Raw genomic sequence first — 57,671 nt, forward strand, 5'->3', positions numbered from 1 at the left:
CGGGCCTCCGCCCGGCCGCCCCACTGGCGGTCCTCCTCACCGTACGAGCCCTGACCTCTCGGGGCGCCGCGGGATTCTGAGGGCGACGCGGTGGTGCCTCGCGGTGCCGCGCGGCGGCCCGGTGATCCGGACGCTCCGCGGCGTGCGGCGGCACGCCCGCCGCCCTGCGGCGGCTTGCGACGGTGCTCGCTCATCGAACGACTACTCCTCGGGCAGGCGCGGCCTCGCGCGCCTGGAAACGGCGGCAGGTTTCCGGTCCCCCCGACGTGCGGATCCGTCCCCCTCGGTCTTCATCCGCACTGCACCAGGGACCACGACGTCCACGGACGTCACTTGGTTCCCGGCGGTCTGCATGACCGACAGACTACGCACCGTCAAAACCCGCCTAGGGCCGAAGTTCACCCCAAAACAGGCAACTTGTTTCCTACGAATCGGTGATGTGACGCCGTTCACGATCTCTCCTCTTGTCGCATCCGGAGGGTCGTTCTATCGTCGAGATGTATCGAGCCGATACATCAGCACGACATAAAGAGTCGATACACGGACTCGCGACAGTGAGGAGGCGACCATGAGCCGGCGGTCCGGCATCCTTGAGTTCGCCGTACTCGGACTGCTCCGCGAGTCCCCGATGCACGGCTATGAGCTGCGCAAACGACTCAACACATCACTTGGGGTGTTCCGTGCTTTCAGCTACGGAACGCTGTACCCCTGCCTCAAGACGCTGGTCACCAACGGCTGGCTGATCGAGGAATCGAGCGCCGGCCCCGCCGGCGCCCCCGCCGCCCCGCTCTCGGGCCGTCGCGCCAAGATCGTCTATCGGTTGACGGCCGAAGGTAAGGAGCACTTCGAGGACCTGCTCTCGCAGACCGGTCCCGATGCGTACGAGGACGAGCACTTCGCCGCGCGCTTCGCCTTCTTCGGACAGACATCGCGCGACGTGCGAATGCGCGTCCTCGAGGGCCGTCGCAGCCGCCTGGAGGAGCGCCTCGAGAAGATGCGCCTCTCCTTCGCCCGCACCCGGGAGCGCCTCGACGACTACACGCTGGAGCTGCAGCGGCACGGCATGGAGTCCGTGGAGCGCGAAGTGCGCTGGCTGAACGAGCTCATCGAGAGTGAGCGAGCGGGCCGTGACCAACGGCGGCCCGACCCGGAGGGCGCGGCTCAGCAGGACACATCTGGAGAGACGGGCGGCCTGCCCCGGAACCGGGACAGCACCCGGCCGGATCCGTCCGACGACACCGCCACGTGAGGCCCGGTCAGGGCTTCACCGAGTACACACAGGGAGCAACCGGAATGGGTTCGGTTCGCGTAGCCATCGTCGGCGTGGGCAACTGCGCCGCCTCGCTGGTCCAGGGCGTCGAGTTCTACAAGGACGCGTCGCCGGAGGCCAAGGTCCCCGGCCTGATGCACGTCCAGTTCGGCGACTACCACGTCGGCGACGTCGAGTTCGTCGCCGCCTTCGACGTCGACGCGAAGAAGGTCGGCCTCGACCTCGCGGACGCCATCGGCGCCTCCGAGAACAACACCATCAAGATCTGCGACGTCCCGAACAAGGGCGTCCAGGTCCAGCGCGGCCACACCCTCGACGGCCTGGGCAAGTACTACCGCGAGACGATCGAGGAGTCCTCCGAGGCGCCCGTCGACGTCGTCCAGGTCCTCAAGGACAAGCAGGTCGACGTTCTCGTCTGCTACCTGCCCGTGGGCTCCGAGGACGCCGCCAAGTTCTACGCGCAGTGCGCCATCGACGCCAAGGTCGCGTTCGTCAACGCTCTTCCGGTCTTCATCGCCGGTACCAAGGAGTGGGCGGACAAGTTCACCGAGGCGGGCGTCCCGATCGTCGGCGACGACATCAAGTCCCAGGTCGGCGCCACCATCACCCACCGCGTGATGGCCAAGCTGTTCGAGGACCGCGGTGTCCGTCTCGAGCGCACCATGCAGCTCAACGTCGGCGGCAACATGGACTTCAAGAACATGCTTGAGCGCGACCGCCTCGAGTCGAAGAAGATCTCCAAGACGCAGGCCGTCACCTCCCAGATCCGTGACCGCGAGCTGGGCGAGAAGAACGTCCACATCGGCCCGTCCGACTACGTCGCGTGGCTCGACGACCGCAAGTGGGCGTACGTCCGCCTTGAGGGCCGCGCCTTCGGTGAGGTTCCGCTGAACCTGGAGTACAAGCTCGAGGTCTGGGACTCCCCGAACTCCGCGGGTGTCATCATCGACGCCCTGCGCGCCGCGAAGATCGCCAAGGACCGCGGCATCGGCGGTCCGATCCTCTCCGCCTCCTCGTACTTCATGAAGTCCCCGCCGGTGCAGTACTTCGACGACGAGGCCTTCGACAACGTCGAGAAGTTCATCAAGGGCGAAGTCGAGCGCTGACCGGAGACCGGGCGCGCGCCGCGCGCCTGCCCCCGAGACCGTGTTTCACGTGAAACACAGCTCGCCGCCGGACCGGTCGAGGCCCCTCGGAACGCACACGTCGTGCGACCGAGGGGCCCGTCGCATATGTGAGGCTGTGGCCCATGGCTGTCGTCCGTGACCTGCGCGTCCTTCTGCGTCTACGCGACTTCCGGCGCCTGCTCGCGGTACGGCTGCTCTCGCAGGGGGCGGACGGCGTGTACCAGGTCGCACTCGCCACGTACGTCGTGTTCTCCCCGGAGAACCAGACCTCCCCCGCAGCGGTTGCCACGGCCATGGCAGTGCTGCTGCTTCCGTACTCGCTCGTGGGCCCGTTCGCGGGTGTGCTGCTGGATCACTGGCGCCGTCGGCAGGTCTTCGTCTACGGAAATCTCCTCCGGGCGCTCCTCGCCTCCGGCACGGCCGTGCTCATGGTGACCGACGTTCCGAAGTGGCTCTTCTACGTCTCGGCGCTCTGCGTCACCGCGGTCAATCGCTTCGTTCTGGCCGGGCTGTCGGCCGCGCTGCCCCGCGTCGTCGACACGGACCGGCTGGTCATCGCCAACTCCCTCTCACCCACCGCGGGAACGCTCGCCGCGACCGCGGGCGGCGGACTCGCCTTCGTCGTACGCCTGGTCGGCTCGGACTCGGACGCGACGGTCGTACTCCTCGGCGCGATCGTCTATCTGTGCGCCTCACTCTCGGCGCTCCGCTTGGACGTACAACTGCTGGGACCGGACCCCAAGCTGGCCCGCCCCGAGCTGCGTTCCGCTGTGGCAGGAACCGTGCGCGGCCTGCTCTCCGGAGTGCGGCATCTCGCCTCCCGACCGCGCGCCGCCCGCGCACTCGGCGCCATGACACTCATGCGGTTCTGCTACGGAGCTCTGCTCGTCATGGTGCTCATGCTCTGTCGCTACGCCTGGTCGTCCTCCGAGTCCCGGGGGCTCGCCTTGCTCGGCCTCGCTGTGGGCATCTCCGGCGCCGGATTCTTCGCCGCGGCCGTGGTGACGCCAGCGGCCGCGGGACGGTTCGGCCCTGACGGCTGGATCGTGGTCTGTGCCGCCGTCGCCGCGCTGCTCGAACCCGCGCTGGGGCTCCCCTTCGAACCGGGACCGATGCTGGTGGCCGCGTTCGTCCTCGGGCTGACCACACAAGGCGCCAAGATCTCCACCGACACCGTCGTGCAGTCGTCCGTCGAGGACGGCTTTCGCGGCCGGATCTTCTCTGTCTACGACGTCCTCTTCAACGTCTCTTTCGTCGGCGCGGCCGGAGTGGCGGCGCTGATGCTGCCGCCGGACGGCCGGTCGGTACCGCTCGTGATCCTTGTGGCGGCCGTCTACGCCATGGTGGCCCTGGCGATGCGCCGCCGACGTTTCACGTGAAACACCGAGCGCTGGTACGACGTCGGGGTGCTTGTTTCACGTGAAACAAGCACCCCGACGTCGTCCTCCGTCACCGCCGAGCCCTTATTCCTGAGCCCGCTCGGCCCACCACTCCTTGAGAGCCGCCACCGCCGCGTCGTGCCCCATCGGCCCGTTCTCCAGGCGCAGTTCGAGCAAGAACTTGTATGCCTGGCCGATCACCGGGCCGGGCCCGACACCCAGGATCTCCATAATCTGGTTGCCGTCGAGGTCCGGGCGGATCGAGTCGAGCTGTTCCCGCTCCTGAAGCTGCGCGATGCGCTCCTCAAGCCCGTCGTAGGCCCGGGACAGCGCGTTCGCCTTCCGCTTGTTCCGGGTGGTGCAGTCCGAGCGAGTCAGTTTGTGCAGACGATCGAGGAGCGGTCCGGCGTCACGTACATAACGGCGCACCGCCGAGTCCGTCCACTCGCCGTTGCCGTACCCGTGGAAGCGCAGGTGCAGCTCGACGAGGCGGGAGACGTCCTTCACGAGCTCGTTCGAGTACTTGAGGGCGGCCATGCGCTTCTTCGTCATCTTCGCGCCGACCACCTCGTGGTGGTGGAAGGAGACCCGACCGTCCTTCTCGAAGCGGCGCGTGCGGGGCTTGCCGATGTCGTGCAGCAGCGCCGACAGCCGCAGCGTCAGATCGGGGCCGTCCGTCTCCAGTGCCATCGCCTGCTCAAGAACGATCAAGGTGTGGTCGTAGACATCCTTGTGCCGATGGTGCTCGTCACGCTCCAGGCGCAGCGCGGGCAGCTCGGGCAGGACGTGGTCGGCGAGGCCGGTGTCGACCAGAAGAGTCAGCCCCTTGCGCGGGTGAGTGGACAGGATCAGCTTGTTCAGCTCGTCCCTGACCCGCTCCGCCGAGACGATCTCGATACGCCCGGCCATCGACGTCATCGCCTCGATGACCTCGGGCGCCACGTCGAAGTCGAGCTGAGCGGCGAACCGGGCCGCCCGCATCATGCGCAGCGGGTCGTCCGAGAAGGAGTCCTCGGGCGTGCCCGGTGTGCGCAGAACACGCGCCGACAGGTCCTCCAGGCCCCCGTGCGGGTCGATGAAGTCCTTCTCCGGCAGCGCCACAGCCATCGCGTTGACGGTGAAGTCGCGGCGGACGAGGTCCTCCTCGATCGAGTGCCCGTAGGCCACCTCCGGCTTGCGCGACGTGCGGTCGTACGCCTCGGAGCGGTAGGTGGTGATCTCGATCTGGAAGGTCTGCTCCGTGTCGCCGCTGCGGCCGTGCTTCTGGCAGCCGACCGTGCCGAACGCGATCCCGACCTCCCACACCGCGTCGGCCCACGGGCGGACGATCTTCAGGACGTCATCGGGCCTGGCGTCGGTGGTGAAGTCGAGATCGTTACCGAGTCGGCCGAGCAGTGCGTCCCGCACAGACCCTCCGACCAGGGCGAGAGAGAACCCGGCCTCCTGGAATCGGCGCGCGAGGTCGTCCGCGACGGGCGAGACCCGCAGCAGCTCGCTCACCGCGCGTCGCTGCACCTGGCTCAGGTCACTGGAATTGTCTTCATGGGCGTTCGGCACAACAGGACAGGGTACGTGGCCCGGGCCGCCGGAACCGAACCGTGCGCGGGGCCGTCCCCCTCCATACGGAACACACACGGGCGCAGCACCTCTACCCTGTCTCCACGATCAAGTGGAGCGGACCGCGGCACTCGGTCACAGAGCTCCTCGTTACCATGCGTGGACACATCTGCGACCACTGACGACGACGAGGAACGGACGAGCGCGTGGCCCAGGCGGCAGACCTTCCAGGGGCGAGTCCCTCACCTGCCCGCCGGTTGCTGCGGCGCACGGGGGCTCTGCTCGCCACAGCGCCGCTTCTGGCGACACTGCCATTGCTCACGGGCGCGTACCCGGCCGACGCGGCAGCCACCGGCACGAGCACGGTGGAAGTCGACGTGAACTCGCTCTCACCGAACGTCCCCCGCGACAGCGACACCATCAAGATCACCGGTACGGTCACCAACAAGGGCCACCAGACCGTCACCGACGCCCACGTGGGTCTGCGGGTCGGCGTCTCCTACACCAGCCGGTCGGCCATCGACACGGCAGCACGAAACAGCTCCGGCGGTGCCCCGGACGGCACCGAAGTGGCGAGCAAGTACGCCGAGAAGTTCGCCAAGCTCACCCCCGGCGTCCCACAGAACTTCACGCTCTCCGTTCCGGTCAAGGCGCTGCACCTCGGCGCCGACGGCGTCTACGAGCTCGGCGTCGGCCTCATGGGGCAGACGGCCGCCCAGCAGTACCAGCACACACTCGGAATCCAGCGGACGTTCCTGCCCTGGCAACCGGACGGGGCCGACACCAAAACACGGACGACGGTCCTGTGGCCGCTGATCTCCCGCACGGCGCTCACCGCCGAAACGGGCACCGGCGAGCAGCAGACGCCCGTCTTCGACAACGACAACCTCGCCGAGGAGATCGGTCCGGGCGGCCGCCTCCAGCAGATGCTGGACCTCGGCCGAGACCTCGACGTCACGTGGGTGGTCGACCCCGACCTGCTGGCGTCGGTCGACGCGATGACAGAGGCGTACAAGGTCAAGGGCAAGGACGGAAGCCTCACCCCGGGCAAGCACCAGGCCGTCGCCAAGGAATGGCTGAACAAACTACAGAGGGCCGTGCGGGGCCAGAAGGTCGTCACACTGCCGTACGCCGATCCCGACCTGGCCTCGCTCGCCCACAGCGGCACGAAGGTCGCCGGCTCCCTCGCGCACCTCAAGGACGCCACCGACGCCGCCACGCCGACCGTGGACACGATCCTCCACGCGAAGGCGGACACGTCCTATGCCTGGCCCGCCGAAGGCGCGCTCGACCCGGACATCGTCAAGGTCGCCACATCCGCGGGCGCCAGCAAGATCATCGCGCGCAGCGACACCTTCCGGGAGACCGGCAACCTCCCGTACACGCCGTCCGCAGCCCGCCCCATCGGTGGCGGCACGACGGCTGTCGTCGCCGACGCACGCCTGTCCACCGCGTTCGACGGCGACATGACCCGGGCCGAGAACAGCACGCTCGCCGTACAGAGGTTCCTCGCCCAGAGCCTGGCGCTCAACCGGCAGACCACCCGAGAGCGCCACATCGTCGTGGCCCCGCAGCGCATGCCGTCCGTCAGCCAGGCCCAGGCACTGGCCACAGCCGTGCACGCGCTCCAGGGCGGCACCTGGTCGCGGGCCCAGACTCTCTCCGCCGCCGCCTCGGCCAAGCCTGACCCGGGCGCGGCCACGCGTGTCCCGTCGGCACACGCCTATCCGTCGTCCCTGCGCCGCCATGAACTGCACCGCTCGGCGTACACGCAGATCCAGGACACCCAGCGTGGCCTGGAGACCTTCATGCGCGTCCTCACCTCGCCGTCGCGCGTGGTCACCCCCTTCGGACGAGCGATGGACCGTGAGCTGTCGACGTCGTGGCGCGGCGATGCCAAGACTGCCCGGGAGTTCCGGGACGGCGTGTCCGGCTATCTGTCCGGCCTCACCGAGCAAGTGGCGCTCATCGACAAGTCCGAGGTGAAGCTCTCCGGGCGCAGCGCCACCATCCCGGTGTCGGTGCAGAACAACCTCTGGCAGGACGTCGACCACCTGGTGCTGCGGCTCACGTCGAACAACGGCACCCGCCTGAAGATCGGCGGCGGCCCGTACCAGGACCAGCCGGTGAAGATCGTCAGCGGGCACAGCCAGTCCGTGAAGTTCACCACCTCCGCCAAGGCCACCGGTCCCGTCATCGTCCGCGCCCAGCTCTTCACCGAGGACGGGCAGCCCTACGGCAAGGCGGTCGCGTTCAAAGTCGATGTCACCGAGATCACGCCGACCGTGATGCTCGTCGTCGCCGGTGGCGTCCTCCTGCTCGTCCTTGCCGGATTCCGCATGTACACCCAGCGCAAGCGCGCCGCCGCGGCGCGGGACACCGCAGGCCCGCAGGACGACACCGGCACCGTGCAGGCCGCCGCGCCGGAGCCCACCGCGCAGGTGGACGTTCCGAAGCAGGCGGGTGACCCGACGGCTGACACCTCTGCGCAAAGCGCCGCCCCGTCGGGCACGAGTGAGAGAGTGGAGCGTTGAGCGATGTCGTGGCCGGCCGGCCGGGGACGATGAGGTGGGGTAACCATGAACGCGCCGTACAACGGTGACCGTGGCCAGGGCCAAGGCGGCTCCGGCGCGGGTGACGGCTACCCGTACCCCGGCTCCCCGGGGCCCGACGGGCAGGTCCCGCCACCGCACCCCGCGCCCGACGCGTACCCGCAGGACGCCTACCTGCAGGACGCGTACGCCCAGGATCCCTACCGGTCCAACGACCTGGCGGCACAGGACCCGGTGACCGAGGCGCTGTACGACCGAGCCGCGCACCCCCCGCCGCCCCCGGGCACGTACCAGGCGCAGCCGCCCCTGTACGCACCGCCGCCCCCCCAGCAGTCTCAGCCCGATCCGCGTGTGTGGGCGCAGACGCCCGCACCGGAGCCGGAGGGCCCCACTCAATACCTTCCGTACGGCGACGACGCCCGCACGACCCAGTTCGTCGGCGTCGACGACCTGGTCACACAGGCCGCCGAGGAGCAGCAGGAGCCGGACGCCTTCGCCCACCTCTTCCGCGACCAGCAGCCCGGCTACGGCGGCGGCCGCGCCCCGGCTGCCCCGGCCGACCAGACCGGCTACCCGGCGCCCGCCGCGGGCCCCACGGCGTTCCCACCGCAGGCGCCCCCTCCCCCGCCGCCGCCTGCCGCCCCCGTGCCCACCCCCGCGCCGAGGAAGGGCGGCCGCGCCTCAAGCCTCATGAAGTCGAGTGCGGTGATGGCCGCCGGCACGCTCGTCTCCCGCCTCACCGGATTCGTCCGCACCGTGGTGATCACGGCGGCACTGGGCGCCGGACTGCTCGGCGACACCTGGAGCGTCGCGTACACGCTGCCGACGATGATCTACATCCTGACCGTCGGCGGCGGCCTGAACTCGGTCTTCGTGCCGCAGCTGGTGCGCGCCATGAAGGAGGACGACGACGGCGGCGAGGCATACGCCAACCGTCTGCTCACCCTGGTCATGGTGGCGCTCGCGGCGATCGTCGCGCTCATCGTGTTCGCCGCCCCACTGCTGGTGAACCTGATGTCGGACACGGTCTCCAGCAACCAGGCCGCCGACAACGTCGGCGTCACCCTCGCCCGCTACTGCCTGCCCACGATCTTCTTCATGGGTGTGCACGTGGTCATGGGCCAGATCCTGAACGCGCGCGGGAAGTTCGGCGCGATGATGTGGACCCCGGTCCTGAACAACATCGTCATGATCTTCACGTTCGGCCTGTTCATCTGGGTCTACGGCACTGCGGCCCATTCCCACATGCAGGTCACCAACATTCCGCCGGAAGGCGTCCGGCTCCTCGGCATCGGCACCCTGCTCGGCCTGACCGTGCAGGCGCTGGCGATGATCCCCTACCTGCGCGAGACCGGTTTCCGCTTCCGGCTCCGCTTCGACTGGCGGGGCCACGGCCTGGGCAAGGCCGTCAAGCTCGCCAAGTGGACCATGCTCTTCGTCCTGGCCAACCAGGCGGGGCTGATCATCGTCACTCAGCTCGCCACCGCCGCCGGGGACGCGTCCCCCGTCAAGGGCACAGGCATCATGGGCTACCAGAACGCCCAGCTGATCTGGGCCATGCCGCAGGCCATCATCACCGTCTCCGTCATGGCCGCGATGCTCCCGCGCATCTCCCGCGCCGCCCACGACGGCGACCCGGGCGCGGTCCGCGACGACATCTCCTCCGGTCTGCGCACCTCGGCCGTGGCGATCGTCCCGGTGGCATTCATGTTCGTGGCGCTCGGCATCCCGATGTGCACCCTGCTGTTCGGCTCCAGCGGCCCCCGGGCCGCGCTGTCCATGGGCTACATCCTCATGGCGTTCGGCCTCGGCCTCATCCCGTACTCCGTGCAGTACGTCGTCCTCCGCGGCTTCTACGCGTACGAGGACACCCGCACGCCCTTCTACAACACGGTCATCGTGGCCGCCGTCAACGCCGCCGCCGCGGGCCTGTGCTACCTGGTACTGCCCGCCCAGTGGGCGGTCGTCGGCATGGCCTTCGCCTACGGCCTCGCCTATGCGATCGGTGTCGGTGTCGCCTGGCGGCGGCTGCGCAAGCGGCTCGGCGGGGACCTGGACGGCGCGCAGGTCGTGCGCACCTACGCCCGCCTGTGCATGGCCGCGCTGCCCGCCGCGGTCATCGCCGGCGGAATCGGGTACGCGCTCACGAAGACGCTAGGCCACGGCGTGACCGGATCGATCGCGGCACTGGTCGTCGGCGGCGCGGCGCTATTGGCCGTCTTCTACGTCGCGGCCCGCAAGATGCGCATCGAAGAACTGAACTCGTTGGTCGGAATGGTCCGCGGTCGCCTCGGCCGCTGAGTCCACCTGAAGTCCGTGCAACCATCATCGGCCACTGTGTGTCGTGCATAGCGTCGGACTGTGGGCACAATTGGCTGTGGCGGCGGAGTGATTGCAACGGATGGGGAGGCAGGAACGACGGTGGCGGAACGGAGCACGGCTGCCGTCGACGTGGCCGACAACGGCGGCGATGAGCCGCCGACCGCCAAGGCGGACAAGGCCACGGCCGACGGGGTGGCCCAGACCGGGGAGCGGGACACGACAGCACGCGAGGAGCCGGCGGAGACAGCGGAGACCGGCACGCATCTGAGCCCGGGCGCGTCGACGCCGCCCGAACTGCACAGTGGCCACAAGCTCGCCAGACGCTACCGGCTCGAGGAGTGCGTCACCCGTCTGGACGGTTTCAGCAGTTGGCGTGCGGTGGACGAGAAGCTGCGCCGCGCCGTCGGCGTGCACCTGCTGCCCGCCGACCACCTGCGCGCCCGCTCGGTGCTCGCGGCCGCGCGCTCCTCGGCGCTGCTCGGCGACCCGCGTTTCGTGCAGGTTCTGGATGCCGTCGAGGAGAACGATCTCGTCTACGTCGTCCACGAGTGGCTGCCCGACGCCACAGAGTTGACCGCCCTGCTCGCCGCGAGCAGCCTGGAAGCCCACGACGCCTACCAGATGGTCAACCAGGTCTCCCACGCCATGGCCGCGGCGCACCGCGAGGGCCTGGCCCACCTGCGGCTCACACCCAGCGCCGTCCTTCGCACCTCGACCGGCCAGTGGCGCATCCGCGGCCTCGCCGTCAACGCGGCGCTGCGCGGGATCACCTCCGACACGCCGCAGCGCACCGACACCGAGGCGATCGGGGCACTCCTGTACGCGTCTTTGACCCAGCGCTGGCCGTACGAGGACGACGCGTACGGGCTGTCGGGGCTGCCCAAGGGGGTGGGTCTCATCGCACCCGACCAGGTGCGGGCAGGCGTGCACCGCGGCCTCTCCGAACTCGCCATGCGCGCGCTCGCCAACGCCGGAGCGACGGCGTCCCGCCAGGACCCCCCGTGCACCACGCCCGAGGACCTGGTGAAGGCGATCGGTGACATGCCGAAGATCCGTCCGCCGGAGCCCGCCTTCACCGCGCCCCCGGAGTACCAGCAGACCACCTACCAACAGGGCACGTACGGCCGTGCGGCCGTTCCCGCGGCCACCCAGCCCGTCGCCACGCCGCCGCCACCGCTGCAGAGCCGTACCGGCAAGGCCCTGAAGTGGGCTGTCTCGGCCCTCCTGATCGCCGCCTTGGGTCTGGGCAGTTGGCAGCTCGCGGACGCTCTCATGGACCGGGGCACGAAGTCCGAGGACAGCAACCAGACGCAGACGACGAACGACGGCAACAAGCCCGCCGCGCCCCTGAAGCAGATCCCGATCGACAGCGTGCGGGAGTTCGCGCCGAGCGGGTCCGGCATACAGGAGAAGGAAGTCCAACTCGCCGTCGACGGCAAGGCGGACACCGCGTGGATCACTCCGCAGTACCGGGGATACGCGAACTTCGGGAACCTGCCGCAGCGCAAGGAGGGCAGCGGACTCATCCTGGACCTCGGAAGCGTGCAAAGCGTGTCCCGCATCGATGTCTCCATGTATCGGAGCGGGCAGACCGCCGAGGTACTCGCGGCGGACACCGGCAGCTCGGCTCCGTCGTCCCTGAGCGATTTCTCCAGGCGGTTGACGGAGCTGTCGCCGACCGGATCGAGCCTCCAGGTCCAACTGAAGAAGCCGATCCGCACGCGGTACGTTCTCATCCACATCACGAAGCTGCCGGAAGACGGGTCCGCGAACCTGTTCCGCGGTGGCATCTCGGAGGTCGAGATCAAGGGCTGACCGAGGGCCGGCCCGGTCCGGAGCTCGCGATGTGCGTCGCCTTCTCAGAGGCGAGTACGTAGAGTTTCCCTCGGGAGGGCCAATGGCAGAGGGCGCCGGATACGGTGACGTGAGCGACGAGCGCCTTCTCGCCTGCCATGTGGATGGCGACCCCGACGCCTTCGGTGAGCTCGTGAGGCGGCACCGCGACCGGCTCTGGGCCGTGGCGCTACGGACGCTCGGCGATCGTGAAGAGGCCGCTGACGCCGTCCAGGACGCCCTCGTCTCCGCCTACCGGGCCGCCCACACGTTCAAGGGGCGCTCAGCCGTCACCACGTGGCTGCACCGCATCACGGTGAACGCCTGCCTCGACCGCGCCCGCAAGGCGGCCTCCCGCAAGACTTCCCCGGTCGACGACACCGAGCGCCTGGAGCAGTTGCTGGAGCCACACGAGTCCGCTTCGGCGCCGGTGGAGCGCAACGATCTGCACCGACAGCTGCTGGAGGCTCTCGGCACACTGCCTCCCGACCAGCGAGCGGCGCTCGTTCTGGTGGACATGCAGAGCTATCCCGTCGCGGAAGCGGCCCGGATCCTGGGTGTGCCGACCGGCACGGTCAAGAGCCGATGCGCACGTGGCAGAGCCAGACTGCTGCCGATTCTCACCCATCTACGGCCGGAACGCACCGGCGACGGCGCGGGCCCCGGCGAGAGGCGGAACCGTACGCAGGGCCCATCCGTCCCACCGGCAGCGGATCCACCGCCCACGACGCCACGAGCCAGGGATCCGCGCGATACCGGACCGAATGATTCAGCTACAGCGAGGGACGGAGGTGGACGCGCGTGACCACGACCGACATGGCAGAACACCCGGAGGTCGAGGAGCTCTCCGACCTCGCCGAGGGCCTGCTCTCCCCGTCCCGCACCTCCACCGTGAGGGAACACCTCGACGGCTGCGCTCTCTGCGCCGACGTGTACGCCTCCCTCGCGGAGATCCGGAGCAGTCTGGGCACGCTGCCGGGCCCGCCCCGCATGCCGGACGACATCGCCCGCCGCATCGACGCCGCCCTGGCCGCCGAAGCCTTCCTCGACGCGCTGGCCCCCGGCGAACAGAGCGAGCCCGAAGCACCGGCGTCTGTTTCACGTGAAACATCGACGCCGGGCGCCGCCTCATCGTCGCGTACTGCCGACCGTCCGGCCGGACACGCACCTGCCGCCGCCGGCCCGGGGCGCAAGGCCCGCGCACCCCGACGGCGGGCAAGGACCATCGTCGGCGCTCTCGTCGGCGTGGGGATCACGGGCGGTGCCCTGGCTCTGGGCGCTGTGCTGCTGGCACCCGGTGGCAGTGATTCCTCGACCGCGGGCCGAGCCCCAGCCACCACGCGGGCCGCCTCGACGTTCACCACCGGCACGCTCAAAGCGAAGGTGGCGGATCTCCTCGCCTCCAGCGACACGACCGACCTGGCACCGGCCACCAAGCACCCGTCCCTCGACGCCGAGGACGGCGGCCCCAGGATGCCCCGGTCCGCATCCCCGATGCGGGAACGTGCGGTCTCCGTGCCCGCCTGCATCCAGCAGGGCACCCGCCGCACCGATGCTCCTCTCGCGGCGGAGCAGGGCACGTACCAGGGCAAGCGCGCCTACCTCGTCGTCCTGCCCGGCAAGGACGATCCGGCCCACCGCGTCACAGCCTTCGTCGTCGATGCCTCCTGCGTCCAGCAGGGCACGTCGACCGGCACGCTGCTGTACACCCACTCCTACGCCCGCGACTGACAGACCGCTTCCGTGCGGCCTGAGCTGCTTGCGAACGCATTCCCGACGCGTGCCTGGCGTGCGCCCGGACACGTCGGGAATGCGTGACCCGTAGGATCCGTTGGGTGGGGTGAGAGTCCACCGAGAGGCTCATCCCGGTAGTACGCAGCAGTCCCGCAGAGACGAGGAATCAAGCCGTGAGCGACGTCCGTAACGTGATCATCATCGGCTCCGGGCCGGCCGGCTACACGGCGGCGCTCTACACGGCGCGCGCATCGCTGAAGCCGCTCGTGTTCGAAGGAGCCGTCACCGCAGGCGGTGCGCTGATGAACACGACCGAGGTGGAGAACTTCCCCGGCTTCCAGGACGGCATCATGGGCCCCGAGCTCATGGACAACATGCGCGCTCAGGCCGAGCGCTTCGGTGCCGAGCTGGTCCCCGACGACGTCGTGTCCGTCGACCTGAGCGGTGAGATCAAGACCGTGACGGACACCGCGGGCACCGTGCACCGTGCGAAGGCCGTCATCGTCTCCACCGGCTCCCAGCACCGCAAGCTCGGGCTGCCGAACGAGGACGCGCTCTCCGGCCGCGGTGTCTCCTGGTGCGCGACCTGTGACGGCTTCTTCTTCAAGGACCAGGACATCGCTGTGATCGGCGGCGGCGACACCGCGATGGAGGAGGCCACCTTCCTGTCGCGCTTCGCCAAGACCGTGACGATCGTGCACCGTCGCGACACCCTGCGCGCCTCCAAGGCGATGCAGGACCGCGCCTTCGCCGACCCGAAGATCAAGTTCATCTGGGACAGCGAGGTCGCGGAGATCAAGGGGGACCCGAAGCTTGAGGGGCTGACGCTGCGCAACCTCAAGACGGGCGAGACGTCCGAGCTGCCGGTGACGGGCCTGTTCATCGCGATCGGCCACGACCCGCGCACGGAGCTCTTCAAGGGTCAGCTCGACCTGGACGACGAGGGCTACCTGAAGGTCGATGCCCCGTCGACGCGCACCAACCTGACCGGTGTCTTCGGCGCCGGTGACGTCGTCGACCACACCTACCGCCAGGCGATCACCGCGGCCGGGACCGGCTGCTCGGCCGCGCTCGACGCCGAGCGTTTCCTGGCCGCTCTCACGGACGCCGAGGCGGCCGAGCCCGAGAAGACCCCGGCTGTCTGAGCCCGCCCAGAACTTCCCCTCCCGCATCACCCCGAAGAAATAAGGAGCCCGCTGTGGCCGGCAACCTGAAGAACGTGACGGACGACTCCTTCGAAGAGGACGTCCTCAAGAGCGACAAGCCCGTCCTGGTCGACTTCTGGGCCGCCTGGTGCGGTCCGTGCCGCCAGATCGCCCCGTCGCTCGAGGCCATCGCGGCCGAGCACGGCGACAAGATCGAGGTCGTCAAGCTCAACATCGACGAGAACCCGGCCGTCGCCGCCAAGTACGGCGTCATGTCGATCCCGACCCTCAACGTCTACCAGGGCGGCGAGGTCGCCAAGACGATCGTCGGTGCGAAGCCGAAGGCCGCCATCGTGCGTGACCTCGAGGACTTCATCGCCGAGTGACCACACTCTGTTTCACGTGAAACATGCACGGGCCGACCCTGGCAGGGTCGGCCCGTGCGGCGTTTCCGCGCCTCGCTCACAGCGCGGCCTCTCACACTCAGCGCGGCTCTCTCACAGCGGACGCAGCGCGGGCTCCTTCTGTACCGCGCCCAGCAGCCGGTCCAGCGCCAGTTCCACGTCTTCCTTCCAGGACAGGGTGGAGCGCAGCTCCAGGCGCAGCCGCGGATACGCGTGATGCGGCCGGACCGTCTTGAACCCCACCGCAAGCAGATGGTCGGCAGGCAGCAGACAGGCGGGCTCGGTCCACTTGGCGTTCCCGAACGCCTCGATCGCCTTGAATCCCCGGCGCAGCAGATCCTTGGCGACGGTCTGCACGATGACGCGGCCCAGCCCCTGGCCCTGATACCCCGGCATGATCCAGGCGGTCATCAGCTGTACGGCGTCGGGGGAGACGGGGCTCGTGGGAAATGCGGTCGACCGGGGAACGTAGGCGGGCGGAGCGTAGAGCACGAAGCCGACCGGCACGTCATCGACGTAGACGACGCGCCCGCAGGATCCCCATTCCAGCAGGACGGCCGAGATCCAGGCTTCCTTCTCCAGCTCGGGTCTACCGGCCTTCACCGCTGCTTCGCCGCTGACGGGGTCCAGCTCCCAGAAGACACACGCCCGACAGCGCTTGGGAAGGTCCGGAAGGTTGTCCAGCGTGAGCGGTACAAGCCGACGCCCCATGAAGGCAGTTCCTCACTTCCTTCGCCCGCCGCGGCACGGGCGGCCGCCAGAGTGCTCCGTTCCCTGAGCAGACCGCCGACGAATCCGCCGACCGCGCCCAGTCCGAGACCTGCGGTCATCAGTCCGGTGCGACTCACCGATCGCATGACGCCCGCCTCCCCGCTGAGGTGCCGCCGGGTGAATGCGCTCTCCCGATCGCATCGTAGCTATGAAGCGATTCACTCGATACCGTAAGAAAGCAAAGAGCGGGCCGTGTTCCGGTACAGACCGGACACGGCCCGCTCGGGCCCTTGAGCGCGGGGATCAGTCCTGCTCTTCGTCGCCTGCTTCCTCAGCGAGACCGCCCTGAAGGACGGGCCCCTCGCCCGGGGCAAGCGTGCCAAGGATGCGGCCGAGGTCGTCCATGGAAGCGAACTCCACGACGATCTTGCCTTTCTTCTGCCCCAGGTCGACCTTCACACGCGTCTCGAACCGGTCCGAGAGCCGCGTGGCGAGTTCGCTCAGGGCAGGAGACACGCGCGCACCGGCCCTCGGCCCCTTCGACCGCGTGGTGCTGGTGGGGCGCGAACCCATGAGGGTCACGATCTCCTCGACCGCACGCACCGACAGCCCCTCGGCCACGATGCGGTGGGCCAAGCGCTCCTGCTCCTCCGAGTCCTCCACAGACAGCAGGGCCCGGGCGTGGCCGGCGGAGAGCACTCCGGCCGCGACGCGCTTCTGCACCGGCGGAGAGAGCTTCAGCAGACGCAGTGTGTTGGAGACCTGCGGGCGGGACCGTCCGATGCGGTCGGCCAGCTGATCGTGCGTGCAGTTGAAGTCCTTGAGCAACTGGTCGTAGGCGGCCGCCTCTTCCAGGGGATTCAGCTGAGCACGGTGCAGGTTCTCCAAGAGCGCGTCCAGGAGAAGCTTCTCGTCGTCCGTGGCCCGGACGATGGCAGGAATGCGCTCGAGCCCCGCCTCACGGCACGCCCGCCAGCGCCGCTCACCCATGATGAGCTCGTAGCGTGCCGGTCCCACCTGCCGTACGACGACGGGCTGCAGCAGACCGACTTCCTTGATGGAGGTGACGAGTTCGGCCAAGGCGTCGTCGTCGAACACCTCGCGCGGCTGCCGCGGGTTCGGTGTGATCGAGTCGAGCGGCACCTCGGCGAAGTGCGCGCTCGCCGGGCGCTCCAGGCCGTCCATGGGGTCGACGGGCCGGTCCGTGGTTTCACGTGGAACCGGCGTCTGCGCCAGGGCCGCGACCTTCGCCGCGGGCACTCCCCGCTCGGCCGTCAGAACCGGCACATCCGCGGGGGACGTGGAGGCCGCACCGCCCGTGGGGGCGGCCGACGATGTCTTCTCGGGGGTGGGAGCCGCAGGAATCAGCGCTCCGAGGCCGCGGCCCAGCCCCCTCCGTCGCTCACTCACTGAATTCCCTCCGGCGTACTCTGCTGATCAAGTGGGGCGCCCGCGTGGGCCTGCTGGGCGTCGTAGTGGATCCCGACCCCGCGCAGCGCCATCTCGCGCGCCGCTTCGAGGTACGAGAGCGCACCACTCGACCCAGGATCGTAAGTCAGTACCGTCTGCCCGTAGCTCGGAGCTTCCGAGATACGCACCGAGCGGGGAATGCTCGTCCGCAGGACCTCTTCACCGAAGTGATTACGGACCTCGTCGGCGACCTGGGAAGCCAGCCGAGTTCGACCGTCGTACATGGTGAGAAGGATCGTGGAGACGTGGAGCGCGGGGTTGAGGTGGCCGCGCACCAGATCCACGTTCCGCAGAAGTTGGCCCAGGCCCTCCAGCGCGTAGTACTCACACTGGATCGGAATGAGCACCTCGGCACCGGCGACCAGTGCGTTGACCGTCAGCAGGCCGAGAGACGGCGGGCAGTCGATGAGGATGTAGTCCAACGGCTGCTCGTACGCCTGGATGGCGCGCTGCAGCCGGCTCTCCCGTGCCACGAGCGAGACCAGTTCGATCTCCGCACCGGCGAGATCGATGGTGGCCGGGGCGCAGAAGAGTCCTTCGACGTCAGGGACGGGCTGGACCACATCGGAGAGCGGCTTGCTCTCGACCAACACGTCATAGATGGAGGGAACTTCGGCGTGATGGTCGATACCCAGAGCCGTGGAGGCATTCCCCTGGGGGTCCAGGTCGATCACCAGAACGCGAGCGCCGTGCAGCGCGAGCGAAGCAGCGAGGTTGACCGTCGTCGTGGTCTTGCCGACCCCGCCCTTCTGGTTGGCCACCACCATGACGCGGGTCTGCTCAGGTCGGGGCAGACCCTCGCCCGCGCGGCCGAGAGCCTCCACTGCCAGCTGGGCAGCGCGACCGATGGGTGTGTCGTCCATCGGGGGCGGTGTTTCACGTGAAACATCCTCCCCCGCCGACTCGGTACGGGGACCGGGGACCGGATCGGTCATCGGTCCCGCGATGTTGGCGTCGGACCGCAAGGATTCACTCTCCTCGACTTCAGGCTCGCAATGAACAGAGCCTCCCATGCCTTCGGGGTCGAGAACCAGCGAGGCCCGGTCTTCTGTGGATGAATCCCCTTCTGTGGACAACTTTGTGTCCCGATCGAGGGATCCGAGGGGTCTACGGTCGCGGGGAGCAGCCGCCGCGCGGCCGCGACTGATGATGCCATGCAGCAGTGAGCGACGTTTCACGTGAAACACGATGCACGGCGGCACGGTGAGCGCCCGTACGACACCCCGAGATGCGTACGTTTGACAGCTTTTGTGGAGTACCGCTGGTCGTCAGGACGGATCAGCGACACCCGTCAACGTCGACGGCGCGCCCGCCCCGTACGGGCCGCCTTGGCCCGCTTGGCCGCGAAGCGCACACCGCCCGGGCTCTCACCGACCTCTACTCGCACCACCGTGGACAGAGGCGAGACCACACCCTCACCGACATGCAGCACCGAGGTCTCCACGGCACCGAGCTTGCCCAGCGCTGCACCGGCGCTCTTGACCTCTTCCTCCGCCGTGTCGCCCTTGAGCGCCAGCATCTCCCCGTACGGCCGCAGCAGCGGGACGCCCCACGCGGCCAGCCGGTCCAACGGCGCGACGGCACGCGCCGTGACCACATGGACGGGAGGCAGCTTGCCGAGCATCTCCTCGGCGCGGCCTCGCACGACGGTCACATGGTCGAGCCCGAGCAGCTCGACGACCTCGGTGAGGAACGTCGTACGGCGCAGCAGTGGCTCAAGGAGCGTGATCTTGAGGTCCGGACGGACCAGAGCCAGGGGAATACCCGGAAGCCCGGCGCCCGAACCGACGTCGCACACCGTGACGCCCTCGGGCACGACCTCGGAGAGTACGGCGCAGTTCAGAAGATGGCGCTCCCACAGGCGCGGCACCTCACGCGGACCGATGAGGCCACGCTGCACTCCCGCGTCAGCGAGAAGCTCCGCATACCGGACCGCGTCCGGGAAGCGCTCGCCGAATACCGCCCTGGCCTGCTCCGGAGCCGGGGGGAGTTCTACTGACTCCGACACGGGAACCGTCCTTCCGTACCGCTACCGCACTGGGTGGGTGTTCTCAGGGGCTGACAAAGATCGGCCCCGCCTGCGAACAGACGGGGCCGGAGAGCGGAGTGCCGCTCAGGCGGGGAGCACGACGACGAAACGCTGCGGCTCCTCGCCCTCGGACTCGCTGCGCAGACCCGCGGCCTTGACCGCGTCGTGCACGACCTTGCGCTCGAAGGGCGTCATCGGCTTCATCTTGACCGGCTCACCGGTGCTCTTCACCTCGGCCGCGGCCTTGGCGCCCTGCTCGGTGAGGTCGGCGCGCTTCTTGGCGCGGTATCCGGCGATGTCCAGCATCAGGCGGCTGCGGTCCCCGGTCTCCCGGTGCACCGCGAGCCGCGTCAGCTCCTGGAGCGCCTCGAGAACCTCACCGTCACGGCCGACCAGCTTCTGCAGATCACGGCTGCCGGTGTCACCGACGATGGAGACGGCGGCCCGGTCGGCCTCGACATCCATGTCGATGTCACCGTCGAGGTCGGCGATGTCCAGCAGACCCTCGAGGTAGTCCGCCGCGATCTCGCCCTCCTGCTCAAGGCGGGTCAGGGTGTCGCCACCCTCAGGAGCGGCGGAGGTGGTGCCTTCCGTCACGGGATGGACTCCTTCTTACGTCGGTCGCGATCTGTCGCTGTCTTACGACGAGGTCTTCGAGGTCGAGGTCTTACTTCTTGGACGAGGACTTGGGCCGCTGCGGGCCCTTGCCCTGTCCCGACTTGGCCCTGCTGCGCCCCTGCGAGGAACCCGAGGGCTTGGTGCCGCCGCCCTGCGCGCCGTCCTTCTTCTCCAGCGACGGCTTCTTGTCGCCGGACGCCCCCTTTGACGAAGAGGACGACGAGGACGACGGCGACGACGAGGACGAGGACGACGAACTCGAATGCTGCGTGGCCGAGCCGCCGGACTGGCGCTGCGCCTTGGACTGGCGCTTGGGCTGCTGGCGCTTGGGGGTGCCGGCCGCCGTGGTGGGCGTGCCCTCTTCGTCCAGGACCGCGGTCGCCGCCGAGCTCTTCACCACGGTGCCGTCGGCCTGCGCGGCGAGCCCGGCCTTGGTCAGACCGTTGACGAACTTGCGCTCGAACTCGTTGCGGTCGCGGCCCTTCGCGACGATGCCCTTGATCATGTTGCGGTCGCGGCGGTTGCGGGCCTTCTCTGCGTGCGTGACGTGCTTGAGCAGACGGTCCAGGTAGGCCGACTGGGCCTTGGAGCCGGGCGTCGGGTTGTTGTGGATCACGTACATCTGCTGGCCCATGGTCCACACGTTGGTGGTCAGCCAGTAGACGAGAACACCGACCGGGAAGTTGATGCCGAAGACGGCGAACATGACAGGGAAGACGTACATCAGCATCTTCTGCTGCTGCATGAACGGCGTCTTCACCGTGGTGTCGACGTTCTTCGTCATCAGCTGGCGCTGCGTGTAGAACTGCGACGCCGACATCATCACGATCATGATCGCGGTGACGACACGGACGTCGGTGAGCGTGGCACCGAGCGAAGCGACCTTGTCCGCGCTGTCCGTGAACTTCGCGGCCAGCGGGGCGCCGAAGATGTGCGCCTTACGGGCACTCGCCAGCAGGTTGTCGTCGATGACACCGATCGTCGAGCCCGTCGCGATGCCGTTGAGCACGTGGTACAGGGCGAAGAAGAACGGGGACTGCGCCAGGATGGGAAGGCACGAGGAGAGCGGGTTGGTACCCGACTCCTTGTACAGCTTCATCATCTCTTCGGACTGGCGCTGCTTGTCGTTCTTGTAGCGCTCCTGGATCTTCTTCATCTCGGGCTGCAGCGTCTGCATCGCCCGAGTCGCCTTGATCTGCTTCACGAAGAGCGGGACCAGGCAGATCCGGATGAGGATCACAAGGGACACGATCGACAGACCCCAGGCCCAGCCCGTGTCGGGACCGAAGATCTTCCCGTACACCGCGTGGAACTGGACGATGACCCACGAGACCGGTGTCGTGACGAAGCTGAACAGACTGGCAATCGTGTTCACTAATCAGGCTCCTTGAGCATGGGACGGGTCGGCGGCCGGGCTCACGGGGGAGCCTTCAGAAGGCGCGCCGGCGGCGGATGGCCCGCCCTTGCGTTCGCGCCAGGCGTTGCGCAGCATTTCATGCCACCGCGGACGCTTACGCGGTGGAACATGATCGACACCGCCGAGTGACCACGGATTGCACCGAAGGATGCGCCACGCGGTGAGGGCGGTGCCCTTGATCGCACCGTGCCGGTCGATGGCCGTGAAGCCGTAGTGAGAGCACGACGGGTAGTACTTGCACACCGGACCCAGCAGCGGACTGATGGTCCACTGGTAGATCTTGATCAGGGCGAGAAGCGGGTACTTCATCGCACGCCCCCTCCTAGGAGCCGCCGCAGCGCGGCATCCAGGTCTCGGGCCAGCTGTGCGTGGGTCGCGTCACCCGCGCCGGGCAACGCGCGTACGACTACCAGGCTACCTGGGGGCAGCAGGATCACTCGGTCACGCATGAGGTGGCGCAACTTGCGCTTCACCGCGTTCCGTACGACGGCTCCACCCACGGCCTTGCTCACGACGAAACCCGCACGCGGCGGGGGAACGCTCTCCCCCAGCGCGTGCGGGTCCGGTGAACCGCTGCGTAGATGGACGACGAGAAGCGGGCGTCCGGCCCGGCGTCCTCGGCGTACCGCGGTCGCGAAGTCCTCGCGCCGCCTCAGCCGATACTCGGTAGGCAGCACGTCATGACCTGTGGTGCGATCAGGCGGACAGGCGGGCGCGACCCTTGCCACGGCGGGACGCGAGAATCGCGCGGCCGGCACGGGTGCGCATCCGCAGCCGGAAGCCGTGGGTCTTCGCGCGACGACGGTTGTTCGGCTGGAAGGTGCGCTTGCTCACTCGGGGGCTCCAGAAGAAATCGTGTGGTGGCGGGACATCGCCTGGCTGTCACCGTGCGCCCACGAGTAGCTCGCAATACGCCCGAGTGCACCGCTAGACGGCCCGCGAAGATTCGGGGACCGTGACCTTGCCCATCGGAGGCAGGCGGCAGCAGCCATCGACAACTCGACCTGGTCACGGTACGCGGGGCTACGCCATCCGGTCAAACCGGGGCCGCACGGGAGACACTGTCCACAGGCTGGGGACAACAACTTGAACCGCGACGGTCGCGCTGACTACCGTGGCTGAACTCCGATTCGTTCCCTTCTCACCGCCCCACCCGATTTTTGTCCGACCCGGCTCGGACCCTTCCACCCGACCCGTCCCCGGAATCACACGTTCGTGGGACCAGCGAGAGAGCGTGCCCTGTGGCTGACGTACCTGCCGATCTTGCCGCAGTGTGGCCACGAGTCCTGGAACAGCTCCTCGGCGAGGGACACGGGCAGGGTGTGGAGACGAAGGACGAACACTGGATCCGCCGCTGCCAGCCGCTGGCCCTGGTCGCCGACACCGCGCTGCTGGCCGTGCCCAACGAGTTCGCCAAGGGCGTGCTCGAAGGGCGCCTCGCCCCGGTCGTCAGCGAGACGCTCAGCCGCGAGTGCGGCCGCCCCATCCGCATCGCGATCACGGTCGACGACACCGTCGGCGAACCGCCCGCCCCCGCCCCCGCGCCCTCCGCAACCGCCACCACCGCAGCGTCCTCCTCGCAGCCCGCGCGCTACGAGGACGCCGAGCTCCCGGTTCCACACGGCGGGCAGGGACACGACACGTACGAGGGGTACGGCGACGGCTACCGGGCCGACGGCTACGACACCTACGGCGGCTACGAGCGCCGTGGCCCGGACGACCGCGACCGCGACCGTGGCCAGGACCGCGGCCAGGACCGCGGCTCCGGCCAGGGTCAGCGCGCCGCCGACCAGCTCCCCACGGCGCGCCCCGCCTACCCGGACTACCAGCGCCCCGAACCCGGCGCCTGGCCGCGACCGCAGCAGGACGAGTACAGCTGGCAGCAGCCGCGGCTGGGCTTCCCGGAGCGGGACCCGTACGCGACACCCCCGCAGCAGCCCCAGCACGACTACCGCCAGCAGGGCTACGAGCCCGAGCGCGGCCGCTACGACGAGCGCGGACCCTACGAGGAGCGCGCACCCCACGAGGGCCGCCCCGCCTACGACGAGCGGCCCGCCTACGACGAGCGCCCGTCCTACGGCGAAGAACGCCCCTACGGCGAGGACCGAGGCGGCTACGACGACCGCACAGGGGCCTCGCAGCACCAGCTCGACCGCCCGCCGCGCCGCGATCCGGCCGAGCCCCCGATGGGCGGCGCCCGCCCCGGCCAGGACAGCGGTCCCGGTCCCGGCCGGGGCGTGCCCAGCGGCGCCCCCGGACCGCTGGCCGCGCAGCCCGCGCCGGCGACCGGACCGGGCGAACCGACCGCACGCCTCAACCCCAAGTACCTCTTCGACACCTTCGTCATCGGCGCGTCGAACCGTTTCGCCCACGCCGCCGCGGTCGCCGTCGCCGAAGCGCCCGCCAAGGCGTACAACCCCCTCTTCATCTACGGGGAGTCGGGCCTCGGCAAGACGCACCTGCTGCACGCCATCGGGCACTACGCGCGCAGCCTCTACCCCGGCACGCGCGTGCGGTACGTGAGCTCGGAGGAGTTCACCAACGAGTTCATCAACTCCATCCGCGACGGCAAGGGCGACAGCTTCCGCAAGCGCTACCGCGAGATGGACATCCTGCTCGTCGACGACATCCAGTTCCTCGCGGACAAGGAGTCGACGCAGGAGGAGTTCTTCCACACCTTCAACACGCTCCACAACGCCAACAAGCAGATCGTGCTCTCCAGCGACCGGCCGCCCAAGCAGCTGGTGACCCTGGAGGACCGGTTGCGCAATCGTTTCGAGTGGGGCCTGATCACGGACGTCCAGCCGCCCGAGCTGGAGACCCGTATCGCCATCCTCCGCAAGAAGGCCGTGCAGGAGCAGCTGAACGCCCCACCGGAGGTGCTGGAGTTCATCGCCTCGCGGATCTCGCGCAACATCCGTGAGCTGGAAGGGGCGTTGATCCGGGTCACGGCGTTCGCGTCGCTGAACCGGCAGCCGGTCGACCTGGGGCTCACCGAGATCGTCCTCAAGGACCTCATCCCAGGTGGCGAGGACGCGGCGCCGGAGATCACCGCGACGGCGATCATGGCCGCCACCGCGGACTACTTCGGTCAGACGGTGGAGGACCTGTGCGGCTCCTCGCGCAGCCGCGTCCTGGTGACGGCACGGCAGATCGCGATGTACCTGTGCCGTGAGCTGACGGACCTCTCCCTGCCGAAGATCGGCGCCCAGTTCGGCGGCCGCGACCACACGACGGTCATGCACGCGGACCGCAAGATCCGGGCCCTGATGGCCGAGCGGCGCTCGATCTACAACCAGGTCACCGAGCTCACCAACCGCATCAAGAACGGCTGACAGCGGCCACCGCGCCGCGCCTGAGGGCGCTTCGGGAGGACTCCCGGAGCGCCCTTCGTGCGTTCGCCGTTCGGGTACGGGACGCGGCGCCCGCCGTCCTGTGTTCGATTTCCAGGGGGGTTACGGCCGTTCTCCACAGATCCGGCAAGTTTCTCCGATCCACAGGTTGGGGACCGCGAAGTTGTCCATACTGCATCCACAGGAGGACCGGGTGGCAAGGCGTCGGGCCAGGTCAGTGCCCTGTGGATTGGTGGAAACCCGATCTCCACAGCCTGTGGACGGATCTTTCGTCCACAGGGTGTGCACGACGTTGTCCACCGCCTGCCCACAGGACCGGATCGGTTCTGCACAGCGATCGACGGCTTCTCCACACCGCTGTCCACTGTTCGGCAACGCGACGCGCGTCGTCACCGCCATGAGTGAAAGGCGTCACATCAGGGTGCCGGGTTGGGCTGTGGGAAACCTGGGTAAAGCTGGGGACGGCTCTGGGGAGAAGTCGCCTCTGCCTGTGCATCGGGTGTGCAGAACTTTCCGCCGTCCACAGCGAGGGCCGGTTGTCCACGGGCACCGCCCACAGGACCGGTGGACAAAAAACCGCTGCTGACCTGCGGATACTTAGTTGTCCACGGTTTCCACAGGCCCTACTACTACTCCCGACTAGAGAGAGCCCGGAAATCGTTTTGAAGCGGGGGCTGTGCACAACTCGCTCCCGGCGGTCCGACTGCCGCTCGGCACGACTTGACCCCGACCGGCACCAGCTGTCAGTGCCGTGCGTCAGACTGGTCCCCGGTGTTCTCCCCATCGGTGGGCGCAGCGACACCACACCTGCCGGAGCGGACCAGACGCGCGGCAGACCGAAGACCAACGCAGGGCGAGAGCAGCCAGCAACAGCAGGAGGCGGCTTACGGTGAAGATCCGGGTGGAACGCGACGTACTCGCGGAGGCAGTGGCCTGGGCGGCGCGCAGCCTCCCGGCACGACCGCCCGCGCCCGTCCTCGCGGGCCTTCTGCTGAAGGCCGAGGAAGGCGCGCTCAGCCTGTCCAGCTTCGACTACGAGGTCTCGGCGCGCGTCTCGGTGGACGCGGAGGTCGACGAGGAGGGCACGGTCCTCGTCTCCGGCCGCCTGCTCGCCGACATCTGCCGCGCCCTGCCCAACCGCCCGGTGGAGATCTCCACAGACGGTGTACGGGCGACCGTGGTCTGCGGCTCCTCGCGGTTCACCCTCCACACGCTGCCTGTGGAGGAGTACCCGGCGCTGCCGCAGATGCCGACCGCCACGGGCACGGTGCCGGGCGAGGTCTTCGCCGCCGCCGCCTCCCAGGTGGCCATCGCCGCGGGCCGCGACGACACGCTGCCCGTCCTGACCGGTGTGCGCATCGAGATCGAGGGCGACACGGTCACGCTGGCCTCCACCGACCGCTACCGCTTCGCGGTCCGCGAGTTCCTGTGGAAGCCGGAGGACCCGGAGGCGTCCGCGGTCGCCCTGGTGCCCGCCAAGACGCTCCTGGACACCGCCAAGGCGCTCACGAGCGGCGACACGGTCACGCTCGCGCTCTCCGGCTCCGGAGCGGGCGAGGGCCTCATCGGCTTCGAGGGCGCGGGCCGCCGCACCACGACCCGCCTCCTGGAAGGCGACCTGCCGAAGTACCGCACGCTGTTCCCGACGGAGTTCAACTCCGTGGCCGTCATCGAGACCGCCCCCTTCGTGGAGGCCGTCAAGCGTGTGGCCCTGGTCGCCGAGCGCAACACTCCGGTGCGGCTGAGCTTCGAGCAGGGTGTGCTCATCCTGGAGGCCGGTTCCAGCGACGACGCGCAGGCTGTGGAGCGGGTGGACGCGCAGCTGGAGGGCGACGACATCTCGATCGCCTTCAACCCGACCTTCCTGCTCGACGGCCTGAGCGCGATCGACTCCCCGGTGGCGCAGCTGTCGTTCACGACGTCCACCAAGCCCGCGCTGCTCAGCGGCAAGCCGGCGGTCGACGCGGAGGCGGACGAGGCGTACAAGTACCTGATCATGCCGGTGCGGCTGTCGGGCTGAGGCCGCCGTGAGCCGAGGGCGGTGCCAAAAGGCGGTCCCGTCAGGGCCGGGCGTTCGGGCTTTCGCGTGAGCGGCCATGCCCACAGGCGCGCGCGGACGGCCGGACTCAGGGCCTGTCCGGCGGATCTCGCCGGGGCCGCGGGGTCCGGCACGCACGTCTGCGGCATTGTCGTCGGTTGCCGACTCCCCCGGCCGAACCTAGTGCCCCGACAGGCAACGTTCGCCCCGTCGCGACGCCCGGCACGCCCTCTCGCCGCACCGGCCGAAAGCCCAAGTACGTCCAGTACGAGGGCTTCCGGCCGGCACGCCGAGAGCACGCACCGGACGCCGCTCCTTGACGGGCAAACGTTGCCTGCCGGAGCACTAGCTTCGCCCGGCTCGGCCGGGAGGCACCCCCTTCGCGTCGCCGCCCTCCTCTGCCTTGCGGCCGCACGCACCGGACCCCGCTCAGCAGCACCGATCGGCACGGTCGACCGAGTCCGACCCGATCCGCCGGACAGGCCCTAGGCTCGGCGCAGGCACGGGCGCTCGCCCTGCCGCACGCCCCGTCGCAACGTAAGGAACCACTGATGGAGCTCGGTCTCGTCGGCCTCGGCAAGATGGGCGGCAACATGCGCGAGCGCATCCGCCGCGCAGGCCACACCGTCATCGGCTACGACCGCAACCCGGACCTCGCGGACGTCCACAGCCTCAAGGAGCTGGTGGACGGGCTCAAGGGCCCGCGCGTGGTGTGGGTGATGGTGCCGGCCGGAGCCGCGACCCAGTCCACCATCGACGAGCTGGGCGACCTCCTCGCACCCGGCGACGTCGTCGTGGACGGCGGGAACTCGCGCTGGACGGACGACGAGAAGCACGCCGCGGAGCTGACGGCCAAGGGCATCGGTTTCGTCGACTGCGGTGTCTCCGGCGGCGTCTGGGGCCTGGAGAACGGCTACGCGCTGATGTACGGCGGCTCCGCCGAGGACGTGGCGAAGGTCCAGCCGGTCTTCGACGCCCTCAAGCCAAAGGGCGCGTACGGGGCCGTGCACGCGGGCAAGGTGGGCGCGGGCCACTTCGCGAAGATGGTCCACAACGGCATCGAGTACGCGATGATGCAGGCCTACGCCGAGGGCTGGGAGCTCCTTGAGGCCGCCGACTCGGTCACCGACGTGCGCGAGGTGTTCCGCTCCTGGCAGGAGGGCACCGTCATCCGCTCCTGGCTGCTCGACCTCGCCGTCAACGCCCTGGACGACGACGAGCACCTGGACAAGCTGCGCGGCTACGCGGCCGACTCCGGCGAGGGACGATGGACGGTGGAGGCCGCCATCGACCACGCCGTGCCGCTGCCCGCCATCACGGCGTCCCTGTTCGCGCGCTTCTCGTCGCGACAGGAGGACTCGCCGCAGATGAAGATGGTCGCGGCGCTGCGCAACCAGTTCGGCGGCCACGCCGTGGCGAAGAAGTGATCCCCGACCAGGAGTAGTCCGCGGCCGGGAGTCGTCCACAGCTGTGGACAGTCCTGGTCGGCGGGTGTTTCCGCAGTCGTTTCCGTAGTCGTTTCCGCAGTCGTTGTACACAGTTCGAGAGCTCCGGGGGAGGTCGGCCCACGACCATGCACATCACCCACCTGTCGCTGGCCGACTTCCGCTCGTACTCCCGGGCCGAGGTCGCGCTCGACCCGGGCGTCACCGCGTTCGTGGGCCCCAACGGACAGGGCAAGACCAATCTCGTCGAGGCCGTCGGCTACCTGGCCCACCTGGGCAGCCACCGGGTCTCGACGGATGCGCCCCTGGTGCGCATGGGCGCCGAGCGGGCGGTGATCCGGGCCGCGGTCCGGCAGGGCGAGCGGCAGCAGCTGATCGAGCTCGAACTCAACCCAGGCAAGGCCAATCGCGCCCGTATCAACAGGTCGTCGCAGGTCAAGCCGCGTGATGTGCTCGGCATCGTACGGACCGTCCTGTTCGCCCCCGAGGATCTCGCCCTGGTCAAGGGGGACCCCGGTGAGCGGCGTCGTTTCCTCGACGAGCTGATCACCGCGCGGGCTCCGCGCATGGCGGGGGTCCGCTCCGACTACGACCGTGTCCTCAAGCAGCGCAACACCCTGCTGAAGTCGGCGGCCCTGGCCCGCCGCCACGGCGGCCGCTCCATGGACCTGTCGACGCTCGACGTGTGGGACCAGCACCTCGCGCGCGCGGGTGCGGAGCTGCTCGCCCAGCGGCTCGACCTGATCGCCGCGCTGCAGCCGCTGGCCGACAAGGCGTACGAGCAGCTGGCGCCCGGCGGTGGACCGGTCGCCCTGGAGTACAAGCCGTCCTCGCCGGACATCGTCGGGCGCGCGCGCGAGGAGCTCTACGAGCAGCTGCTCGCCGCCATGGAGGGTGCGCGCAAGCAGGAGATCGAGCGGGGCGTCACCCTGGTCGGCCCGCACCGCGACGACCTGCTCCTCAAGCTGGGCCGACTGCCCGCCAAGGGCTACGCGAGCCACGGCGAGTCCTGGTCGTACGCGCTGGCGCTGCGCCTGGCCTCGTACGACCTGCTCAGGGCCGAGTCGTACGGGGGTGGCGAAGCCTCGTTCGAGGGCGGTGGCGGGAGACGGGCGGGCGAGCCGATCCTGGTGCTCGACGACGTCTTCGCCGAGCTGGACGCGCGCCGCAGGGAGCGGCTGGCCGAGCTGGTGGCGCCCGGCGAGCAGGTCCTGGTGACGGCGGCCGTGGACGACGATGTGCCGGATGTCCTGGCCGGCGCCAGGTACGCGGTCTCGGAGGGGACGGTGGAGCGGCTGTGAGCGCCGACGCGGGCCCGGGTGCCCCGAATCCCGGAGAGCGGCCGCAGGGCCCGGCTCCGGAGCCGTCCGGTGTCGACATGGCGCGGGTCGCCCTGCGCGCGGCGAAGGAGGCGGCACGCGCGCGGGGTGCCGCGGTGCAGCAGAGGAAGCAGGCGCGCCACGGTGGCGGCCTGCGGTCGGGGGCGCGGGCCGACGGCCGCGACCCGATGGGCCTGGGCTCGGCGATCAACCGGCTGATCACGGAGCGCGGCTGGGAGGCGCCCGCGGCGGTCGGCGGTGTCATGGGCCGCTGGCCGCAGATCGTCGGCGAGGACCTCGCCAGGCACTGCGAGCCGCAGCGGTACGACGAGGACGAGCGCGTCCTGGTGGTGCAGTGCGACTCGGCGGCGTGGGCGACGCAGCTGCGCATGCTCGCTCCGACGCTGGTCAGGCGGCTCAACGAGGACCTGGGCCACGGCACCGTACGCCGTATCGACATCCGCAATCCGGGGGGCGGTCCGCGCCGCTACGGCCCCCTGCGGGCCCCCGGCGGCACGGGCCGCGACGGCGGGTACGACGGCCCCTACGGCTGAGCCCGCGGCCATGGTCGCTGTTGGTTGACGGTCCGAAGCGCTGAGTGCCGCTGTGAGCCTCTTGGAGCCCCGTTCCGTATATGGGGAGTCGGCCGAGTGCGGTTCAGGGCGGCACGTGCGGACTCAGGTACCGCCAAACCCCCATCACTGTCGGCGCTACCGGTAGACTGGAAGCCGATCCCGCCCCACTTGTGGGACGGCACCGAGCAACGCTGACAGGGCTTACCGAACACACACGCCGCAGCCGCTCCGGCCACCGACCGGGAGCTTGGCTTGTGCTGTGCCAGAAAGGGCGCTTCGTGGCCGATTCCGGCAACCCCAACGAGAACATCCCGTCCACCGACACCGAGGCGCAGACGGACGCCGCGCAGGGGTCTTACGACGCCAGTGCGATCACCGTCCTCGAAGGGCTGGACGCGGTCCGCAAGCGACCCGGCATGTACATCGGCTCGACCGGTGAGCGTGGTCTTCACCACATGGTCCAGGAAGTCGTCGACAACTCCGTCGACGAGGCGCTGGCCGGCCACGCCGACACCATCGACGTCACGATCCTGCCCGACGGCGGCGTCCGCGTCATCGACAACGGCCGTGGCATCCCCGTCGGCATCATCCCCTCCGAGGGGAAGCCGGCCGTCGAGGTCGTGCTGACGGTGCTGCACGCGGGCGGCAAGTTCGGCGGCGGCGGGTACGCCGTCTCCGGCGGTCTGCACGGCGTGGGTGTCTCCGTCGTGAACGCGCTGTCCACCAAGGTCTCGGTGGAGATCAAGACGGACGGCCACCGGTGGACTCAGGAGTACAAGGCGGGTGTGCCGACCGCGCCGCTCGCCCAGCACGAGGCCATCGACGAGACCGGCACCTCGGTCACGTTCTGGGCCGACGGCGACATCTTCGAGACGACCGACTACTCCTTCGAGACGCTGTCGCGGCGCTTCCAGGAGATGGCGTTCCTCAACAAGGGCCTGACGATCAAGCTCACGGACGAGCGTGAGGCGGCCAAGGTCACGGCGAGCGCCGACACGGACGAGCCGTCCGACGAGACGCCCGCCGAGGCGCGCTCGGTGACGTACCACTACGAGGGCGGCATCGTCGACTTCGTGACGTACCTGAACTCGCGCAAGGGCGACGTCGTCCACCCCTCCGTGATCGACATCGAGGCCGAGGACAAGGAGCGTCTGCTGTCCGTCGAGGTCGCGATGCAGTGGAACACCAGCTACAGCGAGGGTGTCTACTCGTTCGCGAACACGATCCACACCCACGAGGGCGGCACCCACGAGGAGGGCTTCCGCGCGGCCCTGACCAGTCTGATCAACCGGTACGCGCGCGACAAGAAGCTGCTGCGCGAGAAGGACGACAACCTCACGGGTGACGACATCCGCGAGGGTCTGACCGCGATCATCTCGGTCAAGCTGGGCGAGCCGCAGTTCGAGGGGCAGACGAAGACCAAGCTGGGCAACACGGAGGCGAAGACCTTCGTGCAGAAGGTCGTCCACGAGCACCTGACGGACTGGCTGGACCGGAACCCGAACGAGGCGACGGACATCATCCGCAAGGCCATTCAGGCCGCCACCGCGCGCGTGGCCGCGCGCAAGGCGCGCGACCTGACGCGCCGCAAGGGGCTGCTCGAGTCGGCGTCGCTGCCGGGCAAGCTGAGCGACTGCCAGTCGAACGACCCCACCAAGTGCGAGATCTTCATCGTCGAGGGTGACTCCGCCGGCGGCTCGGCCAAGTCCGGCCGCAACCCGCAGTACCAGGCGATCCTCCCGATCCGGGGCAAGATCCTCAACGTCGAGAAGGCGCGGATCGACAAGATCCTGCAGAACCAGGAGATCCAGGCGCTGATCTCGGCCTTCGGCACCGGAGTCCACGAGGACTTCGACATCGAGAAGCTCCGCTATCACAAGATCATCCTGATGGCGGACGCCGATGTCGACGGCCAGCACATCAACACCCTGCTGCTGACGTTCCTGTTCCGCTTCATGCGGCCGCTGGTCGAGGCGGGGCACGTCTTCCTGTCCCGTCCCCCTCTCTACAAGATCAAGTGGGGCCGTGACGACTTCGAGTACGCGTACTCGGACCGCGAGCGCGACGCCCTGATCGAGCTGGGCAAGCAGAACGGCAAGCGCATCCGCGAGGACTCGGTGCAGCGCTTCAAGGGTCTCGGCGAGATGAACGCCGAGGAGCTGCGCGTGACCACCATGGACCAGGAGCACCGCGTCCTGGGCCAGGTCACGCTCGACGACGCGGCCCAGGCCGACGACCTGTTCTCGGTCCTGATGGGCGAGGACGTCGAGGCGCGCCGCTCGTTCATCCAGCGCAACGCCAAGGACGTCCGCTTCCTCGACATCTGAGTCGGTCTCAGCTGACCGCAGCAGAAAGGATCTTCACCAGCAATGGCCGACGAGACCCCCACGCCTTCCACGCCCGACCCCGGCACGCCCGACGCGAGCGCTCCCGGCGCCGAGGAGACGCAGACGGACATCGCCCTGCGCGTCGAGCCCGTCGGGCTCGAGACGGAGATGCAGCGCTCCTACCTCGACTACGCGATGTCCGTCATCGTGTCCCGCGCGCTGCCCGACGTACGCGACGGTCTCAAGCCCGTCCACCGCCGCGTCCTGTACGCGATGTACGACGGCGGCTACCGGCCCGAGAAGGGCTTCTACAAGTGCGCCCGCGTCGTCGGCGACGTCATGGGCAACTACCACCCGCACGGCGACGTCTCGATCTACGACGCGCTGGTCCGCCTCGCGCAGCCCTGGTCGATGCGCATGCCGCTCGTCGACTCCAACGGCAACTTCGGCTCCCCGGGCAACGACCCGGCGGCCGCCATGCGCTACACCGAGTGCAAGATGGCGCCGCTGGCGATGGAGATGGTCCGCGACATCGACGAGGAGACCGTCGACTTCACGGACAACTACGACGGCCGCTCCCAGGAGCCGACCGTCCTGCCGGCCCGCTTCCCGAACCTGCTGACCAACGGCTCGGCGGGCATCGCGGTCGGCATGGCGACCAACATCCCGCCGCACAACCTGCGCGAGGTCGCGGCGGGCGCCCAGTGGTACCTGGACAACCCCGAGGCATCGCACGAGGAACTCCTCGACGCGCTGATCGAGCGCATCAAGGGCCCCGACTTCCCGTCCGGCGCCCTGGTCGTGGGCCGCAAGGGCATCGAGGAGGCGTACCGCACCGGGCGTGGCTCCATCACGATGCGCGCGGTCGTCGAGGTCGAGGAGATCCAGAACCGCCAGTGCCTGGTGGTCACGGAGCTGCCGTTCCAGGTCAACCCGGACAACCTGGCCCAGAAGATCGCCGACCTGGTCAAGGACGGCAAGATCGGCGGCATCGCCGACGTCCGTGACGAGACCAGCTCCCGTACGGGTCAGCGCCTGGTCATCGTCCTCAAGCGGGACGCGGTGGCGAAGGTCGTCCTCAACAACCTCTACAAGCACACGGACCTCCAGACCAACTTCGGCGCGAACATGCTCGCGCTGGTCGACGGAGTCCCGCGCACGCTGTCCCTGGACGCGTTCATCCGCCTGTGGGTGACCCACCAGATCGAGGTCGTCGTCCGCCGGACGAAGTTCCGGCTGCGCAAGGCCGAGGAGCGGGCCCACATCCTGCGCGGCCTGCTCAAGGCGCTCGACGCGATCGACGAGGTCATCGCGCTGATCCGGCGCAGCGAGACGGTCGACGTGGCACGCAGCGGCCTGATGGGCCTCCTGGAGATCGACGAGATCCAGGCCAACGCCATCCTCGAGATGCAGCTGCGCCGACTGGCCGCCCTGGAGCGTCAGAAGATCGTCCAGGAGCACGACGAACTCCAGGCGAAGATCAACGAGTACAACGCGATCCTGGCCTCGCCGACCCGCCAGCGCGGCATCATCAGCGAGGAACTGACCGCGATCGTCGAGAAGTTCGGCGACGACCGCCGCTCCAAGCTGGTGCCCTTCGAGGGCGACATGTCCATCGAGGACCTGATCGCCGAGGAGGACATCGTCGTCACCATCACGCGCGGCGGCTATGTCAAGCGGACCAAGACGGACGACTACCGCTCGCAGAAGCGCGGCGGCAAGGGCGTACGAGGCACGAAGCTCAAGGAAGACGACATCGTCGACCACTTCTTCGTGTCGACGACGCACCACTGGCTGCTGTTCTTCACCAACAAGGGCCGCGTCTACCGCGCCAAGGCGTACGAGCTCCCGGACGCCGGCCGTGACGCGCGTGGCCAGCACGTCGCCAACCTGCTGGCCTTCCAGCCGGACGAGTCGATCGCGGAGATCCTGGCGATCCGCGACTACGAGGCGGCGCCGTACCTGGTCCTGGCCACGAAGGCGGGCCTGGTGAAGAAGACCCCGCTCAAGGACTACGACTCGCCGCGCTCGGGTGGCGTGATCGCCATCAACCTGCGTGAGACGGCCGAGGGCGCGGACGACGAGCTGATCGGCGCGGAGCTGGTCTCGCCGGACGACGACCTGCTCCTGATCAGCAAGAAGGCGCAGTCCATCCGCTTCACGGCGACGGACGAGGCGCTGCGCCCGATGGGCCGCGCGACGTCCGGCGTCAAGGGGATGAGTTTCCGCGAGGGCGACGAACTGCTCTCGATGAATGTCGTCCGGGCCGGTACGTTCGTCTTCACCGCCACCGACGGCGGGTACGCCAAGCGCACCGCCGTCGACGAGTACCGCGTCCAGGGCCGCGGTGGCCTGGGTATCAAGGCCGCCAAGATCGTGGAGGACCGCGGTGAACTGGTCGGCGCCCTGGTGGTCGAGGAGACCGACGAGATCCTCGCCATCACGCTGTCCGGTGGTGTGATTCGTACGCGAGTCAACGAGGTCAGGGAGACGGGCCGTGACACCATGGGCGTCCAACTGATCAACCTGGGCAAGCGCGATGCCGTCGTCGGCATCGCTCGTAACGCCGAGGCCGGCCGCGAGGCCGAGGAGGTCGACGGCGACGCCGAGACGGCCCCCGAGGGCGAGCGGGCCGCCGGAGCCGAAGCGGTCGAGGGCGGGCAGCCCACGGCCGAGTAGCACGAGGAGAGTGTCATCGTGGGCAGAGCCACGGGAGCAGGCTCTACCGGGACATCCACCGGTACGAGGACCGACGGGGGCCGCGGCTCCGCCCACGACACACAGGACTCCCCGGACGCGCAGGACGCGCCGGGCCCGAAGATCCCGAAGATCCCGCACGAGTCCCAAGGACCCCAGGGGGGAACAGTGACGGACACCCGAGGTCCGCAGACACAGCAGTACGAGGCCGGTGGCGGCGCCTTGCCCGGCGAGAGCCAGCAGGCACCGCAGCCGCAACAGGCCCAGCCGTACCACCCGCCGCAGGCGTACCAGCAGGGCGCCCAGACGCCGACGCCGGGCGGCGCGGTCCGCGTGCCGCGCACCGGGGCGCGCACCACCCCGCGCACCCGCAAGGCGCGCCTGCGTGTGGCCAAGGCCGACCCGTGGTCGGTGATGAAGGTCAGCTTCCTGCTCTCCATCGCGCTCGGCATCTGCACGATCGTCGCGGCGGCGGTGCTGTGGATGGTCATGGACGCGATGGGCGTCTTCTCCACGGTCGGCGGCACGATCTCCGAGGCGACGGGGTCCAACGAGTCCAACGGCTTCGACCTGCAGACCTTCCTCTCGCTCCCGCACGTCCTGATGTTCACCACGATCATCGCGGTCATCGACGTCGTCCTGGCGACGGCCCTGGCCACGCTCGGCGCGTTCATCTACAACCTCTCCGCGGGCTTCGTCGGCGGCGTCGAGCTCACGCTCGCCGAGGACGAGTAGCCGTTCCGGGCGGGTCGGCCCTATCGATTTTGGGACTGGCCGCCTGGTGCGCTAATCTTCAGAGGTCAGCGCGCGGGACACACCCCGCAGAGCGCGGCGGGGCTATAGCTCAGTTGGTTAGAGCGCATCCCTGATAAGGATGAGGCCACAGGTTCAAATCCTGTTAGCCCCACAGTTGCGAGAAGGTGCTTCCCATGGTGGAAGCACCTTCTCGCTGTTTCAGCACCGGGGGGAAGAGGGGCTGTCCGGTTCGTTGTGGTTCTCCGGGCGTGAGGGTTCCTGTTCCGGCACCTGGTGCACACACCGATGACGGTCACTGCTAGCGTCCTCATCCCCCCACGATTGCCCGAAGCGCGGTCTGGAACAGAAGGGGAACGATCTTTGAGTCGCAAGCAGCGGAAACATCGCCGCTCACGAATGAAGGTGGGACTGGCCGCAGGCGGGGTGCTCGCGGTGGTCGCCACCGGGATAGCGGCGGTGGCTGAGGCCAACCCCTCGCCCGACTCGGCCCCGAAGGCCGCGTCGGACACCGCCCTGCAGAGCGAATTCGCCTCGGCCGCACGGGAGTTCAAGGTCCCGCAGAGCGTGCTGATGGCGGTCGCGTACCAGCAGAGCCGCTGGGACACACACGCCGGCAAGCCGAGCATGACCGGCAACTACAACGTGATGGGTCTCACGCAGGTCAGCTCCACGCAGGTGCACAAGCCGTCCACGAGCGAGCGCACGCGGGAACTGAACCTGCGGGGTGAAGAGCATCCGGGTGCGTTCCACCCGTCCAAGCACGTGCTCGCCGAGGTGGGCGCCGTGCAGACCGGTAAGCCCGCGCTGCACACGCTGGACCGTGCGGCCAAGCTCATCGGCACCGACGCCTCGTCGCTGCGCAGCGACAGGGACCAGAGCGTGCGCGGCGGGGCGGCCCTGCTCGCCGAGTACGAGCGTGCCGCGACCGGCGGCCTGCCCACCGACCCGGCGCAGTGGTCCGCGGCGGTGGCGCGGTTCAGCCAGTCACCGGACAGCCGCGGTGCGGCGCAGTTCACCGCGCGGGTCTACGCGCACATGCGGTCCGGCATCAGCCGGGTGACCGCCGACGGCCAGCGGGTCACGCTCCCGCCGCAGCCCGGCCTGAGGCCGCAGGCGACCACGGCCGCCTACTCGACCACCGGCGGCACGTCCACCGGTACCGCCACCGCCACGGACGCCAGTTACGTCACCGGCACGACGACGAGCACCAGCACCATGACCCCGGAGTGCCCCTCCGGTCTGACGTGCAACGTCGCCCCGGCCGCGTACCAGCAGACCAGCTCCACGGACAAGACGCAGTACGGCAACTACGACATCGCGAACCGCCCCACGGACGGTGACGCGATCAAGTACATCGTCATCCACGACACCGAGAGCAGCTACTCCTCGGCGGTCAGTGAGTTCCAGGACCCCACCGCCGGTGCGAGCGCTCACTACGTGGTCCGCTCCTCGGACGGCCTGGTCACGCAGATGGTGCCCACCAAGGACGTCGCCTGGCACGCGGGCAACTGGTACACCAACGAGCACTCCGTGGGCATCGAGCACGAGGGCTTCGCCCTCAAGGGCGGCAGCTGGTACACCGAGTCGGAGTACGAGTCGTCGGCCGCGCTGGTGAAGTACCTCGCGAACAAGTACGGCGTTCCGCTGGACCGCGAGCACATCATCGGCCACGACGACGTCGAGGGCCCGCTCGACGCGTACGTCTCCGGGATGCACTGGGACCCGGGCACGTACTGGGACTGGAACCACTACATGTCCCTGCTCGGCGCGCCGACGAACAGCAACCCGGCCGGGTCGCCGCTCGTCGCCGGTGAGGTGGTGCGGATCGCGCCGCCGTTCAGCACCTCGTACGAGCCGACGGTCAGCGGACAGTCGGCCCAGCCCGCCAACTTCGTGTACCTGCGTACGTCCCCGTCGAGCAGCGCCTCGCTGATCTCGAACCCGTACTTCTCCTCCGGTACGACCGTCGCCTCCGACTGGGGCGACAAGGCGGTCGCGGGGCAGGACTTCGTGGTGGCCACGCAGCAGGGTGACTGGACCGCGATCTGGTACGGCGGCAAGGAGGCGTGGTTCCACAACCCGCACGGCGCGTACACCGTCCCGGTCTCCGACACCTCCGCGTTCAAGGTGGTCACCGCCCGCGACGGCGTCTCCTCCATCCCGGTCTACGGCCGGGCCTACCCGGAGGCGAGCGCGTACCCGACCGGTCTCACCGCGAAGCCGGTGACACCGCTCACCAAGTACTCGATCCCCGCGGGTCAGGCGTACGTCGCCATCGCGCCGGAGAAGTCGAGCTACTACCGCTCGACGACGTTCGACGGCAGCTCCACGTACGACCGTACGGTCATCAGCGGCACCACCACCTACTACCCGATCCGCTTCAACCACCGTCTGGGCTACCTGAGTTCGGCCGACGTGAAGGTGGTCGCCGCGGTGCCGCCGCCGGCTGCGTCGAAGCGGCAGGACCTCATCGCCCGTGACGCGTCGGGCTACCTGTGGGAGTACCAGGGCACGGGCGGCACGGCGTCGTACCCGTTCCTGTCCCGGTACAAGATCGGCCACGGCTGGGGCACCTACACCCTCATGACGGCGATGTCCGTCTTCCACGCCGACGGCACGGGCGACCTGGTCGCGATCGACGGCTCCGGCTACCTCTGGTACTACCAGGGCAGCGGGAACCCCACGTACCCGCTCAAGAGGCGTGTGAAGGCCGGCCACGGGTGGACCGGTTACACCATCCTCGGCATGGGCGACCTGACCGGTGACGGCAAGGCCGACCTGCTGGCCCGCGACAAGTACGGGTATCTGTACGTCTACCCGGGCACCGGCGACCCCACGTCACCGATCGGATCGCGTACCAAGGTGGGCCACGGCTGGACCACCTACACCATGGTCAACAGCGGTGACGTGAACGGTGACGGCAAGCCCGACCTGCTGGCCCGCGACAAGTACGGGTATCTGTACGTCTACCCGGGCACCGGCAGCCTCACGTCGCCGTTCGGATCGCGCGTCAAGGCGGGTCACGGCTGGACCGGCTACACCATGGTCGGCGCCGGTGACCTGAACGGTGACGGCAAGCCGGACCTCGTCGCCCGCGACTCGTCCGGAGAGCTGTACCTCTACCCGGGCACCGGCAGCGAGACGGCGCCGTACAGCTCCCGGAAGGCCATCGGCGGGGGTTGGAACATCTACAACAGCCTCCTGTGACCTGATGCCCCGCGCCTCCCACCCCCGGCGAACAGCCGAGGGTGGGAGGCGAGAGGCGAGAGGCGAGAGGCGAGAGGCGGAAGGCCGAAGGCGGGGCGGGGGGCCGCGGGGCTGCCTAGACTCGCGCCATGACGACCTCAGCGATAGATCTTGCCCGTGACCTGGCTCCCACAGGGGTGCTGCGCGTCTCCATCAACCTGGGCAACCCCGTCCTTGCCCAGGGCACGCCGGACGCGCCGTCCGGAATCACCGTCGCCCTGGCCCGAGAGGTCGCCGCGCGGCTCGGACTGTCGGTCGGCTTCAGCTGCTTCGACGCCGCCCGCAAGTCGTACGCCGCGATGGCCGAGGGCCAGGCCGACCTGTGTTTTCTCGCCGTTGATCCGGCGCGCGAGAAGGACGTCGCGTTCACGACGCCGTACGTGCACATCCAGGGGGTGTACGCGGTTCCGGTCGACTCGTCGTTCGTCTCCGCGGAGGACGTCGACCGGGACGGGGTGCGCGTCGGCGTCAAGAAGGGATCCGCGTACGACCTGTACCTGACGCGCGCTCTGCGTCACGCCACAGTGGTGCGCGGCGAGGACGGCGTCGACGTCTTCCACGCCGAGGGCCTGGAGGTGGCCGCCGGCATCCGCCAGCCGCTGACCGCACATGTCGAGCGGCGGTCCGAACTGCGGCTGCTGGAACCCGCGTTCATGACGATCCGGCAGGCCATGGGCACGACCAAGGACAGGCGTCCGGAGACCGTGCGCTTCCTGAACGACACCGTGACCGAGCTGCTGTCCTCCGGCTTCGTCGCGCAGGCGCTCCGGGACTCGGGGCAGGACCCGATGCTGGCCGCGGCCGTGTAGGAGGGCGCCGGCGGGCTGCCGAGTCAGGGGAGCAAGCCCGGTTGCGGGGGCGAGTTGTTCTTTCGTCTACCCGGGTTCATCGGGGCATGCCAAAGGGGCCCGCTCAGCCTGAGTGTGGGTGGCTGGGGCCTCGGTGAGGTGGGGCGGTGTCGCGTGTGCGCATGGCCGGTGGGCTGGGTCCGGCGATCTGGTGGCCTGGCGATCTGGCGGTCTGGCGGTCTGGCGATCCTGTGGCCTGGTGGCCTGGTGGCCTGGTGGCCTGGTGATCTGGTGGCCTGATGGCCTGATGGCCTGGCGATCTGGCGGTGCGTTCCCGATCGGCGTCTTGGGGCCTGCCCGTCCGTGCGTCTGCCCTGTGTGGGGTGGTGTGCGGGCGGGCGTGTTCGTGTGCTTGGTCCTGCTGGACCTGCTGGTTCTGCTGGTTCTGCTGGTTCTGCCGGTTCCACCGGACGTGTTGGTCCTGCTGGTTCTACTGGACCTGCTGGTTCTGCTGGTCCTGCGTTCTGCTGCGGTAGGGCCGTTGGTGTTGGGTCGTACCGCTTGCTCGGACTGCCGTCGAGGAAATGCCCGTGGCTACGGCTACGACTACTCCTGCGGCTCTTGCTGTGGCTGCGGCGAGCTACTGCTCTGTCGCCAGCGCCGCGTCATCGTTCTGGTCCGCGGGGTCGTGGTGGCGGCCGCCGGGGGTGGTTCCGTGGGCCTCGGCGCTGATGCGCTGCTTCATCGTGGGCGGCAGCTTTCGCTTGAAGGCCCAGAACGGGCGGGCCGTGGTGGGAGCGGGGGCGGTCGCCGCCGAGTTGCTCGCCTCCTGGGTCTGCTGTACGGGCGTGGCCGCGGCGGCCGGGGAGGCGATGCCGAGCGCCGAGAAGAGCGCGATGAAGGCGGAGATGACGACGGTCCACAGCGTCATGACCCGGTTCTTGGTCATGGCCCCTCACTTTCAGGTTGGGCGATTTGCGTACTTTCCTCATGATGTGTATGCGGCGTCGCGAGTGTGGGAGGAGCGTCCGTGGCGCGTCGATCTTCAGATGAACACCACTCGGATGGGGGTATATCGTGTGGATTGACCGTTAAGGTGATTGATTGAGGGGCCTGCGGCAGTATGCGGAGTGCGCTCGTCCGGTTCTACTGCGCCCCGACGGAGGGGAGTTGGGGAGCAGGTACAGGTCACCGATCGATATCGGTCGGTGTGTATAGTCGGGCGCCAGAGGTCCCCTACGTGAAGAAAGACGAGGTCGCGCGGTGAAGAAGCTTCTCCTGGTCGCACTGGCCGCCATCGGCGGGCTCCTCGTGTACCGCCAGATCCAGGCGGATCGCGCCGAGCAGGATCTGTGGACGGAGGCGACCGACTCCGTGCCCACGGGTTCGTGAGTATCGACAACACTCTCTTCACATAGCCCCGGTCGCTCCACAGCGGCCGGGGCTATGTGCTGAGTGCCGTTGTGCCGATGTGTGGCGGGTTTGTGACGCGCGGCGGACAGGGGCCCGGCAGGGACGGCAGGATGGCCGTCCATGGGGAGACTCATGAGGCGGGGCGGACCTGTTGCCGTCGCTGTTGCCAGTGCTGTTGCCGTGGCCCCGGTGGTGGGCCTGTTGCCAGGTTCGTGCGGCGCGGCCGCGGCGGTCGGCACGGTCGGCACGACCACGACCACGACCGCCGACCCGTACGTGTACGGCGACGGCGCCCGTACGGTCCGCGGCGCGCACGGCGCCGGTGACGCCGCACGGCTCAGTACGGCCCGCACGTACCGCAGTTCGATCGGCGTGGGCTCGGACGGTACCGCCTACTACCGGGTCGACCTCGACGGCGCCGCCGACGCGTACGCCTCGGTCGTCGCCGTGCCCCCGCTCGGCTCCGGTGTGAAGGTGTCGTACGCCGACGGCATCACCGTGACGTTGCGGGACAGCGCGGGCCACAGCTGCGGCACCGGACGGGCGACCTTCAGCACGGGGGCGTACCCGCGGCCCGTCGCCGCGGTCGCCGAGCGCAAGATCCGGGCGGGCGCCACGCGGTGCCAGGCGGCCGGGACGTACTACCTGGTCGTGCGGCGGCAGACGGACGCCGATTCCACGCGCGAAACGTGGGGGCTCGAACTGAGCGTGGCCACCGAGCCGGGGCTCGTGACACCGGAGCCCGCCCAGGGGCCGAGCGCCTGGCCCTCCGGCTCGGCGCCGTCTCTGCGGCCGTCTCCGTCCGGCGGCGGGGCGCCGCGCGCCGGAGGCACCGGGTTCAACGATGCCGCGGCGGTGAACGGCGGGGTATGGCGGGACCGGGTGCGGCCGGGCGAGAGCCACTTCTTCCGGGTTCCGGTCGACTGGGGGCAACAGCTCTTCCTCGACGCCGGGCTCAAGGGCGCGGCGGGGGACCGGGCGCGGCGCGGGTACGTGCCGGGAGCGCTCGACGTCCAGCTGTACAACCCGGCGCGTGCGCCCGTCGCGGAGAAGGAGGCCGGGTATGCGGGGGACGCGGCATCGGCGACGTTGGACCCGCTGCCTCCGGTCGCGTACGAGAACCGGCATCTGCTCCGCACGGACCGGGCGGCCATGCGGTTCGCGGGCTGGTACTACGTCAAGGTCGGTCTCGACCCGGCCATGGCCCGGACGTTCGGGGACCGCGCGTACGACGTGACGCTGCGAGTGACCGTCCGCGGGAAGACGGGGCGGGCGCCCGACTACGTACGGGATCCGGGGCCGTTCCAGGTCACCGACGCCGACCGGCAGGCCGCGGCGCGCGGGGTGGGCGGGGCGGACTGGGGGGACCGGGGTGCCGATGACGGGTCCGGGCCCGGGTCCGGACCCGGGGGCAATGGTTCTGGTTCTGATTCTGGTTCCGCGGGGTCCATCGCCGGGCCCGGGGCCGGCCGTTCCGGGGGCGGCCGCACTTCCGCCACACCCGCCGCCACGTCGACGGGGAGCTCGGTGTCGGCCCGGATGCTGGTGGGCGTGGGCGGCATCGGGACCGGTACGGCGTTGGTGCTGTGGCTCGGAGTGTGGCGGATGGTGTCGGTGCGGCGGTTCAGGCGGCGGGTCGCGCGGCACGGGTGAGCGGGCGAGTCACGGGTGGGCCAGGGCCCAGATGCCCACGGCGAAGCAGAGCAGCGCGAGGAGGAGGACCGGGGCGGCCACCTTCGGGGGCGGCCCCGGACGGCGGGGCGCGCCCCGCTCGTCTTCCTGTTCCCCTTGTACCTCCTGGGCCCCCGATACACCTGATACACCTGGTACCCCCGATACCCCCGATACCTCCGATGCTCCCGATAAGCCCGGTGCTTCTGATATGCCCGATGCCCGTGGTACCCCCGATATGCCGGATGTCCCTGATACTCCTCGTACCGCCTGTTGCTCCTCTTCCGCCCGCTCCCCCGGCGGTGTCGGCCGTGTTGATACGAGGAGCGGCGTCGGGGCCGACGGAGTCGCTGAGGCTGTCGGGGCTGTCGGGGCTGTCGGGGCAACCGGGGGCGGCAGTGGCGCGGGAACCGGCGGCGGCGTGGTCGGTGCGGGCGGGAACGGCGGCGCCGACGGCGGGGGCGGCACCGGCGTGCCGGTGGGCGGCTCGGCGGGTATCGGCGGGTCGGCCGGGGCGGGCGGCTCCGAGGCCACCAGTGGATCGGCCGACGCAGGCGGTTCGGCGGGCGCAGGCGGTTCGGCGGGCGCAGGCGGTTCCGCGGGCGCGGGCGGATCGGCCGGCAGCGGCGGTGGACCCGGTGTCCTGGACGGCGTGGCCAAAGAAGCGGGTGGCGTGGCGTGCAGGGGACGGGCGCGGCGGCCGCGCACGGCCGGGCCGTGCGGCCCGAAGCCGGGCGGCAGCGACCCCAGGTGGTCGAAAACCTCGATCAGCTCGTCGTCCGGGCCCGGCTCGGGCAGCAGTTCGGCGGCGTCGAGCAGCGCTTTGCGCGCCCCGGTCGCCGTACGGAACCGCGCCTCCGGATCCGGCTGCAACAGCCCCGCGAGGACCGACCAGAGCGGGCCCGGGACCCCTTTCGGCGCGCCGGGCGTGCCGTGCTCGGCGAAGCGCTCGATCAGGGCGCGGTCGTCCGGCTTGGCCCCTTCGAGGAGATAGAGGGCGACGAGGCCCGCCGCGAACAGGTCGGCGGGAAAGTCGGGTTCGGCGCCGAGGGACTGCTCAGGGGCGATGTAACCGGGCGTGCCCACCACGTAGTCCGCCTCGGTCAGCCGCGGCTCGCCCTTGCGCATGGCGATGCCGAAGTCGGAGACGCGTAGATGAGGAAGGCCGGTGCCGGTCGCCTCCAGCAGCAGGTTCGCGGGTTTGATGTCGCGGTGTACGACGCCCTCGCCGTGCACGGCCGCGAGTCCGGACAGGAGCTGGTCGAGCAGAATGCTCACGAACTGCGGCGGCAACGGCCCGTAGTCGCCGACCAGATGGGCCAGCGAGCCGCCCGCGACGAGGTCCATGGTGAACAGGACCTTGTCGTCGTCGGCGGCCCAGCTCGTCGGGGCGAGGACGTGCGGGTGATCGATGCGCAGCGCCTGCTCGCGGACGAAGCGCAGCAGCGTGTGGGCGTCGCTCTGCTGCAGCACCTTGGCCGCGACGTAGCGTCTGCGGCGGTGGTCCCAGGCGCGCCAGACCGCGCCGACTCCTCCACGGCCGATCGGGTCGGCCAACTCGTACCGGCCGGCGAAGACCTCACCCATGGTCGTGCGTCGCTCCCCTCCCTGGCCCGGGACGCACCGGGCCCCTGGGCTGCTGCGCGGGGGCCCGGTGCCCGGTCAGCTCTGGTGCGCCTGGTAGTGGGCCACGGCGTCGGAGGTGCGCCCCGCGCCGTACACCCGAAGGAACTCTGCCAGCTCCGGGTGGGTGGCGGCGAGGGCGTCGGAGGCCTCGATGATCTCACCGGCCGCCGACACCGACCGCAGCAGCGACTGGATCTCCCGGACGACGCGCTTGACCGTCGGAGCACCGGAACCGGTCGATGTCTGACCGGTGTTGGTGAGCACCGAGCCACCCTGCGACTTCTTGATCTCGTCCATTCGCTCGGTGGCCTCCGCGGCGCTCACGCTCCCGTCGGCAACCTGCCCCGACAGTTCCTGCAACTGCTGCACGCGCTGCACCACAGCCGGGTTGCCGATCTTGGCGCGCTGCCCGCTCATGAGCTGTGACAGCATGGGAGCGGACAGGCCGAGCACCCCCGCGAGGCGGGCCTGGTTGAGGCCGAGATCCTCGATCAGCCGACGGAAGAGCGCCCCCAGAGGCTCCCCGTACCAGTTCCGCTGGAGCTCCCTGGCTCTGGCGGTGGCTTCCTGCTGTGCGGCGTCCATTGCGTCTCCCCATCGCTTCCCCAAGTACGGCGCTTCGCTGCCGCGAAGCACGTGGGGCATCTTACGGAGAGTGGTCGCTCACCGGGACCCCCAATCCTTTTGCGAGATCAGGGGGAGGAACCGGTACTCTGGTCTGCGGTGCTCACCCAGGAGGGGGTCCTTCTGTGGGGTGCACTGTCTTCGGGGCCTTAGCTCAGTTGGTAGAGCGCTGTCTTTGCATGGCAGATGTCAGGGGTTCGACTCCCCTAGGCTCCACCTTGAAATGCCCTCTGACCTGCGGAAACGCGGTTTCGGAGGGCATTTTTCGTGCCCACCGGTGGGCGCATCGGTGCCCACCGGAGGTGGGGGAGCCCTTGAACCCCGAGGGGTTTGCTGGATCTTGGCTCCCCCGTGGATCCCCTGGGACCTGCGAGGTGGAGGGGTGTCGGATAGGGCTTCGGCGAAGAGTCCTGCCTGTGTGTAGACGTGGACGTATACTCGCTTCATGTCCGATGCCATGATCCGAGTGCCCTCTGAGGTGCGGGACCGTCTCGCGGTCATCGCGGAGTCCCGGGGTACGTCGATCCGCTCCTTGGTGCAGGAGTTCGCGGAGACGACGCTCACGGATGAGGAACGGCGTGAGCGTGCGGAGCGGGCACGCGCCTACCTGGCGGAGCATTTCGGTGTCGAGGTGAGTGACGAGGAGAGCGCAGCGATGGGCCGCAGGTTGCGCGATGTCTTCGGGGGACAGCAGGGCCCGGCCGCGTGATCCAGCACCATCTGGTCCTGGATGCACCCACGTTGCTCGCCTTGTCGGGGAACCGGCAGGTGTCCGCGCTGGTTCACCGGGCCCACTTCGAGGCGGAGACGCGGTTGTGGGCTCCGGTGCTGTCGATTCTCGAAGCGGACGCGGAGCATCTGGGGATCGCGGAGCACGTCGGCCAGCTCGATGTCATCCACACGGTCGACCTCGACTATCCGGGCATGCTCACTGTCGCGCAGCTGCGCAGGGGCGGCGTCCCGTCCGGGATCGCGGCTGCCGTCCATGCCGTGCGTCATCTTCCCGAGTGGGGTGCGGACGCGTTGGTCGCCACAGTGGCGCCGAAGGCGTACTACGGGCGGGGTGTGCCCGTCCTCGACCTCAACCGCTGACACTTCGGCGGTTTGATCACAGCGGCCGGTCAGCGGGACTTCACGCATGCATGACGCTCCCTGCCATGGCGATCACTGTTGCTGTCCGGTGTGACGACGGGCATCGCCGTCGCACGGACAGGACGATCGGCCATGGCGGTGCTCACGGCCGGGCGCCCTGCCGACGGCGGCCTGCGCCCGCTGCGCGGCCCGGGCGCGGTCGGTCTCAACGGGGACGAAGGGGAATGAGGGCAACCAATGGGTTCAGCAGCCGGCCCGGTCAGCCGTACATCGCGACGCGGTAAAGAGCCGCAAGCGCGTTGTCGATGGGTGGGGCTGCGGCTTACCGGAGGGGTCGAGTCTGTTCCACCTCTGCAGGTTCACCGCGACCGCCATCTGCCGCTTGCCGTCGGCACGGGTCATGGCCAGTGCCCCACCACCCCAGACCGTGCCGCCATGGCCCCAGAAGGTGCCCTGACCGGGGCCCTCCATCGGGTGCAGGCCGAGTCCGTAGTCGATCGTCTTTCCCTCTTGGGAGATGACCGGGCCGGTGCGTTGCATCTGCGCCAGCGACGACGGGCTGACGATCGTTCCGGCCAGCAGCATGCCGTAGAAGCGGTTGAGGTCCGCGACGGTCGATATCAGTGAGGCCGCCGGCCGTACCCACGACATGTCGTAGACGCTGTAGTCGCGCGGCGGGTCGATCATGCCGAACCACGCCTCGTAGAGCTGCGAGTGCGGCCCGTCGACGTACGGTCCGGCGGGGAGTTCGGTGTCCCGGAGCCCGGCGCGCTCGATGATGTTCCGGGTGATGTACTGCTCGGCCGTGGTGCCGGTCACCTGTTCCAGGAGCTGGCCGAGGAGCAGGTAGTTGGTGTTGGAGTACACCCCCGGTGCACCGCCCGGGGTACCGACGGCAGGTGCGGTGACCCCCATCTCGATCAGTTCAGTGGGGTCGAACCGCGTGAGCCGGTGGTCGTCCAGGCTCTGGGGCCCGGTGCCGGCGAGGGCGGGGAACGCCTTGAGGGAGGGGTAGGCGTACGGGAGATACTCGGCGAGTCCGCTGGTGTGGTTGATCAGCATCCGGACCGTGATCGTGTCACCGCGTTCTCCGGGAACCAGGTTCGGAAGGTACCGGCCGATCGGTGCGTCGAGTCCGATCTGACCGCTCTCGACCTGCTGCAGAACCGCTGCGGCCGTGAAGGTCTTCGTGATGCTGCAGACCCGGTGCCTCATGTCGGCGGTGATGGGACGGCCGGTGGCGACATCGGCGACTCCGGCGGCGCCGCGCCAGACCCGGTCGCCGTCACGCACCTCGGCGAACAGGCCCGGCATCCCGGCGCGGTGGACGTTTTCCACGGCGGCATCCAGCGCCGCGGAATCCAGTGAGTTCCTCACGGCATGCGTCCTTTCGCATCGCTCGGGGTGGGCTCCACATCGGTCGCCCGAGCCGGGTGACAAGGCACGCGTGGCACGCCGACCCGCCTGCTGCCGGGTCGCTCGTCACGCTCATGTCCTCATTATGCACGCAGTGCGTGCAACACCAAGTGCATGAGTTAGGCTGAGTCCGACGAGAGGGGCGAAATGGCAGGTCGAAGGCGTTGGTCGTCCGAGGAGATCCTGGACGCGGCAGCAGAGTTGCTGCGCATGAGCGACACCGAGTCGTTCAGCGTGCGTCGGCTCGCCGCGACCCTTGGGACCGACTCCTCCAGCCTCTACCGGCACTTCCGCAGCAAGACCGAACTGCTGCGCGCGGTCGCCGACCGGATCCTCCTGGCTTCCATGGACGGCTACCGCGCCGAGGGCGACTGGAAGCAGCGCATCACCGCCCTGGCCCTGCGCGTGAGGGATGCGTTCGGTCAGCAGCCCGAGCTCGCCGCGGTCTGGGGACGGTACGCGTCAGGCGGCGCCGGTTCCCGGCGGGTCATGGAAGAGGTGCTGCAGGCCCTGCGCGCGTCGGGACTGCCTGATGAGGAGATCCCGGCGCGCTATCACCGGCTCGCGGTCCTCATCGCCGCGCTGATCGCCTCCGAGGCCGGAGTCAGCACCATCACCCCGGAAGAGTACGAACAGGGTATGGAGCTGTTCCGCGTCGCGGTACTCGGCGCCGACCCGGAACGCTTTCCCGCCCTCGCCCACTTCGCCCGCGACGTCCGCCCCCTCGGGGCGGATCGCCGCGCCGCGTTCGAAGAGATCCTCGCCGCCCACCTCGCTCACATCGAGGCCGCGATCTGCCCGAACTAGTCGACCGGCTCGTGGGTGTACCGCAAGAATGTGGCTCGCACCCGACCAGTTCGCTCGGCGGTACCACTACGTGATCGCGAGCAATGGCGCCGACCTGGCGTGCCCCCTGACCGGCGGTTGGAGGTCAGCGCACCCAGTCCTTGAGAGGTGCGGTGTCCAGGGCGAAGCCGACGGGGGCGGGGACTTCGATGGTCTTGCCGAACGGACGGCGCAGGATCTTGGTGTACGAACCGGCGTCGGGCTCGCTGTAGACGAGGGTCTCGCACGTGTCGCGGTCGACGAGCAGGTACACCGGGATGCCGGTCTCGGCGTAGGCGGCGGGCTTTTCCTCCCGGTCACGCTTGTCGGTGTCGGTGTCGTAGGAGGTGACCTCGACGATCATCTGGACCTGGTCGGGGTGGGCCCATTCGCCCTGGCCGGCGAAGGCGCCTTCGGGGGCCAGGGCGCCGTCGGGCTTGGCGTTGCCGTTGCGGTAGGTCTGGATCTTCAGGCCGCGTTCGGGGTAGAGCCACAGGTCGGGGCGGTGCTGCATGCAGCGCTGCATGAGCCAGCGGATGATCTCGTCGTGGTCGCCGTCGGGCACAGCCTTGACCCCCAGCCTGCCGTGGATGAACTCCATACGGACGCCCTCGCGCTCGGCGGCTGCGGCGATGCGCTCGAACTCCTCGGCCTGCATCTGCGGCCGGTGTTCCATAACCGTCACCAAGCACCTCCTGGCCTCCAGCTTAGGCGGGGAACGAGAGGTGTGGTGGACTACCGTGATTCGGTTCCGATCCGTGCGAGAACGGGTTGAGTGTGAGTTTGCGCGAATCGCGCACGATAGGTGCCGGAGTGCAGTGCTGAGGCGTCCCGTAAGGAGCTTGGGGTTGCTTATGCAATCGGTTCTTAGGGTGTGCCCACCAGGGGGCACATCGCGTCGGGGTGGCGGGATCGAGCCGGATCGAGCGGGATGGAAACGGGTGGGGAAGTCCGATCCTCGCGCAAAGACTGGGTAAAGACGCAGGTCGGGGCGGTGCTCGTTTCGGGTTCAACTCCCCTGCGCTCCACCTTGAAATGCCCTCTGACCTGCGGAAACGCGCTTTCGGAGGGCATTTCTCGTGCCCACTGGTGGGTGCATCGGTGCCCACTGGGAGTAGTAGAGGCCCATGATTCCGGGGGTCTGCTCGGCTGTCTTCTCCCGCGGCGATCCCTGGGTCCTGCCGCTGCGGTAGTCATGATGAATCCCAGTGATCCGAAATCTGTCGAAGTAGGCTTAGACGAAATCTGTCACAGTCGATATGTGGGAGGTCCAGTGGAGACGGGACTGCTGGCCAAGCCGGCCGACGTGGTGGACCGGGACCGCGAGTGGGGGCTGCTCGCGGAATTTCTTGCTGATCCTGATCCGGCGATGCGGCTGGGCATCGTGTCGGGGCGGCGCCGACATGGGAAGTCGTATCTTCTGCAGGCGCTGTCCGAGCAGGTCGGCGGTCTGTATGTCACGGCGGTCCGGGAGGAGGGGAGGCTGCCTGCGATCCAGCGGTTCAGTGACGCGGTCGCGGCCCACGCAGGTCTACGGTCAGGGAGTCTGCGGCTGACTGACTGGCGGGATGTGCTGTCCAACGCTCTTGATGTGACGGCTCGTTCACGACATCCGCTGCTGGTGATCGACGAGCTGCCGTATCTCCTTCAGCACTCGCCCGAGATCCCGGGACTGCTTCAGCAGCTCTACGACGAGCGTCAGCGCGGTGTCCGCCCGGGTGCTGGGCCGGGCCCGCGGCTCATCCTGTGCGGCTCCGCGATGAGTGTCATGCACGAACTGCTCTCCGGGACGAAGCCGCTGCGGGGGAGGGCCGTGGTCGATCTGCGGCTGGGGGCTTTCGGCTATCGGGACAGCCGGGCCTTCTGGCAGATCGCCGACCCGTTGACCGCGCTGAAGGTGCACGCGGTACTGGGAGGGGCCCCCGGCTATCGGCCGGTGGCCGCCCGCCCGCATCCGGACGACGGGTTCGACGCCTGGCTCGCCCGCACCCTGCTCGACCCGGGGCGGGCGGTGTACTCGCGTACCGAGACCGAGTACCTGCTGCGCGAGGACCCGCGGATCACGCAGCACACGCTGTACTACGACATCCTCACCGCCATCGCCCGAGGCGCCACGACGCCCAGCAAGATCGGTGCGGCCCTTGAGCGTCCGCGCAACGCCGTCGCCCACCCGCTCGGCGTGCTGGAGTCCACCGGCTACATCCGGCGCGAGCAGGACATCCTGCGTACCCGGCATCCGGTCATCACGCTCGCCGACCCGGTCATCCGCTTCAACCAGCTGATCACCCTCCCGCAGGCCGCCGCCGTGGAGCAGGGCTTTGCCGAGCAGGTGTGGCAGCAGGCCGCCCCGACCTTCAACTCCAAGATCCTCGGCCCGCACTTCGAGGACCTGGCCCGCGACTTCACCCGCCGCTACGCGCACGCCTTCCTGCCCGGCGGACTGCCCGGTCCCGTCGGCACCACCGAGGTCGCCGACCCGCAGGCCCGGACGAAACACGAGGTCGACGTCATCGCCCTGGCCGCCGGCGAACGCCCGCAGGCCCCGCGCGGGAGCATCGCGCTCCTGGGAGAGGCCAAGGCGACCGCCGCCCGCCGGGGAACCGGCGACCTGCAACGCCTGGAACGCATCCGGGCCTTGCTCACCGACCAGGGGTACGACACCACCGGCACCACGCTGGCCCTGTACTCCCTGCACGGCTTCCACCCCGACCTGATCGAACTGGCCGATCGCCGTGACGACCTTCTCCTGGTCGACCTGCCCACCCTCTACGGGGTGTGAATCCACAGCTCTGACAGTCCGCCGCCGCCGGCGCCTGCGCCCCTGCCCAGAGCAGGCGCGAGCAATTGTCAATTCCTGTGGATCACCGTGGGGAGCCTCAAGTGGCCCGCAGCCGTTGATCGAGGACTGCGAAGTCTTCGTTGGTGAGGCCGCGGGACGACGCGATGCGGTGGAGGAAGGCCGGGGCGGGGTGGTGGGTAGACACTCAGTCAGTCCCGATCGGCGTCGGTGATCTCGTCGTCGACCCAGATGAACGGGCGTCCGTCCGCCATGCCGCCAGGGTTCGGGTCATCCAGTGGAGCCCGAACCTCTGGTCCTCGCGTTCATGCGCGTCGGAGGGTTCCGGCCAGTGCACGACCGGCAGGGGGGTGCCTCTCTGTCTTTCGTCAAGGCGTCCCTGTCGGGTTTGGTGTGGTTCGGGGGTGCTGGGGTTATGCGGCGAGCTCGACGTTCTTCGGCGTTCGGGATTCGTAGAAGGTGCCGTCGCGGAGCATGGCGAACAGGACGAAGGTCCCGCCCGCCCCCTCGAGTCGGGCGGAGCCCCACACGGCGACGAGGCCCTTCCCGCGGACAGCGAGACCTCTCCCCTCATACGTGCGCCCGCATCAAGTCGTGCGGTTGCGGCACCGAGGGCCGGATGGACGACGGTCAGGGCCGGGCGACCAGGCTGATGTCGTCGCACCAGCCGGAGCCCGCGCCGGTGCGGACGTGGCAGCGCACCGGCGCCGTCGTGTTGGTCGGACCGGTCGTCGAGAACTCCGCGGGCCGCCCGGCCGGGCGGTCGTCCTGCCCAACGGACGCCGAGTGCAACCGGGTGCGGGGGCCAACGCACTGATACGGGTGAGACCGCCTGTACCGACGGGCGGGGAGAGGGGCGGGGATGGCGCGGGACGAAGCGGCACTGCACGCCTTCGTCGAGGCCAGACGGGGGGTGTTGTTCCGGAGCGCCTATCTGCTGTGCGGCGATCGGGACGAGGCCGACGACCTCGTCCAGACGACGCTGGTGAAGGTGGTGCTCGGCTGGCGGCGGTTGCAGCGGCTGGACAACGTCGAGGCATATGCGAAGAAGACTCTCGTCAACACCTTCATCGCCTCCCGGCGGCGCTTTTGGCGGCGCGAGCAGGCGTGCGGCGAGTTGCCCGACCGCCCGGCTCCGGACGCGGAGTTCGAGCTCGCTCTGGTCGTGCGGCAGGTGCTGGCGGATCTCACCCCCAAGCAGCGCGCGGTGCTGGTGCTGCGGTTCTGGGAGGACATGAGCGTAGAGGAAACAGCCCGGATCTTGGGACTGCGGCAGAACACGGTCAAGAGCCACACGGCTCGGGGACTGGCGGCGCTGCGCGCCGTGGTGCAGGAGGAGCTCGTATGAGCGCGTACGACGAGGAGAACTCGGCGGTCAAAGGACTGCTTGAGCGGGCCGTGGCGGACGTCGCCCGGCCCTACCGGAACAGTGAGGAGATCTTTATGCAGGCCAGGCGCAGGAGTTGGCGTAGACGTGCCGCCATGACCGGGGCGGCGGCCGCCGCGGTCGCGGCCGTCTCGGCGATGGTCCCGGCGCTCGCCTCCGGCCGGAGCGAGGAGCCGGCCGCGGCTCCCACGGCGTCCGTGCAGGCGTCGACGGGCCTCGTGGGCCTGCTTCCCACCGGTATCGGCGAGGTGAAGCAGGTGCCGTTGATCCAACTGGTCAAGGGGGTGTCGGGCCAGGAGCCCAAGCCGCACGGCCCGTACGACGGAGCCTATGCGGTGCGCAAGGACGGCGGCGTGGGGCTGCTGGAGAGCCGCACGGCCTCCAGCAAGCAGACGGCGACGAAGGGTAGCGCCCACAACGCCAAGGAGGTGTGCGCGAGCCTGGAGAGTACGCCGGGCCTGGCCAAGGGATGCACGGCGGAGGCCGTGACCGGTGGAGGGTCACTCGCCGTGTGGTACCAGCCGAACGCGGAAGCGGGTGGCTCCATCGACTGGAGCGGCGAGTACGACGCGAGACTGTTCCTGCCCGACGGACGGTCGGTCCACGTACGAAATGTCGCCGGGTGGACCGGGACTGGTTCGCTGGGTGCACCGCTTGCCGCTCCACCGCTGACGAGGAATCAGTTGCACGAAGTGATGCTGCGGATGACCCGCTAGCTGTACAACATGCCAGAGCCCCGGTCAGTGATCAGGCGAATTCGAGGGGTCGTTGCAACACCGTGGTCGGTTGATCAGGCCGCGAGTAGCTTAGCGAGACGCTCGGCTGGGGTTTCCCAGCCGAGCGTTTTGCGTGGGCGGCTGTTCAGCTCAGCGGCGACGGCGTCGAGGTGCTCGCGGGTGTGGACGGACAGGTCGGTGCCTTTGGGGAAGTACTGCCGCAGCAGGCCGTTGGTGTTTTCGTTCGAGCCGCGCTGCCAGGGGCTGGCCGGGTCGCAGAAGTAGACCGGGATGTCGGTGGCCAGGGTGAACGCCTTGTGGGCGGCCATCTCACTGCCTTGGTCCCAGGTCAGGGAGCGCCGCAGATGGGCGGGAAGCGTCTTCACCGTCTCGACCAGGGCGTCCCGGGTGCGTGGTGCGGTGTGGTCGAGGGGGAGGTGGACCAGCATCACGTAGCGGGTCGAGCGTTCGACGAGGGTGCCGATCGCCGAGCGGTTGTCCTTGCCGGTGATCAGGTCGCCCTCCCAGTGGCCCGGGACGGCCCGGTCGGCGGCCTCGGCGGGACGGTCGCTGATCATCACCATGTCCTTAACCGCGCGAGGCTGCCGCTTGTTGGACTGGCGGTGAGGACGACGGCGGGCGCGTCCGGTCCGCAGGGCCCGGGCCAGTTCGCGCCGGAGTTGGCCCCGGCCCTGGACGTAGAGGGCCTGGTAGACCGTCTCATGCGTCACGTGCATCTCCGGCCGGTCGGGGAACTGTCTACGCAGAGCGTGACAGATCTGCTCGGGGCTCCACTTCTGGGGCAGCTGGTCCTGGATGAAGTCCCGCAGCTGGGGGTTCTGGCCGATCTTCCCGGGCTTGGGGCGAGGCCGGCGGGCATCGGCGCGGGCCTGGGCGGCGTGCGGCCGGTAGTGCCACTGGCCACGAGGGCCGACGGTGCGGTTGCGGCAGATCTCCCGGCTGATGGTCGACGGGCTGCGGTCCAGCTCGGCCGCGATGGCCCGGATGGTGGCCTTCTCCCGCAGCCGGTCAGCTATGTGTATGCGCTCGTCCTCGCGCAGGTACCGCGACGAGGTAGACCGTGGCGTCCGCGCGGCTAGCGCGGGCGCCACGGTCCGGTTGGGACTCGTCCTGCCATTCCGCCATTCACGGCCAGTCCTCAGGTTGATCCCGACGACTTGGCAGGCTTCCTTGTTCGAGTACCCCAGCTGCATGAGGCGGAAGTATTCCTCCCGCTCACGCCGCAGCTTCTTGGGCCCCTGAGCCTTGCGGACCTTGCGGACCTCGAAGTCCATCGCACCCCTTGAGCTGGGGTGTTGCGACGACCACTAGAACTCAAGATCACCGACCGGGGCTCTGAGCTGCGTGGGGCGTTCACGAGTGCGTCGGGTCAGGCACGCCTCGGCGGTTTGACCGTCTCTTCCCGCGGGGCGAGTGATCGTTCCCTGACAGTGGTGGTCAACAGCCTTGGAAATCTTCAGTCGTCGAGGCCCTGCTGGGCGGGCGGCGGCCTCCGGCCGGGCGGTTCGGGTTCGACCAGGTCGAGTTCCTCGTCGAGGTACATCTCGCCGCCGGCCAGCGGGAAATCGACGAGGAGCTCCCCCGTGGAGATCCTCACCATCACGGTGCCGACCGGGTCCTCGGGATGGTCTGTCGCCTCCTTCGGCCGCACCCGGTCGCCTGGCACATAGCGACGGGCATCCGGTGATCCGGTCAGTCGTCCTTCTTCGCCAGGCACGTGTCACGTCCCTTCGGACCGCTCTGCCCCTTCTTCTTGGCCCCAGCGTCATAGGAGTGGCTGGCGGTGTCCCGGTGCCGACCACCCTGCTTGATGTGAGCCGGCCGGAACTTCGAGTTACCCTGCCGCAGGATCGGGTCCTCACCTCCAGGCGCGGCCAGGGTGGTGAAACTTCTGTCCACGATCTTCGCCGCGCCGTCACCCTCTCTGATAGGCCCCGGCGCCATGGCCGTGGTGGCAGCGATCACGCACGCTGCTGCGGCAGCGACTGCATACGGTACGACACGAATGACTCCTCAGGCTCGCGCTTGTCTTCGCTCCCACCTGCCCACGACGACAGGAAGCTGTAGTTGATGGACGACGTGAGAGTTGCACCACTCGCTGGACACACCCCGCCGGGGGGAACCTCACGCGCAAGGGTTCCCGCGGTCAGGCTGCGCGCCTGGTGATGATGCTGTACACGGACGCCTTGTCCCGGGCCAGGGAGTCCGAGAAGCTCACCGCCATCTCGCGCAGCTCGTCGATGGGGCCGCTCACGCCACCGGGGAAGTGCTCCTCGATGTTGAGCCGGACCTTCCCGAACCAGTGGACGACCTCCGCGTTGGACGGCATGATCCGCATGTCCTCGAGGATCAGGCCGTGTTCCTCCAGAACGCGGGCGAAGTAGGCGGGGCTCTTGCGGTTGGCGCAGGCGAGGCGGTCGACGGTGTCGGGGATGGCTGAGGAGTACGCGGTGAGGCTGCCCTTGTAGAGGGTGTCGGAGACGACGAGGAGCCCGCCGGCCCGCAGGCGCTTGGACACCGCCTTGACGGAAGCCTCGAAGACGTCGTTGAGGAAGTGCGTGTAGACGCCGCGTACGACGACCAGGTCGTAGGGGATGTCCGGCTCCGGCAGCAGGTCGACGTCCTGGCCGTTGCACAGGAAAAGTCGGATGCGGTCCGCGAGTTCATGACCGGCGAGTCGCTCGGCGCAGTACTCCAGCTGGCGTTCGCTGATGTTGACCGCGTCCACGGTGCGCGCCTCGGGAAAGTGCTCGGCGAGGTGACGGGAGAGATAGCCCCACCCGCAGCCCAGGTCCAGAATCCGGTGAATTCGTGGTCGGTCCGCGCCAGTCAGTCCGGCGATCTCCAGCTGGCGGTCGAAATGACGTACTTCGGAGGGGCCCACCGTGCCGGGTGTGGGGCCGGCAGCCAGTTCCTCCTCGTCGAACAGGCCGAACTGGAACAGCAGGTTGTCGGGGCCCAGCGCCTTGTGCCACATCCGGGGAGGACCGTCGTAGGTGTAGACGACCTTGGGCCGGTAGGCGTCCACACGGGGGCTGTCGATCACGTGGATGACAGGCGGGGAGGCCGGTGTGGGGGGCATGTGTGTTCCTCCAGCAACCCCCCGGTGAGGGGAGGCAGTCGCCGTGGACATGGTGTGAGGCGTTCCTCCATGGAGCCGTCCGTTCTGGGGACCGCACCAGAGCGTGCCGGGTGCACACGGAGCAGTACGGACCCGTGTGCGACGCACGTCCGGACACGTGCACCACCCGAGCGCGGCCGTGCTTCGCCGGGATGTGCGGAGCCGGTGTCGCAAAGGAACCTGCGGGAAAGGACTGCGGTTGTCTGTGGCGCCGACGCGCCCGGGGAGCAGTCGACCGGCCCGGGACCAGGCACTGGATTCGGATTCCTGCGGCGCGCCGCACTGTTGAGGAGGGCCGGTGGAGCCGGTATTCGTCGTCACGGGGCTCGTGGGATTCGTCTTCGGACTCCTGTGGATCGCCTTCGCGGTGGTGCAGGGGCGCCGGGACCGGTGGGCCCCACTGCCACCTCTGGTCCTGTGCGGGATCCTTGCCTGGGACGGCCTCATGCTCTCCGGTGTCACCTCGGCCTGGAGTTCGACCTACGCCTTCGAACCGTTCCTGGTGGCCTTCGAGCTGTATCTGTTCCGGCAGTTCTACCGCTACGGAACCAAGGACTATCCGTGCCTCCCGCGACCTTTGCTGATGGTGTTCGTGCTGGTCACCGCCGTGCTGACGGTGGCGATGTTCCAGTTCGTGGGGCGCGCTCTCGACGACGAGTACGGCGTGACGACCGGTATGTTCCTTCAGACCGCGACACCGGCCCTGTGCTTGTCGATGCTCTACCGCAGGGGTTCGGCGGCCGGCCAGTCCGTGCCGGGAGCGGTGTGTCTGCTGATCGCCCTGGCATCGCTGAGCGTCGGCGCCGCGATCGCACCACCCGGTGGCCGCTATCGGGCCCTGCACGCCTTT

General features: G+C 69.1%; 48 protein-coding genes, 2 tRNA genes and 2 pseudogenes (1 of these 52 running past the window's edge). 31 read left to right on the forward strand and 21 right to left on the reverse strand.

The window, feature by feature from the left end:
• Positions 1–194: hypothetical protein (locus tag OFY01_RS29010; protein WP_266604900.1), on the reverse strand; the 194-nt coding region annotated here is incomplete at its 3' end.
• 374 nt (positions 195–568) lie between these two features.
• On the opposite strand from OFY01_RS29010, the gene OFY01_RS29015 reads away from it, so the two are divergent.
• The 3 genes from OFY01_RS29015 to OFY01_RS29025 all read left to right on the forward strand — a co-directional run bounded on the left by OFY01_RS29015 (position 569) and on the right by OFY01_RS29025 (position 3,776).
• Positions 569–1,249, forward strand: coding sequence for a PadR family transcriptional regulator (locus OFY01_RS29015; RefSeq protein ID WP_266604902.1), 681 nt, complete (start codon positions 569–571; stop codon positions 1,247–1,249).
• Positions 1,250–1,293: 44 nt separating this feature from the next.
• A complete protein-coding gene (locus OFY01_RS29020; protein WP_266604904.1) occupies positions 1,294–2,376 on the forward strand; it encodes an inositol-3-phosphate synthase in 1,083 nt (360 codons plus the stop codon).
• A 143-nt stretch (positions 2,377–2,519) separates the two neighbouring features.
• Positions 2,520–3,776 carry an MFS transporter gene (locus OFY01_RS29025; protein WP_266604906.1) on the forward strand — a complete coding sequence of 419 codons (1,257 nt, stop codon included), beginning with the start codon at positions 2,520–2,522 and terminating at the stop codon, positions 3,774–3,776.
• Positions 3,777–3,860: 84 nt separating this feature from the next.
• Here OFY01_RS29025 and OFY01_RS29030 read toward each other — a convergent pair whose 3' ends face one another.
• Positions 3,861–5,333 carry a CCA tRNA nucleotidyltransferase gene (locus OFY01_RS29030; RefSeq protein WP_266604908.1) on the reverse strand — a complete coding sequence of 491 codons (1,473 nt, stop codon included), beginning with the start codon at positions 5,331–5,333 and terminating at the stop codon, positions 3,861–3,863.
• A gap of 206 nt (positions 5,334–5,539) precedes the next feature.
• On the opposite strand from OFY01_RS29030, the gene OFY01_RS29035 reads away from it, so the two are divergent.
• The 7 genes from OFY01_RS29035 to trxA all read left to right on the forward strand — a co-directional run bounded on the left by OFY01_RS29035 (position 5,540) and on the right by trxA (position 15,305).
• A complete protein-coding gene (locus OFY01_RS29035; protein ID WP_266604909.1) occupies positions 5,540–7,867 on the forward strand; it encodes a DUF6049 family protein in 2,328 nt (775 codons plus the stop codon).
• Between the two features lie 45 nt (positions 7,868–7,912).
• Positions 7,913–10,186 (forward strand): murein biosynthesis integral membrane protein MurJ, encoded by a 2,274-nt coding sequence (gene murJ, locus OFY01_RS29040; protein ID WP_266604910.1) that lies wholly within the window; start codon positions 7,913–7,915, stop codon positions 10,184–10,186.
• 120 nt (positions 10,187–10,306) lie between these two features.
• A complete protein-coding gene (locus OFY01_RS29045; protein ID WP_266604912.1) occupies positions 10,307–12,022 on the forward strand; it encodes a protein kinase family protein in 1,716 nt (571 codons plus the stop codon).
• 82 nt (positions 12,023–12,104) lie between these two features.
• On the forward strand, positions 12,105–12,845 hold the full coding sequence (gene sigM / locus OFY01_RS29050) for an RNA polymerase sigma factor SigM (RefSeq protein WP_266604914.1): 741 nt from the start codon (positions 12,105–12,107) through the stop codon (positions 12,843–12,845).
• Positions 12,842–13,771: an anti-sigma factor family protein gene (locus OFY01_RS29055; protein ID WP_266604916.1), complete on the forward strand. Its 930-nt coding sequence runs from the start codon at positions 12,842–12,844 to the stop codon at positions 13,769–13,771. The genes sigM and OFY01_RS29055 overlap by 4 nt, the downstream gene beginning before the upstream one ends.
• A 176-nt stretch (positions 13,772–13,947) precedes the next feature.
• Complete coding sequence (gene trxB / locus OFY01_RS29060) at positions 13,948–14,919, forward strand: thioredoxin-disulfide reductase (protein ID WP_266604918.1); 972 nt, start codon at positions 13,948–13,950, stop codon at positions 14,917–14,919.
• Between the two features lie 53 nt (positions 14,920–14,972).
• Positions 14,973–15,305, forward strand: a complete 333-nt coding sequence (trxA, locus tag OFY01_RS29065; RefSeq protein ID WP_266604920.1) for a thioredoxin — start codon at positions 14,973–14,975, stop codon at positions 15,303–15,305.
• 111 nt (positions 15,306–15,416) lie between these two features.
• On the opposite strand, the gene OFY01_RS29070 is transcribed toward trxA, so the two are convergent.
• The 9 genes from OFY01_RS29070 to rpmH all read right to left on the reverse strand — a co-directional run bounded on the left by OFY01_RS29070 (position 15,417) and on the right by rpmH (position 22,402).
• On the reverse strand, positions 15,417–16,034 hold the full coding sequence (locus OFY01_RS29070; protein WP_266604922.1) for a GNAT family N-acetyltransferase: 618 nt from the start codon (positions 16,032–16,034) through the stop codon (positions 15,417–15,419).
• A 303-nt stretch (positions 16,035–16,337) separates the two neighbouring features.
• Positions 16,338–17,444 carry a ParB/RepB/Spo0J family partition protein gene (locus OFY01_RS29075; RefSeq protein WP_266604924.1) on the reverse strand — a complete coding sequence of 369 codons (1,107 nt, stop codon included), beginning with the start codon at positions 17,442–17,444 and terminating at the stop codon, positions 16,338–16,340.
• Positions 17,441–18,517: a ParA family protein gene (locus OFY01_RS29080; RefSeq protein ID WP_323135580.1), complete on the reverse strand. Its 1,077-nt coding sequence runs from the start codon at positions 18,515–18,517 to the stop codon at positions 17,441–17,443. The genes OFY01_RS29075 and OFY01_RS29080 overlap by 4 nt, the downstream gene beginning before the upstream one ends.
• A 278-nt stretch (positions 18,518–18,795) precedes the next feature.
• A complete protein-coding gene (gene rsmG, locus OFY01_RS29085) occupies positions 18,796–19,512 on the reverse strand; it encodes a 16S rRNA (guanine(527)-N(7))-methyltransferase RsmG (protein ID WP_266604928.1) in 717 nt (238 codons plus the stop codon).
• Positions 19,513–19,617: 105 nt separating this feature from the next.
• Entirely contained in the window at positions 19,618–20,130 is a 513-nt protein-coding gene (locus OFY01_RS29090; protein WP_266604929.1) for a Jag family protein, read from the reverse strand.
• 70 nt (positions 20,131–20,200) lie between these two features.
• Positions 20,201–21,526 (reverse strand): membrane protein insertase YidC, encoded by a 1,326-nt coding sequence (gene yidC / locus OFY01_RS29095; protein ID WP_266604930.1) that lies wholly within the window; start codon positions 21,524–21,526, stop codon positions 20,201–20,203.
• Positions 21,527–21,529: 3 nt separating this feature from the next.
• Positions 21,530–21,877, reverse strand: coding sequence for a membrane protein insertion efficiency factor YidD (gene yidD / locus OFY01_RS29100; RefSeq protein WP_266604931.1), 348 nt, complete (start codon positions 21,875–21,877; stop codon positions 21,530–21,532).
• Positions 21,874–22,245: a ribonuclease P protein component gene (rnpA, locus tag OFY01_RS29105; RefSeq protein ID WP_266604947.1), complete on the reverse strand. Its 372-nt coding sequence runs from the start codon at positions 22,243–22,245 to the stop codon at positions 21,874–21,876. The genes yidD and rnpA overlap by 4 nt, the downstream gene beginning before the upstream one ends.
• 19 nt (positions 22,246–22,264) lie before the next feature.
• Positions 22,265–22,402, reverse strand: coding sequence for a 50S ribosomal protein L34 (rpmH, locus tag OFY01_RS29110; protein ID WP_003949374.1), 138 nt, complete (start codon positions 22,400–22,402; stop codon positions 22,265–22,267).
• Between the two features lie 407 nt (positions 22,403–22,809).
• Here rpmH and dnaA point away from each other — a divergent pair, with 407 nt between their 5' ends.
• The 11 genes from dnaA (at position 22,810) to OFY01_RS29165 (ending at position 40,133) form a co-directional block, all read left to right on the forward strand.
• On the forward strand, positions 22,810–24,903 hold the full coding sequence (dnaA, locus tag OFY01_RS29115) for a chromosomal replication initiator protein DnaA (protein WP_266604948.1): 2,094 nt from the start codon (positions 22,810–22,812) through the stop codon (positions 24,901–24,903).
• A 907-nt stretch (positions 24,904–25,810) separates the two neighbouring features.
• A complete protein-coding gene (gene dnaN, locus OFY01_RS29120; protein ID WP_266604949.1) occupies positions 25,811–26,941 on the forward strand; it encodes a DNA polymerase III subunit beta in 1,131 nt (376 codons plus the stop codon).
• A 569-nt stretch (positions 26,942–27,510) separates the two neighbouring features.
• Entirely contained in the window at positions 27,511–28,386 is an 876-nt protein-coding gene (gnd, locus tag OFY01_RS29125; protein WP_266604951.1) for a phosphogluconate dehydrogenase (NAD(+)-dependent, decarboxylating), read from the forward strand.
• A 146-nt stretch (positions 28,387–28,532) separates the two neighbouring features.
• Positions 28,533–29,705, forward strand: coding sequence for a DNA replication/repair protein RecF (gene recF, locus OFY01_RS29130; RefSeq protein WP_266604952.1), 1,173 nt, complete (start codon positions 28,533–28,535; stop codon positions 29,703–29,705).
• Positions 29,702–30,277, forward strand: coding sequence for a DUF721 domain-containing protein (locus OFY01_RS29135; protein WP_266604954.1), 576 nt, complete (start codon positions 29,702–29,704; stop codon positions 30,275–30,277). The genes recF and OFY01_RS29135 overlap by 4 nt, the downstream gene beginning before the upstream one ends.
• Before the next feature lie 275 nt (positions 30,278–30,552).
• Positions 30,553–32,625, forward strand: coding sequence for a DNA topoisomerase (ATP-hydrolyzing) subunit B (gene gyrB / locus OFY01_RS29140; protein WP_323135579.1), 2,073 nt, complete (start codon positions 30,553–30,555; stop codon positions 32,623–32,625).
• A gap of 42 nt (positions 32,626–32,667) precedes the next feature.
• The gene (gyrA, locus tag OFY01_RS29145; RefSeq protein ID WP_266604955.1) at positions 32,668–35,304 is read left to right on the forward strand and encodes a DNA gyrase subunit A; all 2,637 of its coding nucleotides are present in this window, start codon (positions 32,668–32,670) and stop codon (positions 35,302–35,304) included.
• Between the two features lie 18 nt (positions 35,305–35,322).
• Positions 35,323–36,057 carry a DUF3566 domain-containing protein gene (locus OFY01_RS29150; RefSeq protein ID WP_266604956.1) on the forward strand — a complete coding sequence of 245 codons (735 nt, stop codon included), beginning with the start codon at positions 35,323–35,325 and terminating at the stop codon, positions 36,055–36,057.
• 98 nt (positions 36,058–36,155) lie between these two features.
• Positions 36,156–36,229, forward strand: a tRNA-Ile gene (locus OFY01_RS29155).
• Positions 36,230–36,474: 245 nt separating this feature from the next.
• Complete coding sequence (locus OFY01_RS29160; RefSeq protein WP_407700451.1) at positions 36,475–39,285, forward strand: N-acetylmuramoyl-L-alanine amidase; 2,811 nt, start codon at positions 36,475–36,477, stop codon at positions 39,283–39,285.
• A gap of 128 nt (positions 39,286–39,413) precedes the next feature.
• Positions 39,414–40,133: a transporter substrate-binding domain-containing protein gene (locus tag OFY01_RS29165; RefSeq protein ID WP_266604958.1), complete on the forward strand. Its 720-nt coding sequence runs from the start codon at positions 39,414–39,416 to the stop codon at positions 40,131–40,133.
• Between the two features lie 619 nt (positions 40,134–40,752).
• Here OFY01_RS29165 and OFY01_RS29170 read toward each other — a convergent pair.
• On the reverse strand, positions 40,753–41,061 hold the full coding sequence (locus tag OFY01_RS29170; RefSeq protein ID WP_266604960.1) for a DUF6344 domain-containing protein: 309 nt from the start codon (positions 41,059–41,061) through the stop codon (positions 40,753–40,755).
• 314 nt (positions 41,062–41,375) lie between these two features.
• On the opposite strand from OFY01_RS29170, the gene OFY01_RS29175 reads away from it, so the two are divergent.
• On the forward strand, positions 41,376–41,504 hold the full coding sequence (locus OFY01_RS29175) for a DLW-39 family protein (protein ID WP_003999697.1): 129 nt from the start codon (positions 41,376–41,378) through the stop codon (positions 41,502–41,504).
• Between the two features lie 222 nt (positions 41,505–41,726).
• Entirely contained in the window at positions 41,727–43,178 is a 1,452-nt protein-coding gene (locus OFY01_RS29180) for a hypothetical protein (protein WP_266604962.1), read from the forward strand.
• A gap of 9 nt (positions 43,179–43,187) precedes the next feature.
• Here the strand turns inward: OFY01_RS29180 and OFY01_RS29185 are convergent, their stop codons facing one another.
• On the reverse strand, positions 43,188–44,783 hold the full coding sequence (locus OFY01_RS29185) for a serine/threonine-protein kinase (RefSeq protein WP_266604963.1): 1,596 nt from the start codon (positions 44,781–44,783) through the stop codon (positions 43,188–43,190).
• A gap of 75 nt (positions 44,784–44,858) precedes the next feature.
• Positions 44,859–45,407 (reverse strand): helix-turn-helix domain-containing protein, encoded by a 549-nt coding sequence (locus OFY01_RS29190; protein WP_266604965.1) that lies wholly within the window; start codon positions 45,405–45,407, stop codon positions 44,859–44,861.
• Positions 45,408–45,589: 182 nt separating this feature from the next.
• Here OFY01_RS29190 and OFY01_RS29195 point away from each other — a divergent pair.
• The 3 genes from OFY01_RS29195 (at position 45,590) to OFY01_RS29205 (ending at position 46,538) form a co-directional block, all read left to right on the forward strand.
• Positions 45,590–45,662 (forward strand) — tRNA-Ala (locus OFY01_RS29195).
• Between the two features lie 229 nt (positions 45,663–45,891).
• Positions 45,892–46,155 (forward strand): hypothetical protein, encoded by a 264-nt coding sequence (locus OFY01_RS29200; RefSeq protein WP_266604967.1) that lies wholly within the window; start codon positions 45,892–45,894, stop codon positions 46,153–46,155.
• Between the two features lie 59 nt (positions 46,156–46,214).
• Positions 46,215–46,538 (forward strand): PIN domain-containing protein, encoded by a 324-nt coding sequence (locus tag OFY01_RS29205; RefSeq protein WP_266604969.1) that lies wholly within the window; start codon positions 46,215–46,217, stop codon positions 46,536–46,538.
• Positions 46,539–46,797: 259 nt separating this feature from the next.
• Here OFY01_RS29205 and OFY01_RS29210 read toward each other — a convergent pair.
• Positions 46,798–47,915, reverse strand: a pseudogene (locus OFY01_RS29210) (serine hydrolase domain-containing protein).
• A gap of 186 nt (positions 47,916–48,101) precedes the next feature.
• On the opposite strand from OFY01_RS29210, the gene OFY01_RS29215 reads away from it, so the two are divergent.
• On the forward strand, positions 48,102–48,761 hold the full coding sequence (locus OFY01_RS29215) for a TetR/AcrR family transcriptional regulator (protein WP_266604971.1): 660 nt from the start codon (positions 48,102–48,104) through the stop codon (positions 48,759–48,761).
• Between the two features lie 124 nt (positions 48,762–48,885).
• Here the strand turns inward: OFY01_RS29215 and OFY01_RS29220 are convergent, their stop codons facing one another.
• Entirely contained in the window at positions 48,886–49,455 is a 570-nt protein-coding gene (locus OFY01_RS29220; protein WP_266605030.1) for a Uma2 family endonuclease, read from the reverse strand.
• A 597-nt stretch (positions 49,456–50,052) separates the two neighbouring features.
• On the opposite strand from OFY01_RS29220, the gene OFY01_RS29225 reads away from it, so the two are divergent.
• Positions 50,053–51,558 carry an AAA family ATPase gene (locus OFY01_RS29225; protein ID WP_266605032.1) on the forward strand — a complete coding sequence of 502 codons (1,506 nt, stop codon included), beginning with the start codon at positions 50,053–50,055 and terminating at the stop codon, positions 51,556–51,558.
• A 97-nt stretch (positions 51,559–51,655) separates the two neighbouring features.
• Here the strand turns inward: OFY01_RS29225 and OFY01_RS29230 are convergent.
• Positions 51,656–51,925 (reverse strand): annotated as a pseudogene (locus tag OFY01_RS29230) (HAD domain-containing protein); the annotation flags it as partial.
• 513 nt (positions 51,926–52,438) lie between these two features.
• On the opposite strand from OFY01_RS29230, the gene OFY01_RS29235 reads away from it, so the two are divergent.
• Complete coding sequence (locus OFY01_RS29235; protein ID WP_266604973.1) at positions 52,439–52,924, forward strand: SigE family RNA polymerase sigma factor; 486 nt, start codon at positions 52,439–52,441, stop codon at positions 52,922–52,924.
• Complete coding sequence (locus OFY01_RS29240; RefSeq protein WP_266604975.1) at positions 52,921–53,679, forward strand: hypothetical protein; 759 nt, start codon at positions 52,921–52,923, stop codon at positions 53,677–53,679. The genes OFY01_RS29235 and OFY01_RS29240 overlap by 4 nt, the downstream gene beginning before the upstream one ends.
• A 74-nt stretch (positions 53,680–53,753) precedes the next feature.
• Here OFY01_RS29240 and OFY01_RS29245 read toward each other — a convergent pair whose 3' ends face one another.
• From OFY01_RS29245 to OFY01_RS29260, 4 genes are all read right to left on the reverse strand, one after another.
• Positions 53,754–54,974: an IS30 family transposase gene (locus OFY01_RS29245; protein WP_266604977.1), complete on the reverse strand. Its 1,221-nt coding sequence runs from the start codon at positions 54,972–54,974 to the stop codon at positions 53,754–53,756.
• Positions 54,975–55,156: 182 nt separating this feature from the next.
• Complete coding sequence (locus tag OFY01_RS29250) at positions 55,157–55,366, reverse strand: hypothetical protein (protein ID WP_266604979.1); 210 nt, start codon at positions 55,364–55,366, stop codon at positions 55,157–55,159.
• Positions 55,367–55,392: 26 nt separating this feature from the next.
• Positions 55,393–55,665 (reverse strand): hypothetical protein, encoded by a 273-nt coding sequence (locus OFY01_RS29255; RefSeq protein ID WP_266604980.1) that lies wholly within the window; start codon positions 55,663–55,665, stop codon positions 55,393–55,395.
• A gap of 181 nt (positions 55,666–55,846) precedes the next feature.
• A complete protein-coding gene (locus OFY01_RS29260; protein ID WP_266604982.1) occupies positions 55,847–56,782 on the reverse strand; it encodes an SAM-dependent methyltransferase in 936 nt (311 codons plus the stop codon).
• A gap of 337 nt (positions 56,783–57,119) precedes the next feature.
• Between OFY01_RS29260 and OFY01_RS29265 the strand changes: the two genes are divergently transcribed.
• Positions 57,120–57,671, forward strand: the 5' portion of a protein-coding gene (locus OFY01_RS29265) for a hypothetical protein (RefSeq protein WP_266604984.1). Its footprint extends 150 nt past the window's final position; 552 of the gene's 702 nt are visible here — the first part of the coding sequence; it begins with the start codon at positions 57,120–57,122; its stop codon lies beyond the right edge, outside the window.

It is taken from the genome of Streptomyces beihaiensis (assembly GCF_026274175.1).
Taxonomy (GTDB): Bacteria; Actinomycetota; Actinomycetes; order Streptomycetales; family Streptomycetaceae; genus Streptomyces; species Streptomyces beihaiensis.

What these genes read in the sequence shown, in the direction of transcription:
- OFY01_RS29260 (WP_266604982.1), bottom strand. Translation starts at nt 56,782, where the DNA reads ATGCCCCCCACACCGGCCTCCCCGCCTGTCATCCACGTGATCGACAGC.
- gnd (WP_266604951.1), top strand. Translation starts at nt 27,511, where the DNA reads ATGGAGCTCGGTCTCGTCGGCCTCGGCAAGATGGGCGGCAACATGCGC.
- OFY01_RS29220 (WP_266605030.1), bottom strand. Translation starts at nt 49,455, where the DNA reads ATGGAACACCGGCCGCAGATGCAGGCCGAGGAGTTCGAGCGCATCGCC.
- recF (WP_266604952.1), top strand. Translation starts at nt 28,533, where the DNA reads ATGCACATCACCCACCTGTCGCTGGCCGACTTCCGCTCGTACTCCCGG.
- OFY01_RS29025 (WP_266604906.1), top strand. Translation starts at nt 2,520, where the DNA reads ATGGCTGTCGTCCGTGACCTGCGCGTCCTTCTGCGTCTACGCGACTTC.
- OFY01_RS29160 (WP_407700451.1), top strand. Translation starts at nt 36,475, where the DNA reads ATGAAGGTGGGACTGGCCGCAGGCGGGGTGCTCGCGGTGGTCGCCACC.
- OFY01_RS29070 (WP_266604922.1), bottom strand. Translation starts at nt 16,034, where the DNA reads ATGGGGCGTCGGCTTGTACCGCTCACGCTGGACAACCTTCCGGACCTT.
- murJ (WP_266604910.1), top strand. Translation starts at nt 7,913, where the DNA reads ATGAACGCGCCGTACAACGGTGACCGTGGCCAGGGCCAAGGCGGCTCC.
- OFY01_RS29190 (WP_266604965.1), bottom strand. Translation starts at nt 45,407, where the DNA reads ATGGACGCCGCACAGCAGGAAGCCACCGCCAGAGCCAGGGAGCTCCAG.
- OFY01_RS29240 (WP_266604975.1), top strand. Translation starts at nt 52,921, where the DNA reads ATGAGCGCGTACGACGAGGAGAACTCGGCGGTCAAAGGACTGCTTGAG.
- OFY01_RS29080 (WP_323135580.1), bottom strand. Translation starts at nt 18,517, where the DNA reads ATGGGAGGCTCTGTTCATTGCGAGCCTGAAGTCGAGGAGAGTGAATCC.
- OFY01_RS29200 (WP_266604967.1), top strand. Translation starts at nt 45,892, where the DNA reads ATGTCCGATGCCATGATCCGAGTGCCCTCTGAGGTGCGGGACCGTCTC.
- yidD (WP_266604931.1), bottom strand. Translation starts at nt 21,877, where the DNA reads ATGAAGTACCCGCTTCTCGCCCTGATCAAGATCTACCAGTGGACCATC.
- OFY01_RS29020 (WP_266604904.1), top strand. Translation starts at nt 1,294, where the DNA reads ATGGGTTCGGTTCGCGTAGCCATCGTCGGCGTGGGCAACTGCGCCGCC.
- sigM (WP_266604914.1), top strand. Translation starts at nt 12,105, where the DNA reads ATGGCAGAGGGCGCCGGATACGGTGACGTGAGCGACGAGCGCCTTCTC.
- OFY01_RS29185 (WP_266604963.1), bottom strand. Translation starts at nt 44,783, where the DNA reads ATGGGTGAGGTCTTCGCCGGCCGGTACGAGTTGGCCGACCCGATCGGC.
- OFY01_RS29165 (WP_266604958.1), top strand. Translation starts at nt 39,414, where the DNA reads ATGACGACCTCAGCGATAGATCTTGCCCGTGACCTGGCTCCCACAGGG.
- gyrA (WP_266604955.1), top strand. Translation starts at nt 32,668, where the DNA reads ATGGCCGACGAGACCCCCACGCCTTCCACGCCCGACCCCGGCACGCCC.
- OFY01_RS29015 (WP_266604902.1), top strand. Translation starts at nt 569, where the DNA reads ATGAGCCGGCGGTCCGGCATCCTTGAGTTCGCCGTACTCGGACTGCTC.
- OFY01_RS29215 (WP_266604971.1), top strand. Translation starts at nt 48,102, where the DNA reads ATGGCAGGTCGAAGGCGTTGGTCGTCCGAGGAGATCCTGGACGCGGCA.
- OFY01_RS29245 (WP_266604977.1), bottom strand. Translation starts at nt 54,974, where the DNA reads ATGGACTTCGAGGTCCGCAAGGTCCGCAAGGCTCAGGGGCCCAAGAAG.
- OFY01_RS29170 (WP_266604960.1), bottom strand. Translation starts at nt 41,061, where the DNA reads ATGACCAAGAACCGGGTCATGACGCTGTGGACCGTCGTCATCTCCGCC.
- OFY01_RS29235 (WP_266604973.1), top strand. Translation starts at nt 52,439, where the DNA reads ATGGCGCGGGACGAAGCGGCACTGCACGCCTTCGTCGAGGCCAGACGG.